The following is a 57,097-nucleotide window of genomic DNA, read 5'->3' as shown; positions in this document are numbered from 1 at the left end:
TGTTTTTACCCATTTTCCAGCCCGGGCATTTGCTTTATTCATGAAGTCAACCGAAAGCGTCAAGTGGCCATCTAACGCAAAACGGAAAAGGTCTGCAAGAGTTACGGTTTCGCCTAACGCAGTAGTAATATGAGAAGCAGCTTCTTCTAACGTAAGCCTTTCTTTGACTTTGAACAGTTTACTCATAGCTGTAGCTTTTAAGCCCTTGGGGCACTGGAATGTCGATTAAGTGAGTTTCGTGAGTAACCCGCCACTTACCTTTCTTGGCTACTTAACCGATCAGTAAAAATGAAAAAATGAGTTATTCAAAAGTTACCCATTTACTCTTTATTTTGTACTCTAATTCTGAATAAGATAGCCCGGTCTCGCTAAGTCTGGGGATTCGGTAGCACCAACGAAACCCTTCTCTATGCGCTAATATTAGGTCGCTTGAGTAGTCTTGATATGCCTCTTCGACAAGGTCAGTACTACGCCCGGGTTTGGTTATACTAAGCCTCCATACGACTTTAAGAACCTTTCGGTTGCTCATATTCTTTATTTCGATTAGTAGCGGATAAGCCTCCCTTTCAGCCGACTCATCGAATTGATCAAACGGATTGGCCTCTTGCGGCATAGATTCTCGGGAATTATCAAACTGGCGAGCCCTCAATACGCTCGCTAGTCGCTGGGCTGCGTCAGTATCCCCGGCTTTAACAGCGTTTGTGAGTGCACTTTCGAGTTGCGCTTCTCTATGTTCGCCACATTCCCTTGGCAAGTACTTTACTGACACTTCGACTTTTTCCTTAGCTCTATCATCTCGCCACTCAGGATAGAAGACAACTGCCAAAGACACTCCGCCAAGAAGAGCTAGAACTCCGGCGATAACGGCCATTTTCTTAGGGAAAATTAAAAAAAGAACTAAGACAATAACCCCTGCTAACCACACCATACTTTTGACTTCCTTGCTCGAAAACCTTCCTAGGAGAAGAATACAGCCTTCTCAGCCTACCATTGAAAACTCAAGCTAAATGGCAATACCGACCACAGAGTAGATAGTTTGCAGCAACGACACTAGCGTTCGTTACGAATAACCTCATTTGAATTCATATCAATTTCCGTTTGCGCACCTATTTTCTTCTCAAGTGCGGCTACTCGATCTTGAAGGTTGTCAATATGCCTCAATGAATGTCTTGAAAATCTATCCATTTGATAACCCACAAAAACAATAGCTACGACTAAGCTGCCAATAATGTAATCAAGTCCGATTTGTTCAATCATTCGAGGCTCCGGCCCAATGTGTTTTAGCGAGTGAAAGATTAAACATGTTCATTTTAATCCTCTTGGTTTTTCTCAAGCGTCGATCGAGCCCGGTGCTTTAGGCCACCCAACGCCTGACACTTGTTACAGGCTTTACTGTAGTAGGGATTATTAACGTCCCGCCAATCGTGATTGCATAACTCCATTCGTCGACGATCTACATAGTCTTGCAGTTTCTCCAATAACTGCCCCACAGCAAAAACACTAAACAATATGGCGAAACTGGCTACCAACCCCCAAAACCCCTTAACCCCCGTAGTATTAGCCAGCATAGACAGGGCAATAAAAAATGCCACTAAACTAGCGAGCTGTACAAGCTTAGCGAAAACCATAAGTAACGAATTAGACGTAGTCAGCGATCCGAACAATCCAATGCCAGTAATAGCTGCAACAATCACGGCAAACATGTAGAGCGAAGAGTTATCTTTGATTCCGCCATGTGATGAACACGCACCTGCTTTGCCGATTGATGCGCTTAGCCACCCGTCACTACACACAGCCGAGGGTATAAATTGAACTAGCAGTGACAAAACACCTATTGCGGTAAGTAAACCAAGGGTTTTTAGAAGTAGATTGTACTTATCATCCATAATTGTACTTTTTTGCGCTTGATATCAGCGTTCATGCTGTTTCATTCTTATTAGTTTATCGTTCTTTATAGGCGCGGCAAAGTAGCATACACTCCAAACAACGGGCCAACCAAATATTACCACCCTCACTGACACACATCCTGCTAAAAGACGGCCCCCAAGCATTGTCGGTAGACCGCACCTCTTAATACAAAGCGTACCATGTATAGCCGAATAGCCTTAAAACCTCAGTTAATTCAAAGTGTTAGAGTGTAAAAGGTATTCAGTAAACTATGTAGCGGCTTATCGCACATCTCAGCCACAATCGTATAAAAAACACTCATTCATTGAGTCAAAAAATGAGGGCTAGCATTCATTTTTAGTAACACTTTTAGTAACATTATAAAAAATAGCTAAATAAATAGGCATTATATATCAACACTTTACGAATCCTGTTCAGTTTCCTGCCCCCCGCCATTGAATTCTAAAACCCTGATAGGTCTGAACCAATCAGGGTTTTTTTATGTCTAAAGAAAAGTGTTTACCTGATAGACGCTACAGTAATATTACAAGCCCTTGAAAAGCCAACGGTTTTTTAGCATAACTTAACTGCTTTTGGGGCTAGAACTTCACTGCCAGCTGCCCTATTATTAAGGCTGATTGGGTCTTTCTAAGACCAGCGATGATACCAAGGAGAATTTCCATGCAAGAAATCTATAGCAGCGCCCAGGCTCAGAACAGCAGTTTTGAAGTCAGCAAGGTTTTGCGCAATACCTACATGTTACTAGGCATGACCTTAGCATTTAGCGCATTAACCTGCGGCTTATCCATGGCAATGGGTCTTGGCCGTGGCGTTTCATTAATCATGTCATTAGGCGCCCTAGCTCTTGTATGGTTCGTACTACCACGCACAGCTAATAGCAGCGCTGGTATTTACGTTGTATTCGGCTTCACCGGCTTGTTGGGCGCCTCTCTAGGCCCAATCATCAACCACTACATGGCCGTGAGTGGCGGCAGCCAAATCATCTTCCAAGCACTTGGCACCACTGCTCTAGTCTTCTTCGGTCTATCTGCCTATGTACTGACCACCAAGAAAGATTTTAGCTTTATGGGCGGTTTCTTAATGACCGGCCTTATCGTTGCAATCGTGGCTATGCTAGCGCTTTTTGTGGCGGGCTTCTTCGGTGTTCACATCCCAGGTGCACAGCTAGCCATTAGTGCTGTTGTAGCGCTGTTGATGTCCGGCTTTATCCTATTCGACACCAGCCGTATTGTTAACGGCGGTGAGCGTAACTACATCATGGCCACCACCGCACTTTACCTAGATATCTACAACCTGTTCAGCAGCTTGCTACATATCTTTGGCATTATGGGCGACGACTAACAATCATCTTTAGCTCCAAAAATGCTTCCCAAAAGCCCAGCAATGCTGGGCTTTTTTATGCCCACGGATGGGCGGTATGCCGTGGGCGCATGGAAGCGCAGGAACGGCGATGCCCATGGATGGGCGGTATGCCGTGGGCGCACGGAAGCGCAGGAACGGCGATGCCCATGGATGGGAGGTATGCCGTGAGCGCACGGAAGCGCAAGAACGGCGATGCCCACGGATGGGCGGTATGCCGTGAGCGCACGGAAGCGCAGGAACGGCGATGCCCACGGATGGGCTGTATGCCGTGAGCGCACGGAAGCGCAGGAACGGCGATGCCCACGGATGCGAGGTATGCCGTGGGCGCAAGAACGGTAATATCTACACCGAAAGAATCCCTAAAACACGTCAAAGGACCGAAATGAGAGCCTAGACGCCTCAGCGGCAACAAAGGCGTTTTCTATAACCGCAGGAATCCGATAAAATCCCGTTCATGAACTACCTAATTAATGTCACAGCCCCACCCAGCTCACAGACAAGCCTTAGCGCTCTGCGCTTTTGCCAAGCTTTGTTGAAAAAGGGCCACAACATCAGCCGAGTGTTTTTCTATGGTGACGGCGTCTACAACGCCAACAGCCTATTAAGTCCACCGACTGATGAGAACAATATGGAGCAGCTCTGGCGCGATTTTGGCGGCAACGAACAGGTAGAACTGGTGGTTTGCATCGCCGCAGCCGTGCGCCGTGGTCTACTCAATGAGGAAGAAGCCAAGCGCTACAACAAGCCCGCCAGCAATATTCAGGCGCCTTTTATCGTCAGTGGCCTTGGGCAAATGATTGAAGGGGCTGTACTGGCCGATCGCAGCCTTACCTTTAGCTGAGCAGAACATGAGTGAAGTACAAAAGAAGAACATTACCTTTATCTGCCGCCATTCTCCTTACGGCGGCAGTCAGGCCCGCGAGCTGCTTGATGCCGCATTAGCTGGAGCCGCTTTTGATCAAAATATTAGCTTATTGTTTATGGGCGCTGGAGTATTGCAGCTGGTAGAGCAGCAAAACCCCAGCACAATTGAACAAAAAAACCTTGCCAAAATGTTGAGCATGCTAGCCTTGTACGATGTGGAAAATATCTTTGTGCACGAGCAGGCACTTGAGCAGTTTGGCATCGAAGAAAGACAACTCCTCGATGTAGCGCTGATAAAAAACAGCCTTAGTATACAAGAGTGGCTGCAAGAACAAGATATTTGCATGAGCCTATAAAATGAGCAGTTTACATACCATCAATACCCAACAGACAGAAGCAATGCAACATTGCAGCACTTGCTGTACAAGCAAGGACGCTATCCTATTTTTTGCCGATGGAGTACTTCACACGCTCATACAAAAAGAAATGGCAGCACTTAAACAAAAAGGTATTGCACTCTATGTATTGAGCGATGACTTGATCGCTCGCGGACTACCCACTGATTCAAGTCTTGTTCAAGCCATTAACTACGATCGCTGGGTAGATCTTACGGCGAGCTACAAAAACAGCGTAAACTGGAGTTAGTATGGCTGCGCTCGATAACATTGCACGCGATAACGAAGGTTACCTAGTTAATGTAAGTGATTGGAACAAAACAATTGCCGAAGAGTTAGCCCAAGAAGAATCTCTCCAGCTTGAAGGCGCACACTGGGAGATTATTGAATTACTGCGCGACTTTTACGACGAGTTTGAGCAATCTCCTGCTATGCGCATTATGGTCAAACAAGCTGCTCTAAAGCTGGGCAAAGACAAAGGTAGCAGCATTTACTTTATGCGCTTATTTCCTGGTAGCCCGGCTAAATTAGCTAGCAAGCTAGCTGGACTACCGAAACCTTTAAATTGTCTTTAAGTAAAATTTAGCTTTTTTAGTACACTCCAGTTACTTCAATAGATATCCCTATTAAGATAAAAAGCGTTACATAAGCTCCCCCCCAAAGCAGAAAATAGTTTATAAAGTACAGTGTAAACTCGGCCATTTTATTGGCCCAACCTTTGACCTCCGAGTTAACAAAACAATATAAAGAATAAGCAATCGCCGGCCATAAACAGGCGGGAAAGATGTGGTATGGCATTAAGACCTCTGAAATATAATCAAAATTCCAGCCCACTTTTGTAATAATGCCGCTAGAAAGATACACAACAATTAGCAACAGAGCGTAAGAAGCTAGATAGAAAATATCCCACTTTAAGGTATGCCTAAGCAAATAATAGATCATTGTATCCTTCTTCACTATCGAGCTAGTTCAGCTTACTAAGCTGCAACATCAGCCGCACCTCCCACCAGAGAACTCCAAAGTACTTTGCAAATACTCTTCTATCGGCCCAAGCTCATATTCTTTTCTCCTTTCGGCTAAACCTTCCGGGTCGATTACATTACGAGGTTGGTATTTCCCATTAACACAAACTAACTGGGTACCATAAAGAGTTTTACCTTCGGTATTGGTCAACACACGATCGTAGAGATAAGCATAATCGGACTTCGATGTTTCACCACTTTGCGCGAGCGGCTTCATCAAGCTTAGTGCTTTTTTCTGAAAAGCCACATTATGGTCAGAATGCTGAGTGATCAGCCATGCAGTGAGCGATACTTTCTTGCCATATACTGACCATTTGGGCCAACCATGGATGCTGACAAGCTTTTCGAGAATACGCTGATTCTGTACATAGATTTTGTATTTCTCCATTTGCACCAGATTTCCAAAGGTAAATAAGTCCGCATCATTTAAACGATTCCTGTGCTTAGTTTTCTCCCGTCCTACAGCCACCCTATCCCAAAATTGATCCCGACCATGCAGTTTCGGCAAATCTTTAAGGCTTGGGTCTACACTTGGAAACTCAGCGTGAAAATCAGCTTTATACAAATTAAATACTTCGTTTATATTTACGAGAGATTCTATGGCGGCCGGACGCGAGCTATTTTGACCAAAAGTTCGCAGCACCACCCAAAGCCAAGTTTTATCGCTATCATAGAGACAGCTATCATCAGGCGAACGTCCAAGAAGATCGGCATTACTACCAAGGTCTTGTCGTGGGCATTGCCCACTTAGCAAATTGAGCGCCTCACTTTGGCCAACCTTTTCGACATATTCTAAAATTGGCTGATATTCTGGCAGGGTTTCACTATTGGAACGGACAGGCTGACTACTTACTGTGAAGATAATAAGGATGACATTGATAAGCTTCATTGCTTTATTACTACTCCCTGTAGAGTTTAATTTCTAGATTTTTCTTACTTATAGTAAAAGGATTAGGAAAGTGGGCCTCAGGCTACATGCTACGATACTTTTGAAAACTTAAACAGCGCCTCTAAATTCCCCCACTAAAAGACATCTACAAACTACATCTCAAAACGACACCACTAAATAGCCCCCACCTTCTGCCCTTGTAATGTCAGCACCAGCTCTCGCCCACCTGCATAATTACGATGCTCACCAAGATAGACACCTTGCCAAGTGCCCAAAAGCAGATCACCATCCGCGATGGGTATGGAGACACTAGAGCCCAGCAAGCTGGCCTTTAGATGCGCAGGCATATCGTCACTACCTTCATAAGTATGGCGATAGTATGGCTCATTCTCTTTCACACTCTGATTGAAATAGCTCTCGAAATCTTGCCTCACGGTTGGGTCGGCATTTTCATTGACGGTCAGCGAAGCCGAGCTGTGTTTGATAAACACATGCAAGAGGCCCACATTGATACTGGCCAGCTCGGGTAAAGCCCGAACAATATCATCGGTAATAATATGAAAACCGCGGGGTTTTGCTTTTAAGCTGATACTTTTTTGCAGCCACATAATGTTGCCTTATATTCTGGTCAAGTTAGCATTATTTAGGGTTTATTTGGCCAAAGCCTCTGTGTGGATTTCTGCTAACATAGTGTTTTATTTTACAAGAGCGCTAGGCCTAATGTCCTCTTCAATGTCTTCCTCAATACTCCCTGCAGGGTCACCTTCTAAATCCGCCACTGAAAACAGTTGCGATGCACCCAGCCTAAAGCCACTTGAGGAAGCGATAAGCGAGCTTCTTTCTTCGATATGCGCCAGTGAGCTTATCGAAGATATTGCTATAAGCCAGGCTGAAGACCGAATCTTGGCCGAAGACATCAATTCAAGCATTGACGTGCCGGGGTTCGATAATTCGGCAATGGACGGCTACGCCCTTAGATTCAGCGGTGAAGAGGCTGGTGCTTCACAAAGTTTTAGAAAGGTTGGAGAAGCTTTTGCTGGGCAATCTTTTATAGGCACGGTAGCTGAAGGCGAATGCATCCGTATTATGACGGGCGCAGAGGTCCCCCCAGAGTGCAATGCCGTCGTTATGCAAGAGCAATGTAGCACTGATGGCGATCTCATATCACTGCAATCCATAGTGCCTACAGGCAATAATATTCGCCTCAAGGGCAATGATATTTCTACAGGGGATGCCGTCCTCCATAAAGGTGAGCGCTTGAGCCCCGCCAAACTTGGCGTCTTGGCCTCTTTAGGTGTCGCTAAGCTTGCAGTATACCGCAGGCTTAAAGTGGCGTTGTTTGCCAGTGGAGACGAGCTCAGAGCTCCAGGGGAAGATCTACAGCAGGGCTGCATCTATGAAAGCAATCGCTTTGTGGTTCAGAGCATGCTGGCGCGCCTTGGCTTTGAAGTACTGAACTTGGGAATCATACCCGACCAACCCTCAGCCCTAGAGCGCGCCTTCCTAAAAGCCGCCGAGCATGCTGATGCCATTGTTTGCAGTGGCGGCGTATCGGTCGGAGAAGCTGATTACACCAAAGCCGTGCTCGACAAGGTCGGTAAGATATCCATGTGGAAGTTGGCCATTAAGCCTGGCAAACCCTTCGCCTTTGGTCATGTACAAAAGACCCCTTTCTTTGGCCTGCCTGGAAACCCTAGTTCAGCGGCCATTACCTTTCACCAACTGGCCCTACCCTGTCTTCAAAAACTTGCCGGTGAAAGACATATTGAAGACAGCTTAAGCTTGCGATTAGCCGCGCCCCAAGATATTCGCAAACGCCCAGGACGAACGGATTTCCAACGCGGAATTCTAAAGATGAACCCACAAGGGCAATTGGAATTGAAGGTGTTTTCTGCGCAAAGCTCGGGAATGCTAAGTACTCTCGCGGCCGCTAACTGCTATATCAAATTAGAGCGCGAGCGTGGCAACATTAAGGCCGGAGAAGAGGTGGAAGTTATCCCCTTTGACCGCTGGATCATTTAAGCCCTAACAGCATTCAAGCCAGCGTGAATACAGGGGTTAAGACAGCGTCTATATAGATATGTATAATCCCGCCTTTTTCTAAGATTCATTCAGCGGCATAGACAAAAGGCGGCTGAACAGTCAAGCCAAGCGAGATTTAAGCATGTCAGTTCATCAAGTTCACCCAGAGCGCTATCAAGAGCAGTTGCTTGAGAAACAACAGCGTGTCGAAGCTGACTTCACGGAATTTGGCATCCCCAAGCTTGAGGTCTTTGCCTCTAAGCCAACTCACTACCGCCAGCGAGCTGAATTTAAAGCTTGGCATGAGGGCGATCAACTTCATTACGCCATGTATGCACAGGGCGAATACAAAAAGCCCTATATCATAGATAACTTTCCTGTCGCCTCTGAATACATCAATGAGCTAATGGACGCCCTGCTGCCTAAGCTAAATGCCAATGAGCTATTAAAGCGCAAGCTGTTTCAAATTGAGTTCCTCTGCAGCCAAGCAGGCGACGGGCTAATCACCCTCATTTATCACAAACCCCTCGATGAACAGTGGCAAGCCGAGGCCAAAGCGCTAGAAAAAGCACTTGGCTGCAGCATTTTGGGGCGCAGTAAAAAGCAGAAAATCATACTTAGCCGCGATCATATTTTTGAAACCCTTAAAATCAATGATCGGGAGTTTCGCTACCAACAAGTAGAAAGCTCCTTTACCCAGCCCAATGCAGGCATCTGTGAAACCATGATCGAGTGGGCCATAGATTGCTGTAAAGATAGCCAAGGGCATTTGATCGAACTTTACTGCGGTAATGGTAACTTCACCATTCCCCTCGCTCAGTGCTTCGATAAAGTACTGGCAACTGAGATTTCCAAGACCTCGGTAAAATCTGCACAAGAAAATATGCGTTTAAATAATACCGATAATATTCAGATTGCCCGCATGAGTGCAGAAGAGTTCAGCGAAGCCATGTCGGGTGTAAGAAGCTTCCGCCGCTTAGAGGGTATAGACCTTAGCAGCTATGATCTAAGTACGGTTTTAGTCGATCCGCCTCGCGCAGGCTTAGATAAAGATACTGAAAAGATGGTCGCCGGTTTTGATAATATTCTCTATATTTCATGCAACCCTGATACTTTAGCGGAAAACCTTAAAGGCTTGTGTTCAAGCCATAGCATTGAACGCTTTGCTCTGTTTGATCAGTTTCCTTACACCCATCATATTGAATGTGGTGTCTGGCTGCGGAAAAAGTAAAACCCTAAAAGGTTTTATTGAGCAGCTTCTTGGAAGAATCCAGCACTAGGTCCTCATACTGGGCCTCAAGCTCAGCTCTTTGCTTATCAAACGCCAGTTTTTGCTTGGTTGAAAGCTTTTTCCAATCTTCCAAAATCGGGATATGAGCCGTTGCCTCGGCCAATTTAATCAAGGAAGAATAAGGTTCAAGTTCTTGCTCACTTAAGCCTAAGCTTTGCAGCAACACAGAGAGCCTCATCGCGCCCTCAGTCAAGGTCATTTGATCCCCACCCATGGCGGCAGCAATCACTTGAATGCTCTTGTTGATACGATCACGCTGCTTATCTGCCTCTTGCTTTAACTCCTCCAGTTGAATCTCTCGACGCTGCTCCTGTTTACGCAACTGCAGATGCAAATATAGAGCATAAGCTGCCAAGGCAATCACGATGAGTACAGCAAGAACAAACAAGATAGATAAAACAGACATCAATTAGCCGTATTAAGAAATTAATTCAAAGATAATGGACGAATTGTGCCATAAATTCATCCGGCAGGCACAACTAAGTTGAGCGCCGCAAAGCCCAAACTCACCGTAAACAAAGAGCCCACGGTTGTGGCCGCGATAAAGTTTGCGGTTAATCTGGCATCGCCGCCCATAGCTGCCACCATTACAAAACTCGCACTGGCGGTAGGCGCCGATAACAATAAAAACACAATTCCGATATCCATAGCACTGTAGTTTAAATACCACACTAGCACTACGGCCAATAAAGGCATCAATAGCAATTTAAGAAACACCACCAGGGCGATCACTTTACTCTGCCCTGCCGTCATAGATTTGATGCTTAAACTTGCTCCGATACACATTAAGGCCATAGGCAGAGTTATCTGGGCCAGATAAGATCCACTCTGTTTTATAGGCTTGGGAAATAGCTCAGCCAAAGGGTTGCAAGCGACGCCTAGTACAATCGCCACAACAAGTGGGTTTTTAGCGATACGTTGAACCAAAGAAAGGAATGAACTTTTATTGGAGCTATTGAGATGCCTCTCAAGGGTAAGCACAGACAGTATATTGTATACCACGGTTACGAAAGCGACTAAGACAGCTGCCCTAGCCAAGCCTTCTTCGCCATATGCTCCAGCGCAAAATGACAACCCTATAAAGGCTAGATTACTGCGAAAGCTGGACTGACAAAACTCGCCTGCGACAGACTTAAGTGAAGGGATAAACTTAACGAGTAATTCAAGAAACAGATAAAACGCTATGGTAAACAACACCAGAACCAAACTTAGGCTTGGTGACAAAAAAGTGGACAGATCAGTGTCGAGCAGAGTGAAGAAAAAAAGACAGGGCAAAAATAAATAAAATATCAGCTCAGATGCCTTTGCGACAAAGACATCATCGAGGTAATTAAAGTACTTAAGCACCGTACCAAGCAGCACAAGAATAAATACCGGTGCCGTAACAGAGAGCGCTAAACTGAAGGCTTCTAACATTCGATTGCTATCTTAGCGGGATTTCTCACTGCTAGAGCTAATATCGGTAGAGCTATTTACTTCGGAGCTAGCCTCTTCAGAGTTACCACATGGAGCAGCCTCTATCCGGACAACCGTTTCATCTTTTTCCGCTTCACTGGATTCCAGCTCATCCATATAGCTATCGGGAAGTGTCTTCTTTGTTTTGGCACCCAGCTTTTGGATATCCAAAGTTCGTTTTACCAAATTTCCACGCCCACTGAATAGGCGCTTACGCGTAGTTTCATAGGCACCATGAGTTTTATCTAGTTGCTTACCCAAGTCATCTAAAGATTGCAGCATCATCATAAATTGATCATGCAGGGCACCGGCTTGATCCGCAATTTTTTGGGCGTTCTTATGCTGCTTCTCATGGCGCCACAAATTCTCCACCGTACGAAGCGATGCTAGCAGTGTGGTCGGGCTTACCAAAACAATGTGCTTGTTATAGGCATCTTGAAAGAGTCGATTATCGGCCTGCAGGGCAGCCATAAATGCTGCCTCTACAGGCACAAATAAGAACACAAAATCGAGACTTCTAATCCCTTCTAGCTTTTCATACTCCTTCAAACTCAGCCCAGATACATGGTTACGAATGGACTGCACATGCTTTTTCAAAAATAGAGCTTTTTCTTGTTCATCATCGCTAGAGCAGTAAGCCTCATAATCGAGCAAGGATACTTTAGAATCGATAACAATATCTTTCTCTTGCGGCAATCTAATGAGCACATCGGGGTAGCGGCGATCGCCCTCTTCGGTCTGTAGTGATAACTGAGTTTCGTATTCACGCCCGCGCTGTAAACCTGATTCCTCTAGTAAGCGCTCTAGTACCAACTCACCCCAGTTACCTTGAGTCTTAGATTCGCCCTTTAAGGCCTTAGCCAAGTTAATAGCATCATTGCCAATTTGCTGAGTCTGCTTTTGAAGCTCAGAAATTTTACCCGCCAACATATGGCGTTCTGCACTCTCTTTTTCGTGGCTCGCTTCCACCTTAGCCTTAAATTCTCCCAATTGGGTTTTTAGCGGGTTTAGAAGCAGGCCCAGGGATTGTTGACTGTCCGTATTGAACTTCTTGGCTTGTTGTTCATAGATTTTCGCAGAAAGCGCCTCAAACTGAGTCATCATCTGTTGACGACTTTGCTCCACAAAGGCCATTTGCGATTGATGATGTTCTTTTTGTTCCTGCAGCTTAGTTTCCGTGCTGGATAAACTGGCTTGCAGCCGAACCAACTGCTGTTCTTTTTCGGGCAAGGTTGCTAGCTGCTGCTCTAACATTTCAAGCTTTTGCTGCTGCTGGACATTCTGAAGTTGTAACTGGTGCTTTTCTGCGGCAAGGTCTTGACGCTCTTGCAATATCAGCTCAGATTCTTTTCCCAGTTCCATAAGTTGCAATTGCAAAGCGTCAAGCTTTGCAAGATCCTGCTCACGGAGCAATTCAAATTGCTGTTGCTGCTCCATGCGCGCCACGGTATCAATTCGCTGGTTTTTACGGTATCGCCAAATACGCCATAGCAGCAATAACAGCAAGAAAACGGCTGCCGCAAAAAAAACCAGATGGCTAGGCCAACCTAGAATACTCAATGGAAGTAACTTCATTTTTATCCTATTTAAACAGCAAAAGCCTTGAGAGCTGTCGACTCTATTGCAGGCTGTTTTATTAAGTCCATACCCCTGACTGTCAGCTATCTTTGGGCGGCAACAGTCAGTTTGAGAAAATTGGCCCTAGTATAACTCAGCTTGCTTTGCATGTAGCAGCAAAGCCAATACAATAGGCTTGTATTGTGCACCAAAGCATAAAACCCAATTGCAACACTATGACAAACGATAGAAACACATCTATGAGCTTAAGCGCCGAATCAGCCCAGCAAATTGAAGAACTGTGCAACCAGGGTTATCAGCTCTATGACCAGCAGTCTTTCGAAGCGGCTCTGCGGGTTTTTTATCAGGCTTGGCTGATATTGCCAAAGCCCCAGTCACAGTATCAACAAGCCGCCTGGGTGCTAACCGCGATTGGCGACAGCTACTATAAAATTGGCAACTTTAAGCAAAGCATTGAAGCTTTGAATTCAGCACTGCATTGCCCAGGCGGCCAGCTGGCTTTTATTCACACCAGACTTGCACAGGCTTATTATGAAACGGCGGATAAAAATAGTGCTGCCAAACACTTTCAAAAAGCCGAAGAATTAGACCCAAAACAAACCCAAAAGCTGGCGCCAAAATACCGTCTCTTCATCAAAAACACCCGCCTAAAACGCTAGCCCGTCGCATTCCAGTCAGATTTGACGCAGAAATCACGTTATTGACTTCTCAATATTACCGCTCGTCAATAGCTGCATAGTCAAACTGGCTAAGCGCTCCATAGCTGCTATTTTTTGATTAAGCAAAGATTTGTGGAACAACATCGCTGCTGCAAGGATGCCATGTGACACAACAGGAGAGCATTAAACGAGGCCCGTTATGAAAAAGATTACAACTGCAATTGCCTTTAGCACACTTATTATGATTTCTCAGCCTGGTTGGAGCGCCTGCTCGGAACCTAATCAACCTCAGTTACCGAACCCGGAAACGGCGGTTACCCCTGAAATGGTAAAGGCTAAGAAAGAAGTTAAGCAATATATGGCTGACGTCGATCATTACCTAAACTGCAAGCGTTTAAATACACGCCAGCACAATGCCATGGTCGATAAGATGCAAAGCTTGGCAAATAACTTTAACCAGATTATTCGCCAGTATAAGGAGCGCCAAGGCAGTTAATGCATCAGCGCTATAAAAAAGGCCAGCTAAGCTGGCCTTTTTTATTAGTTGAAGATTTCTATTTTCGCGTCAGCTTTTAGCTGATCTTGAAATGAAGCAAAATCTCGCGCCGCTTCGGCCTGCTCAATTTGAGCAGATAGCTGCTCTTTATCGCTGGCTTTTACTTCGCTAGCGGCCAACTCAGTAACACCGTTTAGTTGTATCAGCTGCATATCACCATTGACCAAAGAAAGCTGCTCAAAAGCTGGGTAACTTGTTGGTTTAATAGCAAATACAGATTTCAATAACTGCTGCTCTACCTGGAAGTTATCCTTGCGAGAAGCAATCACAACATTCCAGTCATAACCCTTAGCTTTTGCCGCTGCCTCTAAATCAGTACCAGCAGAAACTTCTGCCTGCAGGCTTCCAGCTGCCTCTTGCTGGCGCGCGATAATAGTCGCATTGGTGAGCTTAAGCTTAATTTCAGCTTCAACATCAGCCAATGGCTTAACTGCTGGTGCTTTATAGTCAGTGACTTTCACGACCGCCAATTGATTCTCGGAGACCTCAATTGGATCACTCGCCTGGCGATCTTTCATAACCTGCTCAGAGAATACAGCCTCAAGAACTTTTGGATTACCCAATAAGCCTGCCGCACCTGATCGGCTTAACCAATCACTAGTTTGCAGCTCTAAGCCCAGCTCATCAGCCACTTCACTAAGGTCCTCGGCATTGTAAGCCAACTCTTCAAAAGACAGAGTAAGCTCTTCGAACTCAGCTAGAGCCTTATCCTGAACCAAGCGCTCGTGAATCTCATCTTTAACCGAGTCAAAGCTTGGTGGCTGTGGCGCATCAATTTCAAGAAGCTTGATAAAGTGAACGCCGGCTTCGGTGGTAACAGCTGCGGACACTTCGCCCTCTGCCATGCTGGCCAAAGCTTCCTCAAAAGCCTCAGGGAAGGTAGCACCATCGGTAAAGCCTAGATCGCCACCCTGCTCTGCACTTAAGATATCGTCGCTCATAGCTTCTGCTACGGCTTCAAAAGCTTCACCTGCAGCCAACTTAGCAGCGATCTCGTCGACCTTAGCTTGATCAATACCATCACCCAAATCTTCAACTAAGATGTGGGCTGCTCGACGACGCTCAGATCCTTCAAAAACAGAGATTTCCTGCTCGTGCTGAGCACGAACTTCTTCTTCACTGATTTCGATATTCTTAGCAAGCTCGTTAACATCAAGCGCCACTAGCTGAGTAATGACTTGCTCCGGCCCCATGTATTGGGCTGAGTTGTCGTTGTATTCCGCCTCAACGGCCGCTTGATCAGGCTCAGCACCTTCGGCAAAGCTCGCCTTAGGAAGCGTGGCAAAATAAAAATCTCGAGTTTGACCAGCACGAACTAAGCTACTGGTCAGCTCAGAGTCGGTTGCAAAAGCCGTCAGACCAATGCCTTGACGCATCTGTACGGCAACCAGCTCATCTTTCAAAATGGTCTTGTAGCTTGTAGGGGTATAACCCAAACTAGCCAAGCGCTGTCGATATAGCTGCGGTGAAAACTTACCGTCAATTTTAAAGGCTTCTTCAGCTAGCAGCATTTGATCTATACGAGCATCGGAGACCGCTACACCACTATCTTTTGCAGCAATAATCTGAAGCTTCTGATCTATCAACTGCTCCAATACCGGCGCTCTCCAACGATCGTCGGTCAAAAATTCAGCAGGCAGCTGGTCACCAAAGCGGTTGATCATTTGCTGCTTCTGCATCGCGATACCACGGTTTAGCTCTACTTCGGTGATTGCTTCGCCATCAACCTGAGCCGCCTCACCTTGATTGGAGTCCGACGTAAATAGTGAATCAACACCAAACAAGACAAATGGAATTGAAATCAACACAACAAGGACAACAGCAAAAATGCCTTGCAGTTTGTTACGAAAACTCTGAATCATGGTCAGCCTGCTTATTCTTTCTTAGAGCTCACCTATCGTGGTGGCCAATTTGATAGTGGTAATACAAAGAGAAAAGGCGCGCTCTTTAAGCACGCCTTCTCGCTAAACAAATCTAACTGCTGAATTGAATTTTAAACAAATGCACTGCAGTGTAGATTTATCGAAAAACACCAGTCTTAGTTAACGGCGTCTTTCAGAGCCTTACCCGCTTTGAAGCTTGGGATTTTAGCGGCTGCAATCTCGATCGGCTCACCAGTTTGTGGGTTACGACCTGTACGCGCAGCGCGATCTTTAACAGCGAAAGTACCGAAACCAACTAGTACTACCTGGTCACCTTCTTTCAAAGCACCAGTTACAGAATCTACCATTGCATCCAATGCGCGGCCCGCAGCAGCTTTAGGAATGTCCGCAGATGCAGCGATGGCTTCGATTAATTCAGATTTGTTCACAATAACCCCTCTTACGTTACTCGGTCTGTAAGGACCCAAAGAACGCTAATCATCCTTCAGAATCCTGTCGTAGAATCTCTTTACTTTTATCAGCAGCCCGCATGGGGCAAACGAATAGCGATTTATACCAAAGCCCCGTCGGACGGGTCAAGGACAGGTTTATTAAATTTGCAAAGCCGCGCAATTTATAACCAAATTACTACAGAATGCGCGGTATTCCTCAGTAAATCCAAGAACTTTGCCATTCAAGCTGAACCAGCGGTGAACGGCAAAGCGCTATCGCACAACCTTTAATCGCTCAATATTTACCCAGCTATTAATGGGTTTTCGCTGACTCTTGCTTTACGCCAGTGTCGAGCTTTTCGCGCAATTTTGCGTATTCCTCATCACTGTATGGCTTAGGCACATCCTGCAAAGCCACTTTAAGCACCTCATCAATCCACTTAACAGGAATGATGTCTAAATCAGCTTTAATATTGTCAGGAATTTCCTTCAAATCCCGCTCATTACCCGCAGGAATAACCACTGTTTTAATGCCACCCCGGTGAGCAGCCAGTAGCTTCTCCTTCAAACCTCCGATACGCAACACCTCACCACGCAAGGTAATTTCACCCGTCATGGCCACATCGGCTTTAACGGGGATATTGGTGTACACCGAGACCAGTGCGGTCGCCATGGCAATACCGGCGCTAGGACCATCCTTAGGAGTAGCACCTTCAGGAACGTGGATGTGAATATCCGAGGTCTCATGGAAATCTGGCACAATACCTAAGTTCTGGCTTCGAGCACGAACGACCGTAGTCGCCGCCTGAATGGATTCCTGCATAACATCGCCAAGCGAGCCGGTCTTAACCATACGCCCTTTACCCGGCACGGTAGAAGCCTCAATGGTTAATAGTTCACCACCAACCTGGGTCCATGCCAAGCCGGTAACCTGACCCACCTGATTCTGCTCATCAGCAACGCCGAAATCAAAGCTGCGTACACCTAGATAATGCTCTAGCTTATCCGCATCAACAGTTACCGAACCTTTTACTTCGGCTTTAACGATTTCTTTAACCACTTTACGGCAAAATTTGGCAACCTCACGATCTAAACCACGCACTCCAGCCTCTCGGGTGTAGTAACGAATAACATCACGCACGGCATCAGAGCTTACTTTAATTTCCGTATCTTTTAAGCCATTGGCTTTCATTTGCTTTGGAATCAAATAGCGCTCAGCAATATTTACTTTTTCATCTTCGGTATAACCCGGTAGACGAATAACTTCCATTCGATCAAGCAACGGGCCAGGAATATTCATCGAGTTTGAGGTACAAACAAACATCACATCAGAAAGATCGTAATCTACCTCAAGATAGTGATCATTAAATGCTTTGTTTTGCTCAGGATCTAAAACCTCGAGTAATGCTGAAGCCGGATCACCGCGATGATCCATACCCATTTTGTCGATTTCATCCAATAAAAATAGAGGGTTTTTAACGCCCGCTTTGGATATTTTCTGAATAAGCTTACCAGGCAAAGAGCCAATATAGGTTCGACGATGACCACGAATTTCGGCTTCGTCACGCACACCACCAAGAGCCATTCTTACATACTCACGATTGGTTGCACGCGCAATTGACTCGCCCAAAGAGGTTTTACCAACCCCTGGCGGCCCAACTAAACAAAGCACCGGGCCCTTGATTTTCTTGACGCGTTTTTGAACCGCCAAGTATTCAAGAATCCTATCTTTAACTTCTTCTAAGCCATAGTGATCATCATTGAGGATTTTTTCAGCGCGTACCAAATCATGGCGTACCTTACTGCGTTTTTTCCAAGGTAGGTTCACGATCCAGTCTAGATAAGAGCGCACAACAGAAGCTTCGGCCGACATAGGAGACATCAACTTAAGCTTTGAAAGCTCAGACATGGCTTTCTGCTCAGCTTCCTTACTCATGCCACTTTCGCTGATTTTTTCCTCTAACTCTTCGGCCTCATTAGGCTCGTCGCCCATATCGCCCAGTTCTTTTTGAATGGCTTTCATCTGCTCATTCAAATAGTACTCACGCTGGCTTTTTTCCATCTGCTTTTTAACACGGCCACGGATACGTTTTTCCACTTGGAAAAGATCGGATTCGGCTTCCATTAGAGCCAGCAAATGCTCGATACGAACTTGAATATCGGCGATCTCAAGAATCTCTTGCTTCTGAGGCAACTCCAAAGTCATATGTGCCGCGATGGTATCAGCAAATCGACCAGGCTCGTCAATACCAGACAGTGAGGTAACTACCTCCGCTGGTATTTTTTTGTTCATATTGACGTACTGCTCGAACTGAGCCATTGCGGTCCGGATAAGCACATCTGCAGAACGTTCTTCGATTTCGTCTACTTCAAGCGCATCAACTTCAACCAAGTAATGATTGTCTTCCTCGCGCATGGCCTTGATTGATGCTCGATTAGAGCCCTCTACCAACACCTTTACAGTGCCATCAGGTAGCTTCAGTAACTGCAATACAGAGGCAATCGTGCCGACTTCGTATATGCCCTCGATATTGGGGTCATCCTCGCCAGCATCCTTTTGAGCAACAAGCATTACTTGCTTGTCCGCCGCCATAGCAACTTCAAGAGCTTCTATAGACTTCTCGCGGCCAACAAATAGCGGCACGACCATATGGGGATAAACCACCACGTCACGTAGGGGTAATAGTGGCAACTCTAGAGAATTGGTGCTTACTTCACTGCTCTGTTCCATCTATGCCTCTTTGGAATCTCTACATTTCACCATCAGTATCCCAGCACCGCAAAGCGCCGGTCTTTTGGCCTTATATTCCTATCATTGGGGCTACTTAGCAAATTACAAGCCAGCAGAGCCGCCTTTAAGCGCCATTAGGTATCTGCTGTCATGTATGTACCCACAAATACAGTCGATCAAATACAAGGCACAAAAAAAGGGGTGACTAGCACCCCTTTTAATTCAAACTATCTAAGCAGCTACTCTTCTGCCGCTGCGGCTTGTTCGTTGGTTTCGTACACTAATAAGGGCTCTGACTCACCTTTAATAACCGACTCATCAACCACGACCTTAACCACACTATCTTCAGATGGGATTCGATACATAGTGTCGAGCAGCACAGACTCCATAATAGAACGTAAGCCGCGGGCACCGGTTTTACGTACCATAGCTTTGTTAGCAACCGCCTCGAGAGCATCTGGGCGAAAATCAATCTCAACATCTTCCATCTCAAACAGTTTATTATACTGTTTGGTCAAAGAGTTCTTAGGCTCTGTCAAAATCTGTACAAGCGCTGCGATATCCAACTCTTCCAAGGTGGCAATAACCGGTAAGCGACCTACGAATTCAGGGATCAAGCCGTATTTCACCAAATCTTCTGGCTCTAACTCATGCAGAGTTTCGCCAAAATCTTTATCGTCAGCTTTACTCTTCACTTCGGCAGAGAAACCAATACCACCTTTCTCAGAACGATCACGAATAACCTTATCTAGGCCAGCAAAAGCACCGCCACAGATAAACAAGATGTTAGAGGTATCAACCTGCAAGAACTCTTGCTGCGGGTGCTTGCGACCGCCTTGCGGTGGTACAGAGGCTACCGTACCTTCAATCAGCTTCAATAGCGCTTGCTGAACACCCTCACCCGAAACATCGCGAGTGATAGAAGGGTTGTCAGACTTGCGGGAGATCTTATCAATCTCATCGATATAGACGATACCACGCTGGGCCTTGTCGACATCGTAGTCGCACTTCTGCAGCAACTTCTGAATGATATTCTCAACATCCTCACCCACATAGCCGGCTTCGGTTAGTGTCGTTGCATCAGCAATGGTGAAGGGAACATTTAGCAGTCGAGCTAAGGTTTCAGCCAATAGGGTTTTACCACTACCGGTTGGACCTACAAGCAAAATATTACTCTTGCTCAGCTCAACTTCATCTTTGTCTTTCTTCTTCTCGCCAATTTGTAGGCGCTTGTAGTGGTTATAAACCGCTACTGCCAGTACTTTTTTGGCGCGCTTTTGGCCAATAACATACTGATCTAGAATTGAAGAAATTTCTTGCGGGGTAGGCAAAGTATCAGAGTTACCTTCTACGGCCGCCTCTTGGATTTCCTCGCGAATAATGTCGTTGCACAAATCAACGCATTCATCACAGATAAATACCGACGGACCAGCGATCAGTTTGCGTACTTCATGCTGGCTTTTACCACAGAATGAGCAATACAGCAGTTTGCCGTTGTCATCCCCATTTTCATTTGTGTGATCGGTCATCAAACCACTCCACTTTTGACCTTGTAATTATGGCCCTTTCTATTCAAGAAAGTTTCACGGAAGATCGCTATAGCTAACCTTCCGTCTTTAAAATCGTATAAACGGATATCTTATACGATATACCGGAATGTCATCCGGCACCTGCCATAATATGTGTTCGTACAGACAAGATGAGTGCTTTCACTAGCTTTTTCAAGCCCACCTTAGTCTTAGAAAGATAAATGGCGCACTATTCAACATTTATAATGCAATGTTGCTTAACGAGCGCTCAATACCTGATCGACCAAACCGTACTCCTGAGACTCTTCGGCGCTCATAAAGTTATCGCGCTCAGTGTCTTCAGCTATTTGATCGACCGACTTGCCGGTATTTTTAGCCAATATTTCGTTTAAACGCTGTCTAATCTTCAAGATTTCCTGCGCCTGAATGTGAATATCGGTTGCCTGCCCCTGAGCACCACCACTTGGCTGGTGAATCATGGTACGAGCATTGGGAAGACAGAAACGCTTACCTGGCGCACCAGAGCTCAATAGGAACGAACCCATGCTACACGCTTGACCAATACACATAGTGCTCACGTCCGGCTTAATAAACTGCATGGTATCGTAGATTGACATGCCAGCAGTAACCGAGCCACCCGGGGAATTGATATATAGATGAATATCTTTGTCTGGGTTTTCAGCTTCCAAGAACAACAACTGCGCCACCACCAAATTGGCCATATGATCTTCTACCTGCCCAACAAGAAAGATCACTCGTTCTTTTAAAAGGCGGGAATAGATGTCATAAGAACGCTCACCACGAGAGGTTTGTTCAACCACCATAGGCACCAAGCCACTGGCTACTGGAGAAAGCGGATTAATAGTGTCGATATTGGACATTGTTATTTCAGATTCCTTATTGTTACCTGGCAAACCTTGATGCGACTGCCTGATTAACTGATTGGCTGGGCATTAGCTGCCATTGATTCTTATATCGGCCACGGCAGCGCACACTGAAGTCCTCGGGCGTTACCGGCAATAATCTACCTTGAGCTTAACTGCAAGATCGCAACTATGCCAGTTTTCAGTCATAAAAATTCAATTATGCCTAAAGCTTAAACAAAAACGCCGGCATAATGCCGGCGTCTTGATCACGAAACGATCTAAAAATAATTATGCCTGAGCTTCTGGCTTAATTACGTCTTCGTATTCGCTCTTAACGTCTTCTACTTTGGCTTTGTCTAGGATGAAATCAACAACCTGATCTTCTAATACCGCAGACTCTACACCTGCCAACAACTCACGGTTGCTGTAGTAGTAGTTAACAACCTCTTCTGGATCCTGATAAGTAGAAGCCATTTCTTCAACCATCGCTTTAACAGCGTCAGCATCTACTTTTAACTCTTCCTTCTTAACCAGCTCACCAACGATCAAGCCAAGAGAAACGCGACGCTCAGCCTGCTCAGTGAACATATCATCTGGAAGGATAGATTTTAGATCCATATTTTCAGCGGCACCGCCGAACTGCTGCATCATCTGACCACGCAATGCGTCAATCTCAGAAGCTACAAGAGCTTTAGGAACATCAACAGAGTTAGCGTTCAACAAGCCATCCATAACCTGGGTTTTAACCTTGTTTTTAGCGGCGTTTTTCAGCTCACGCTCCATGTTGTTGCGCACTTCTTCGCGGAACTTCTCTTCACCACCTTCTTCAACGCCATACTTCTTGAAGAACTCTTCATCCAGCTCCGGCAATTCTAGTGCGGCTACTTGGTTTACCTTAACAGTAAACTGTACAGCAGCGCCCTTTAGCTCTTCAGCTTGGTAGTCTTCAGGGAAGGTAAGATCTAGAACAACCTCTTCACCTTTCTTGGCGCCAATAAGGCCATCTTCAAAACCAGGAATCATGCTATTGGAACCCAATACCAACTCCTGACCTTCAGCTGTACCGCCTTCGAACTCTTCGCCATCTTTAGTACCAACGAAGTCGATATTCAAACGGTTTTCTTTAACCGCTTTGCGGCGTACATTTTTGAACGTACCCTGCTGTTTTTGCAGAGTTTCAATCATGTTGGCAATATCTTTATCAGTAACTTCAGCTACTGGTTTGCTAACTTCGATGCCAGCAACATCAGCCAACTCGATTTCAGGATAAACTTCAAAGGTCGCTACGAATTCGATATCTTTGCCTTCACCCATTTCTTTGGGCTCAATTGCAGGCTGACCAGCAGGGTTAACACCCTCTTGTTGAACAGCTTCGTAAAAGCTGCGGCTCATCACTTCGCCCAAAACTTCCTGGCGAACGCCAGCACCAAAACGCTGCTTAACTACTTTCAAAGGTACCTTACCTTTGCGGAAGCCGTTTAGGTGTACGGTTTTAGCGGCCTGCTTCAGGCGATTTTCAACTTCGCTGTCGACTTGCTCTGCTGGCACGCCTACAGTCAAGCGACGCTCTAAACCGGTAGTTGTTTCGATTGAAACCTGCATGATGTTCCTCTCACAATGAGCGCTTGCGCCACCTGAGAGCGCTGAACGCAAAAAAGCCTTAGGGCAACTCCCTAAAGCCTCAAATCTCTAGAAAAATGGTGCGGACGGAGAGACTTGAACTCTCACACCTTGCGATACTAGAACCTAAATCTAGCGCGTCTACCAATTCCGCCACGTCCGCATTACTTGTGGGCTCTCGCTTTATAAGCGATGAGCTATATTAGCACGTAAGTCTTTGATTTCAAACATTATTTTACTTGAATTCAAAGCGCTCTGCGCCAAAGGGGTGCTAATACTGCCACACTATTTTTGAAGGATCAACACCAAGAAGAAAAAATTATTAAACTATGGTCAAAATTTATGAAAGTGGGCGACTTAATAGCACAATTGAGCCTTTTTTAGCCTTTAATTGCATAGAATTTTCAGAGAAATTTTTCCAGACAGGAAGGCATGCTCCCTCCTCCGGCTGCAAAAATAATTCAGCCGAACCGCTCTGAATGGAAACTTCATGTAAAGCCAGCAATAAAATATTACCAAAATCCGTATTTCCGCCAATCACCGGCCCTAACAACTCGGCCACTCCTAGCTCTGCGGCCTGTAAAAAGCTTAAACGAAAGACCTCAAAGCCATCAAATTCAACAATTCGCTCTAAATTTACCAGCTCATCGAAATGAGTACTAAGCTTGCAAACGCCCTGTTGCATCCCCTGGCTCACTGGAGGCTCAGCCAATAATGTCAGTGCCTGCTCGGTATCCCAGTCATCCTGGGTCAATACTTTTTGTCGAAACGATAAAATAAGTCGCTCGTACACAGGAGTTTGAAATTCAACAACCCTCACGCCGTGCAATAAGCCATGGGGCAGCAACTTAGGCACCTGAATAACATCCCCCAAATGCAGGGGTCGCTTTGCAATAAAAGCACTCATCTCATCGGCCAGCAGCTGCTCCTTGCGCAGCAGAGCTTCTGGTAAGTGCTTTAGATATTCACTTTTTTCTTGTTCGTCACTTTCTGTAAACGCAGCTTGAAATTGATCTTGCAAGGCCTCATCGATTTGCTTGCGTAAGCCCTCATAACGCTTTACTGCAGATAAATAGGCCGCTTTAAATGCCGCAAAAGAAGGAAACTGTTTTTGCTTTTCAGAACAAAAACCAAAACGCATTTGCGCGACACCATCCGGCCAGGCTGTCTCGTCGATATGGCTTACAACGTAAACTTCCTGTTTTTGCTCATGCACTTCAAAATAAAGCTCACCAAGCAAAGGACTAGAAAACGGCGCAAGAACTTTAAGTAAATTGAGTTCTTTAGAGGGTCTTAGCAATTCTGGAAAGAGATAAAGCCATAAATGCACGGGCACACCGCTTTGCTGATTATTGTCAGCTAAATGACAAACCCCACGCTGCTCATAAGCGCTATACCAGATTTCTTGCCCCCAAGGTTTAGGGATGCTGACCGTTTTGAAGAGCCAGGGGCCATCGACGGCTAGGCTATTTTCCAAAGCGCTTATTTGATCATTATGCTCGCCAACCAAATTATCAATTAGGGCAATGGTTATCCGCCAACGCTCACCCTGCTTATAAAGTAGAGCCTGGTACACTTCTTTTTGTGGCGACTCTGACTCAAGCAGCGTATTTTCAAATTCAAAGCAAAAACGATAGCTTGAGCTCAAACCTGAAGACATACACTGCTGAATATAGTCAGCGGGATTTTCTACCATTACGGACATAAAGGCGTATTCTATTATTCAGCCTGTTGAGCACGCTCATGCTCTTCAATGATTTCTCGAGCCGAACGAAAAGCCTCTAAGCTAGCTGGAGCACCTATATAAGGAACGGCGTGAAGTAAGACTGCGCGAATTTCTTCTACCGTACAGCCATTTCGCAAAGCGCCACGTACATGCCCTTTTAATTCATTGGAGCATTTCATTGCTGCTAACATAGCTATAGTAACTAGACTTCGAGTAGCACGCGGTAAATCATTCCGATCCCATACAGTTCCCCACGCAGTTTCCATTACCAGCTCCTGCAAAGGGGCGTCAAAATCCGAGGTATTGTTTAGCGCTCGGTCAACAAATGGATCGCTCATTACTTCTCGGCGAATTTCTTCACCGCGTTGGCGTCTACTGCTCATATTATCTCTCTTGTTAGCTGCTATGGTTGTTGCTCAGGTGCCTGTTACTATGTATCAGGGCTATTAGGTATCTGGGCTATATTTAATAATCTTCTGCCCACTCTGACTATGCAGAGGCGCCATAGTTTAACAACTTACCGATAATACAACACACTCTTCTTCATTAAGGTTACGAATGCAATGAGGGCGGCTTTGGTCGAACTGATATCCCTCTCCAGCATTGAGCAATCTAACCTGGCCACCGACGGTAACCTCTAATTGCCCCGATATAATTACCCCAACTGTCATCCCATCACGCTGGTAAAGACTCGGCGAAGAGCTAGCCATTTCACCTAAGGAGCCTTGATACACCACATGGGTGACCGCAACCCCCTGGTGTGCAAACAGGCGACGTGACTGCAAGCCCTCAAACTGTCGCGGCTCCATTTCCTCAACATCAAAAAACACTGGCGCTTCAGCATCTGGGTCAAAAGTAAAAAACTCTCTTAAGGATACAGGGAAGCCGGAAAGAATTTTTTCCAGAGAGCTGATAGAAGGACTTACCCGGCCCTGCTCTATGGTGGAGATAACACTATTGGTAACACCTGAACGTTTGGCCAATTCACGCTGCGACCAACCATTGCGCTCCCTTAAAAGTTGTAACCTACGACCTAAGGGCAGGCCAGCCTCAGAGCTATCAAGCTCAGGGGGTTTATCTCCCGTTTCTGACACAGTAGCCTCTCCTAGATTTAACTGCGGGACAGTATAACCTTGGATGTCTTAGCTGAGCTAGTCACACGACTAGCTACTGCAATTTACAAGCCCTACTACGAAGAGTGCTTAAAGACCAAAGAGTGACGAATGTACAAAGAGTGACGAGCTCAGCTTAAACTCAAATCGTCGTATGGCGTTGAGCTTGGTAGCTCAATCACTTTATCCCAGCCTGGAATGCGCAAGGAATCTCGCTGTAGATCCAGATCAGACTCTTCGATCATGCCCTCACCAAAACGGTAACGCACTTGCCAATCACCTTTGCTTACCGATGCTTCATACTGGGCTCGCTGCTCACGCGTTTGCTCCAACTTAGCTTGATAGGTATTCATGGTTTCTTTGTCGTAACGCTTAGATAGCATTTCCTCAACTTTGGCCGGATGCACAACAGCCGCCGTAGCGTTATTACCACCAAAACCTTTGGAGTTAATAAACGCAACGTCCCTATCTGGCAGCTCTATATCATCCAGAGGAAAATTCAGGTTGTCTTGATAAACGTCATCAGCAATCGCCCCGCTGGTTTTTAAGCCTGGCAACCAGCCATGCGCAAACTGCCCTAATACGGCCATCATTTGATCGGCACTGGCCGGAGCCAGTGAATGACCGACATAGGCTTTTACTGCCGATACAGGCCAAGAATTTATACCAAAGTTGCGGGCCATTTTGTCGAGGATTCGCGATTCCGTCACACGATTCTGAGGCGTACTTGAACCATGCGCTTGAATGTAACTTCTATCCCGAACGCTGGATTCACCCAACAAAGCAGCACTGGCCGCCATCGATTTCGCCAGGGTTATATAGTTGCCAGGCCCAGGAGCGGAAATAGATTTCTTATAGCCATCCGCATTGATAAATACATCACTTACCGCACCATATATTTCAGCGCCCATTTCAATAGCGAGCTCATCGTCCATCAACACGATGTACTGCGCCGACTCGGCTAAAGTGAAACCACAGTTTTCACCAAAGGGCCGACTAGCACGGCGGTGATCCGCCTTATCGCTGCCATCCAGTTTACGCAAGCCCTCGTCCGTAGCTAAAGCGCTCATTGCACCATAGCCTTCAAATACCTCTGAAGTTAGCGGGGCTTCAGCATTACCCACAAAGACCACTCGACGACGACCGGACTGAATGTCTTCCACTCCCATACGCAAATTGTATAAGAAGGTCGCGCAGGCCCCCGTTACACTGCCGGTAGCGCCTAAGCTTCCCAAAACATAAGCATTTACGAAATCGGCAGGCATGGTATTTAAGCCCAAAGGTAACTGCTTAGAGCTAACCCGCCCACCTTTCATACGCGACTGCAGTAAGCCGCCATAGCCATTGTCATCAAGTTGCGCCATGACGCTACCGGAGTAGACCGCAATCTGATCAGCTGGTAATGCAGCGCACAACGATTCCCATGCTAGGCCCATATTATTTAAAGCATCTGAAGCCGCCACTACCGACATCTGTAGGCCACGTGGATGAAAGCGCGAAGGGTATAAATTAGCTGGGTCGAAGCCTGTCGGCAGCTGTCCTGCAGACTGTACTGGAGCAATGCGAGTATTTGGAACAAATAACCTCCCTTGCCCCTCCATTCTAACGCTAACCCGGTCGTCAGCGAGATCTTGAACCACCCAATTAGGCGGTAAATCACGAGGCAGCTGCTTACGACGACACTCAAACTCCATGGCCTTTCCAGCCCGGTCATGGGTATCCAAAGGCGTCATCCAAGACAAGTTTTCTACGTCAAAGTGATTCTGCTCAACTTGTCGAATCAAGGTACGCGACAAAACATCTTGCTGTTGCTCTACCGAGAAGCTTTCTGTCAGCTCAAGCCCACACATAGAGGCTAAAGAACTTAAGGTATCGTATTGCATTGAGCTATCGAGCTTATCAAACACCATTCGACGATAAGCATGATGACCCGAACTGCGACCAGCGGCATTGATTCCGCCCATTGAAACAATGACAGGTAAACGCAGCTTTGACATAGACAACCCCAATTATTTGCAGAGACAACTGAAGGGATTATTTTATGAATCTATGAACGCAATAATTTTGTGATTTCAGCCAGCACCTTCGGGAAAAGCGCCACTCGTTCCATTTATGAGCTTTTTTGGCCAATATAGCAATAATTAAGACCAGAATAACCATAACCACCCAGGGGCAACTTTAGCCAATATTACAGGCATAGTGGCCATGATTTATTTTCATGCCATTTTCAAAGCATTTAGCCCAGTAATTTGAGTGTTAGGAGTTAACTGTGCCAACGATTACCTTTGTTTTATGTGACCACATGCTAGCGACCGGCACCACCTTGCCTATTGAAATGCTGCGCGCAGCCGAATCGGCCGCACTGGCACAAAACCGCAATGCAGAAAGGCTGACCATTCAAACGGCTGCGATCGAAAGAAAGGCGGTTAGCACTCGAGCTGGCTTCTCATTTCAACCTGACCTCAGCTTACCTGAGGTTGATCAAAGCGATATGATCTACCTGCCCGCGCTATGGCGAAACCCTCGCCCCTTAATGAGAAAGCAACCTCAACTTTTAAGCTGGTTGCGCCAACATTATGAGAGTGGTGCCACCATCAGTGCAGTTGGAACAGGCTGCTGCCTATTGGCCGAGGCAGGTCTTTTGGATGGTAAACCGGCCACCACACACTGGCACTATTTCGATCAGTTTCAAAGGGATTACCCAAAAGTACAGCTAAAGCGGCAGTATTTTATTACCCAAGCTTCGAATCTATATTGTGCAGCCAGTGTAAATGCCCTGGCAGATCTGACCGTTCACTTTATTCAGCGATTGTATGACCGCCCTACAGCAAACCATGTAGAGCGTCATTTCTCCCATGAAATCAGACGCTCATACGAGGAAAGCGGATTCTTTGAGGGCTGCTCAAACAATCACCCCGATGAAGATATTGTGCAAGCTCAGATTTGGCTGCAAGACAATTACGGCAAAGAAGTAAAGCTAAGTGATGTCGCAGAGAAGTTTGATATGAGCGTGCGAACATTCAATCGCCGCTTTAAAGGAGCAACGGGTAAATCGCCGCTACAATACTTGCAAGAAGTACGCATTGAAACGGCAAAGGATCTACTCAAGACCAGCAATCTGTCCATCAATGAAATTGCTTTTCGGGTTGGCTATCAAGATATGGGGCATTTTACCGGTCTATTCAAAAAGCTCTTAGCAACCACACCGAGCGAATATCGCACAACCGTGCGAGCTAAGCTTTTCTCTGCCAATCAATAAAGGCTCAGCAATGCTGAGCCCAGCGATTACTTTTCAAGCAGAGACTTTTTGTAATAATTTAAGATGCCTCGAGACGCCGATTTCGCCTGATAGATAAATACATAGACCTGGCCGTCGTCAGCCTCAGGTAAATTTCGCTTAAAGCGGTTTTTTGACACTTCAAAAAACTGATCTCCTGAGCTTATCCGGGTCTCAGCTCGATAGTAGTTTGCTCCCATAAATTCAAAGGGCACTGTGATTAACTTTTGCCCTTTTAAGGTCAGGCGCTTATAGAGCGGCTTGCGCCCGGGTTTGCTCTCAATATCCTGCGTAACCGAAACCATTAAGGATTCAGCTTTAGATCTAGCGGCCTGATATTCAGCGCTCAAATCATTTGGCTCGCTTTTTTGCGCAGCCGCTTGCTTAGCCATAGTTTGCACAATAGTCGCCTGCTTTAGCTCAGCCTCTCGTCGCTCACTTTCTAGCCTTTGAGCGGCCAATTGCTGTGCGCGATTTTGCTCAGCCAATTCTTTAGCGCGCTGATCTTCCAGTGCGACTAACTGAACTTGTTTTTGCTGTTCGACTAAACTTTTCTGAAGCTGTTTCAGCTTTGAATTCTGCGTATTTAATTGCGTGCTGAGTGATTTACGCTGTTGCGCTAAACGCTCCTTGCTCAGCAACAATTCCTGATATTTGCCTTGAATTCGCTCTACCCGCTTACTGCGATTCTTAACTCCTCGTTCAGCCATTGCATAAGCATGCTCAGCCTTGCGCAGTGCACGATCAGTATCTTGTGAAGCTTGTGCTTGGTGAGCAGACTTGGTCGTCTGCAAGGCGGATTGAGTAGTTGCAGCATCGCGATTGGATTTAGCTAGATCTTGCTCAGCTGAGTCAAGCTTTCGCGAAAAGCCTTGTATTTCGAGTTCTAGCTCTTCTGCAAGGGCGTCCATTTGCGGGATGCGTCTTTGGGTCTGCTTGATGGATTGCTGTGTGGCTTTGATTTCCTGCTCAATAGATTGGGCATAAGAAACCGAACAAAAAACACACAAAGATAACAAAATTGCGGCTATGGCTGTGGCATTCATAACATGTCACTATAATATTTTAAGAGTTAAAAACTGGGGCCTACCCTAACGTCTTAAGTGACAAATTATAATAGGCGAAAGCCGCCAAGCTCTATGGCAAAAACAATCACCCTATGAGACAAGTTTCACAAAAAAAGCCTGTACCCCGAAAGGTACAGGCTTTTTTAAGGCCAATGGGAGATCTTTACGACTCCAGCAAGCCTGTCTTAGAAATTGCGATGCTACGTGGTTTCATCGCTTCAGGTATTTCTCTGCGTAAGTCGATATGTAAAAGGCCATTCTCTATATGGGCATGCTCAACTCGAACATGATCCGCCAATTGAAAGCGGCGATCGAAATTTCTGGCGGCGATGCCTTGATGCAGATAGGTTTTATCCTCTGTGCTAGGCTCTTTTTTGCCAGAAATCGACAACTTGTTTTCTTCTACCTCGATACCTAGCTCTGCTTCCGAAAAACCGGCCACTGCCATGGTGATTCGATACTTATCCTCACCGGTCAGCTCAATATTATACGGTGGGTAGCTTGGCTGGTTTTGTTCGGTAGCACTCAAGCTGTCTAATATATTGGCCATACGGTCGAAGCCAATAGAAGAACGGTATAGTGGCGTCAAATCAAAATTACGCATAAGAAATATCCTTTAAATAAGCAATATCTATAGTTGCTAGACTTTCAGTCCTAGCAAGGAGACAGCGCCATTGCTGTCTGGTTAGTAAGCCCCCATCAGGCGGGCTTACTATCTATATGGGGCTATAAAGTAGGATATCAAGAGGCGTGTTAAAATTTAATCGAGACGCCAACAAGCGCCTCTATAGCTGTTCTTATGGTAACAGCGACTTTCGATACATGCTTAAACGCGGTTTTCCTTTACGGCTGGTATCGTACAAAAACACATAAATTTGGCCGTCATCCGCATTCGGGATTGTACCTCTATAATGGTGCGAGCCCACCGTAAACATATGCCGGCCAGCGGTAACAGCGGTTTCAGATCGATACTGATGATTACCTAAGTACTCAAAGCGTCCATCGACGGTATCACTTTTAATCTGTAGTCCTTTATAGAGTTGGCGACCCGATCTTTCAGGCCCAGCGAGCGCGGTTTGAAGACGCTGCTCTTCTGCTGCGGCTTGTTTTCTTGCTAGGTCATCCAGCATTGCTAGCTGTTGTTTTTGTTCCTGATCTTGATCTTGCGCAGGTTCATTTGATTGCTTTACCGCAGTAGAGGGTAGCTCTTGTACTGGAACTGGTTCTGGAGCTTTGCTTTCTATCTTAGGCTCAGCCAAAACTAACTTGGGTTTAGTTTGTGCCAAAGTTTGCTGGACTTGCGGCTTAGAGGCTCTTTCTTGTTGGCGCTTAGCTTCTGCAGCCTTGGCCAGCTGCTGCTTCTTTTGCTCTTCTTTTAAGCGAGCAATCTTAAGCTCTTGACGTGCTATGTCGACTCCGTTTTTACTTAGCCGGCTACGAGCTTGTTCAAGTAAAATCTTCTCTTGGCTTAACTTGCCCTCAATTCGCTCTACACGTTTCTGGCGATTCTTAACGCCTCGTTTAGCCATAGCAAGTGCATGCTCTGCCAATTTACGCTGCCTAGCTTGGGATTCACCTGCCGCAGTAACTTGGGCCAGCTCCTGCTCCTTATCTTGAAGCTCTACTCTCAGATTAGCCAAGTCCCCCCTGGCGGCATTAAGTTTACGCTCAAAATCTTGCAGACTGCTTTCTCTGTCTTGCACCAACAAGGCGTTATTTTCGGAAAGTTGCTGCAAGCGAGCAAGAATATCTCGCTCTAGTGGAAGATCTGCTGCTTGCAAAACCGAACTTAAGGTCAATGCGGCCAGCGCAGTAAAACTAAGGAATTTGAATCTCATGAAGTCACCTACATAGTTATGTAGATCTAACGAAACTCAAGAGTGGCTACTCAGTAATATTCATTAGGGCTTGTTTGGTTTTGAGAGCCAGCGCACACTTTTAAAGGAGGACCATGGCAATCACCAACGCCAGCCATGGCAACTGTAAAACCGTAGGGCAGAGCAGAAGAAAAACCACTGATGGCGAAATGATTTGGCTTTTACCCCACCGCCGTCATGCTGAAACGTGATGTCAGGGCTATAGCGTAAAATCCACGCCTGATTACGCAGTCTTTGGCATAAATCAAAGTCTTCAAAATACAAAAAATAACGCTCATCAAAGCCAGCGACTGAGCGCAATGCCGACAGCCGGCAAAAGTAAAAACAGCCACCAGCTAACTCCGCATCGAAAGCTTTCTTAGAGTCTTTGTCGGCATAGATGTATTTTTGTTGCTGCTGCAACCAAATTGGAAGGCGCAAATACCTGCCCAACAAGGGCCTTATACCCGGAAAGCGCTTGGCCACATGTGGTACTGACTCATAGTTATCGCTAATCTTGCCGGTGAGCAGACCTATCTTGGGAGCAAGCTCCATTTGCTGGAAACATTCGAGCAGACACGTTTTCGATAGATAGACATCAGGGTTTAACAATAGATGGTAGTCATGTGACGGCTTTTTAGAGTCGAAGCTCTCGTTGGCTGTATCGAAGTCAGTGCCATTTTCTAGGCGCTGCAAAGCTTGATTGTGAGCCTCCCCATAACCACGATTCTCCTGGCTTCGAATCAACTTGAGGATAATATTTCCAGGCAGCTCTCTACCGTCAATTAAATCAAGCAAGGACTGGTGATAATTTTCATCTACGCTGTTATCAATCCAATATAGCGTTAAGCTAGCACCAGAATGTTCTTTGCAAAATTCAGTCATTGCCTTCAGCAAAGAATCTAGCTGTTGATTCAACACGTCGGTCTTGGTGAAATAGAGAACAACCGACGCGCTTAAATGTGGAGCTTGCAAAGTACTAAACCTTGATGGCTTCTGCCAAATACCAGTCGAGTGTTTTGGCTATGCCTGTTTCAAAGGTTTCTCTAGGATGGTAATTGAGCTCCGCATGACACTTGCTTGGATCGATAGCGTAACGACGATCATGCCCAGCCCGATCTTTAACAAAGCTGATCAAGTCCCGTGCTTTATTACCTTTAGCTACTGGTGAGTCAGGGAACTGCGCCAGGTAAGCAGGCTCGCTTGAAAGCTTCTTATCGATAAGATCGCAAATTAATTCTACGATATGTAAATTAGCCCATTCGTTTTCACCGCCAACATTATACACTTCGCCATTTATGCCTTGCTGCAGTATTAAATCAATCGCATAACAATGATCATCCACATACAACCAATCCCTAATATTCATACCATCGCCATAAATAGGTAAGGCTTTTCCGTTCAAGATATTGTGAATGATTAGAGGTATAAGCTTTTCTTTGTCTTGTCTTGGGCCGTAGTTGTTAGAACAGTTACTGGTGCTTACATTCAAACCATAGGTATGATGATAAGCTCTAACAAGATGGTCGGATGCCGCTTTACTTGCCGAGTACGGAGAGTTTGGTGCAAAGGCCGTACACTCACTAAAGGCTGGGTCATCCGCTTCCAAACTGCCGTAAACTTCATCGGTAGACACATGATGAAAACGGTGCTCCGCAACGCCCTTATCTAACCAGTGTAGCTTCGCCAGCTTTAATAGGTTATGGGTACCAATAATATTGGTTTCAATAAAAGCATCAGGACCTGTAATCGAGCGATCAACATGAGATTCCGCTGCAAAATGCACAATATGATCAAAGGGGTACTTTTCAAACAAGGCTTCTAACAAGGAATAATCGCATATATCACCATGGACAAATTCTAGGCCAACGCTATCTTTGAGATCACTAAGATATTCTTCATGACCCGCGTACGTTAAGGCATCAAGTACAACAATTTTGTCTTGTGGATAGTGCTTTGCCCAATAGTGACAAAAATTAGAACCGATAAAACCTGCGCCACCGGTTACCAATAGAGTTTTCATATTTTTCACTCAGAAATAGTTCTAGCTAGTTAAGCTTTTCTAACATTACCGTTAAGGCCTCACGCCATTGTTGCGGCACAAGTCCTACTGATTTATAACTTTCACTACAATCTAATACGCTGTAGGAAGGGCGTTTTGCGGCGGTTGGGTATTCATCACTTCTAATGGGTGTAAGCTGCGGCACACTTTTTAACTTGCCCATGGAGCTTGCCAAGTCAAAAACACTATGAGCAAAATCATACCAGCTACAAACGCCGGCATCGCTGCAATGTAAAACAGTTTGATCACTAGGGTTTTCTATTAAATGCCAAATAAACTGAGCAAGATTTCCGGCGTAACTCGGGCTACCGATTTGGTCAGCCACCACGCTTAGCTGATCCCGCTCTGCGGCTAAACGCAGCATGGTTTTCACAAAGTTAGTACCATGCTCACTGTATACCCATGAGGTACGCACCACCTTGGCATATGGAGATCTCAGCGCAGCCTGCTCACCTAAATGTTTACTTTCACCATAAACACCCAGAGGCTGACACCTTGTATCAGGAGCATAAGGCTTGCCCTGCTGGCCATCAAATACAAAATCCGTGGAAACTTGGATCAAGGGGCATTGTTGCTCTATGCTGTAATTAGCAAGAGTTTCAACTGCGACACCATTGATTGCCATTGCAAGATCAATCTCGGTTTCGGCTTTATCAACCGCTGTATAAGCCGCCGCATTGATAATCACATCGGGCTTATTTGACGTCAAAAAAGATTCAATGGCCTTGGGATTCGCTAGGTCAAACTCAGCGCTACCAGGACTGAGAACTTGGTACTTATCGTCTCTGACAGCGATCTTCTGCAAATGATAGCCCAGTTGCCCGCTGCCACCGGTAATCAGTATCTTCATGGACACTTAAAACCCAAAATTAATTTCACCGCTAGAATTTCTCACTATCAAAGGTCGGCGCGTCGGCCAATAAGAATCCATCTTTGTCTTTATCTGACAAACTTGGGGCGCTTATGCCATGTTGCGCAAGTGGCCAATCAATTGCCACCGCTGGGTCATCCCAACGCAGCGATGCCTCGCTTTCGGGGTGGTAGTAGTCTGTACACTTGTATACAAACTCAGCCATCTCGCTGAGTACTAAAAAGCCATGAGCAAAGCCGGGGGGCACCCAGAACAAGTGCTTGTTCTCTTCAGACAAAATCGCCGATGCGTACTGCCCAAATGTTGGTGAGCCTTGACGCATATCGACGGCGACATCAAATACTTCACCACGAACAACTCGAACGAGTTTGCCCTGTGTTTGCTCCATTTGATAATGCAAACCACGCAAAACACCCTTGGCAGATGAACTGTGGTTATCTTGAACAAACTGATAATCTAGCCCCTGCTCTTCAAACCAGCTTTGGCGAAAGGTCTCTAGAAAAAAACCACGCTCATCGCCAAAAACTCTTGGTTTGAGTAGCAAAACCTCAGGAATATTACACTTTTCTATTTCCATTAGAATACTTGATCCTCTAGAACACCCAATAAGTACTTGCCATAACCACTCTTTTCCAGAGGTTTAGCTAAATCCTTGAGTTGTTCTGCATCGATATAACCCATGCGATAAGCGATCTCTTCAGGGCAAGCGACTTTTAATCCCTGACGCTTTTCTAGTGTCGCAATAAAATAACCAGCCTCGAGCAAATTATCGTGTGTGCCGGTATCAAGCCATGCTGAACCACGACCCAAGAGTTCGACAGTCAGGCTTCCATCTTCTAGGTATGCCCTATTAACATCGGTAATTTCCAATTCACCACGATCAGATGGCTTGATGGATTTAGCAATTTCAATAACTCTGTTGTCGTAAAAATAGAGACCGGTAACCGCGTATTTAGATTTAGGCTCCGCGGGTTTTTCCTCGATCGATAGAACTTTGCCCTCAGGGCTAAATTCCACTACACCATAGGCTCTAGCATCATCGACGTGATAACCAAAAACGGTAGCGCCACCTTGCTGGGCGCTCGCACGCTGGAGAACTTTATGGAAATCTTGAGAGTAGAAAATATTGTCGCCCAACACCAAAGCGCAATCACTATCACCAATGAACTCTTCGCCGATGATAAACGCCTGTGCTAAACCATCTGGACTTTCTTGAACAGCATATTGAATGTTCAAGCCCCATTCTTTGCCGTCACCCAACAACTCTTCATATGCCGGCAAATCACGAGGGGTAGAAATCAGCAAAATATCCCGAATACCGGCCATCATCAATGTGCTCAGCGGATAATAAACCATGGGTTTATCGTAAATCGGCACCATCTGCTTGCTAATGGAACGGGTGATCGGATATAGGCGCGTGCCCGAGCCGCCCGCCAAGATAATGCCTTTGCGGCCATTCGGGTTAATAGAATCTGTCATTTAATTAAATCCCAATAAACTCGCGAGCTAATTAGGTATTAGCTCGCTCGTGATAAAACGGCAAAAAGGGCAATAAATGCCCTCAAAATAATATGGCGTGATTTTACAGCAGAGAAGCGCTAAGAGCGATGCAAGCCTTCATTAACTCGGTCACGAAGCTCTTTACCTGGCTTGAAATGGGGCACATGCTTTCCTTCAAGCTCTACAGAGTCTCCCGTCTTAGGGTTTCTACCCACACGAGAAGCACGATAGTGCAAGGAAAAGCTCCCAAAGCCTCTAATTTCGATGCGTTCACCAGTCGCCAGCATGGTGGATATATACTCCAACATCAATTTTACCGCTAACTCGACATCTTTCTGAGACAGCTGGTCTTGGTGTAAGGCTATTTTGTCGATCAATTCTGATTTGGTCATGGCATACCTTCAGTCAACCTGAAATATCTACCGCAGTGCAACGATAACCTGATAAAACATTAAAAATCAACAAGTTATGTAAAATTATAGCCACTTAAGCTGATTTTAGCTCTTAATTAGGCTCATTTACGGCTTTGGCGGGGTGAATTTGGGCTTTTTTAGGGCTTTCAGTGACTTAGCTCGCATGAGTGGCGGACAGGATTTGAAAATCAATTTTCCGGGTCCCTGCACTGTGGACCGCATACACTAGGTAGGGAGAAGCCTCTCAGGACCGCAAACTGCTGTGTCCATACAAGCTCTCGCCCTCCTCCAAGTCGGGCAAGCCCTGCGAAGCTTCTCGCTACCTAGTGCATGCTGTACTGGAATTGGTCGTTAGCTGTCAAATCCATATCAGCTGACCGCTAAAAGAAAAGCTTGAGAAAGAAACCCAAGTAAGAATCTAGGATGGGGCTAATGTTTTGGAGGGACTAGCGCCTTGGGTGGGCCAGCTTTAAGAAACACTGCACAGTCGCATGAATGCGACACCGGAACGGAAAAACACTAGCCCCACCTTAGAGTCTGGCCAGCCTTCCACTTAAAAATCACAGCAGAACAGCTCGACACGCCATGACTGAAACAAAGGAGCCGCACTGACACAACAAAAAGCGAACAGGCACAAAAAAGGCGGGATAAACCCGCCTTTTTCAAGCTTTCGCTAAGAACTCGCAGAGATTACTGCTTGTCTTGGCTCGCCATTTGCGCCTTGATCAGGTCACCAATGGTCGCAGGAGCTACTTGCTCAGTCTGCTTAGCAGAGTGCTCTTTCATAGCGCTCTTCTCGTCGTCGAAGTCCTTCGCCTTGATAGATAGGTTGATCGCACGATTCTTACGGTCAACGCTAACAATCTTAGCTTCTACTTCTTCGCCTTCTTTCAGAACGTTACGGGCATCTTCTACCTTGTCACGGCTGATTTCAGAGGCTTTCAGTACAGCTTCAACGTCGTCAGCTAGCACAACAACAGCAGCTTTCGCGTCTACTTCTTTAATGGTACCAACAACGATGGCGCCTTTGTCGTTCTGAGCAACATAGTCAGAGAACGGATCAGCATCCAACTGCTTGATACCTAGAGAGATACGCTCACGCTCTGGGTCGATAGCCAAAATAACGGTTTCCAGCTCGTCACCTTTCTTGTAGTTACGAACGGCTTCTTCGCCGGCTTCGTGCCAAGAAATGTCAGACAAGTGAACCAAACCGTCGATGCCACCTTCCAAGCCGATGAAGATACCGAAGTCAGTGATAGACTTGATCTTACCGGTAACTTTGTCGCCCTTGGCGCTAGTGCGTGCGAAGGCATCCCATGGGTTTTCTTGACACTGCTTGATACCCAAGGAGATACGACGACGCTCTTCGTCGATGTCTAGAACCATCACTTCCAACTCGTCGCCAACATTAACGACTTTAGATGGGTGGATGTTCTTGTTAGTCCAATCCATTTCAGAAACGTGAACTAGACCTTCAACACCCTCTTCCAACTCGGCGAAACAACCGTAGTCAGTCAAGTTAGTTACAACAGCCTTGATGCGAGCACCCTCTGGGTAACGGTTGGTGATCTGGATCCATGGATCTTCACCCAACTGCTTAAGACCTAGAGATACGCGGTTACGCTCACGGTCGAACTTCAATACTTTAACGTCGATCTCGTCACCAACATTTACGATCTCGCTTGGGTGCTTGATGCGCTTCCAAGCCATGTCAGTGATGTGCAACAAGCCGTCAACGCCACCTAGGTCAACGAAAGCACCGTAGTCGGTTAGGTTCTTAACGATACCTTTAACCGCCATACCTTCTTGTAGATTGGCCAGCAATTCTTCACGCTCAGCAGAGTTGGCGTGCTCAAGAACCGCACGACGAGAAACAACAACGTTGTTGCGCTTCTGGTCTAGCTTGATAACTTTGAATTCTAACTCTTTGCCTTCTAGGTGAGCGGTTTCGCGAACTGGGCGAACGTCAACCAAAGAACCAGGCAAGAAGGCACGGATGCTGGAAACGTCAACGGTGAAACCACCTTTAACCTTACCATTGATAACACCAGTAACCACTTCATCGGCTTCGTGAGCCGCTTCAAGTACAGTCCAAGCTTCAGCACGCTTGGCTTTTTCGCGAGATAGGCGAGTCTCACCGAAACCGTCTTCAACGCTTTCTAGAGCAACCTGAACTTCATCACCAATATTTAGTGTTAGCTCACCGCTTTCGTTCAGGAATTGGGCCGCAGGAATCACACCTTCAGATTTCAAACCAGCGTGAACGGTAACCCAATCTTTGTCTACGTCGATAACAACACCGGTTACGATTGAACCGGGAACCATATCAACGGACTTTAAACTTTCTTCAAATAATTCTGCAAAGCTTTCGCTCATTACAATACCTATAGATAAAGGTGGTTACGGCTTTATAAAGACGGTGCCTGTAAACCACTCTGCCACACGGCCAGTCGCATGGGTCTGTTAATGAAATTGGAGGCAAACATGGCTGGCATTACCCCCTTCGCAACACGTCAAATGCACTTGGCAGGAAATTGCGAGGGGCGGAGACTACCAGAAAGCCAAAAGAAATTCAACGAAAAGCCAGCTATGACGGGGGTTTAACAGAAAATAAGTGCTGATTCGACGTTTAATCGCTGAAGCCAAGATCTAAGCATTGGCCACACGGCCCAGCTCGGCACTTTTCAACTTAATGTTACGACGCCCCTTCCCCCAAGATTTACAGGTAGGGCACAGCCAATACAGCTGCTGGGAACTGTAGCCACAGCTTGAGCATATATGGGGCATCTGGGACTCTCGCTGTGCAACAACATACTCTTGAAATAAAGGACGCAATGTCGCAATTTCTTGCCCTTGGTCCGCCAAGATCTCCAGCAGCGCTGCCGAGGAGGCTGAGGCCTCAAACATATCTTGCAGATAACAACGAGCCTGCTCTTTATCCAGAGCCAGCAAGCCTTGGTACACCACAGGCAATAGCTGCTCCACACCGTAATTCACGCTCAGCTCACGCAGCTCCTGCAGTATAGTTTCGCTACGCCCACATTGCTCGTAAACCTGTATCAGCAGGTCAGCCATTGGCTCCCATAGATCAGAGCCTGACAAAATCAGCTTTTTCAGCCGCTTGTGAGCCGCTACATAATCACCCTGCAGCAGCTGCAGTCTCGTCTGCAACAACTGGGCACGCTGACATCGCTTATCAAAAGCCAAAGCCGCCCTGAGCTGGCGCTGAGCCTCCTGGTAAGCGCCTCGAACTATAGATTGCTCCGCCATTTCGCAACTAAAGTGGCTTTGCTGCAAGGCCCAATCTTCGGTTGCTCGGCCAAAGCGTCGCTCAGCATGACGATTGATCACCTCAATGGCTTTTTGCCACTCTTTTTCCTCACGGTAAAGCGCGACCAAGTGCTCCAGCGCCTGGGCACGAATTTTCGGATCATGAGCTTTTAGGGAATCTTTAAGCAAGGCTTCGGCTCGATCTAACAAGCCTGCTACTACGTAGTTTACCGCCAGCTCCAACTGCACCAAATCGACATCATCGGCCTCTAAATAAGGTGATGCCAGCAAACTTTGATGAGTTCTGATGGCCGAAGAAATTTCGCCGTTTTTGCGCAGCATGCGCCCTAAAGAAAGGTGGGTTTGAAGGGTTTGCCGACTAACCGGCAAGGCATCAATAAACGCTTCTGCGGCGGCATCACCTTCTTCATTTAAAAGATAATTCAAGCCAGAAATGTACTGCTGCGCCTTGCTATCAAAGATCAAATGGCGATCTTGTCGACGCTGACGAGAACGACGACGCTGCACGCGTCGCCCGATGTAGTATGCCGCCAATAACAAAATCAGCAGCAGAGGCAGAATCCAGAAATCCATTATCGTTTTTGTATCAACCCTTGATATTTAATCGCAGCAAGCGCGATATAAATCTAGAATTTTGGTCAACACTTCCTCAATTGTCATTTGACTGCTATCGATATGAATAGCATCGGCTGCAGCTGCCAAGGGCGAGCTACTGCGTTCACTATCTTGTTTATCACGCGCCTCAATATCGCTCAATATTTGCTGATAATCGTATTCCTGCTCAGCATTTGCCAACTGCAGCTGCTTCAAACGGCGATTGGCACGCTCTTCAGCGCTCGCCGTCAAGAACACCTTTAACGGAGCCTCTGGGAATACTGTACTTCCCATATCTCGACCATCAGCTACCAAGCCCGGAGCCTCGGCAAAATCACGCTGGCGCTGCAACAAAGCATCTCTAACCGCTGGCACCGCCGCCACTTTGGAGGCATCCATTCCGGCCTGCTCGGTACGAATGGCTCTACTAACATCCTGGCCAGATAAGTATATCGTCACCCCGTGCTCGCTTGAGCGAAACTCAACATCTAAGGTTCTGGCCACGTCACCAAGGGCAGCATGATCTTCAAAATCACATGCTGACAGACGCGCTGCCAAACCCGTTAGACGATAGAGCGCACCACTATCTAGCAAAGCAAAACCTAAGCGTAAAGCCAAGCTTGCTGAAACAGTGCCTTTGCCAGCCCCACTAGGGCCATCAATGGTAATAATAAACGCCGACTGCTGAACCATAGCCAAATCTAGCCCGCCGCCGAAATGTCTTTAAGGATGGCAGCACATGCTTCAGCTGGCGCTTGCGCTAGAGTAATTGGCCTACCAATCACTAAATAACTGCTGCCCCACTCCAAGGCCTGCACTGGCGTTACTATTCGTCGCTGATCATTCGCAGCACTGCCAGCAGGTCGAATACCTGGAGTCACCAAGCAAAAGTCGTCACCAGACTGCTCACGCAATGATTGCGCCTCTTGAGCGGAGCAAACCACACCATCCATACCAGACTGCTGCGCTAGTTTCGCGAGCTTTAAAACCTGCTGCTGAGGTGTAGCATCGATGCCTAGACCCGCCAAATCTTGCTCATCCATACTGGTTAAAACAGTAACAGCAATTAAAAGTGGCGGCGTTGAGAATTTCCCTAACTCATTGCGCGCCGCTTCCATCATGCGCTGACCACCACTGGCATGCACATTAACCATCCAAACACCAAGTTCAGCAGCGGCTTTTACCGCCTTGGCGCAGGTGTTAGGAATATCGTGAAACTTGAGATCCAAAAACACCTCAAAATCGCGCTTCATTAGCTGTTCAACTACAGCAGGGCCAGAACTGGTAAACAGCTCCTTACCGACTTTCAGTCTACACTCAGAAGGGTTCAAGCGATCAGCCAATGCAATAGCATCAGCGGCATTATCATAGTCAAGGGCGACAACGATTGGGGATTGGCTCATAGCGATTTCAGGCTCTATACGGGAATATTGCGGCGCTGATTTTAGCAGCTTTCCCAGCAGAGTTTTAGCCCGTGACCGCGCAAAGCTTTTTATTAAGCAACATTACCCTTGGAAAGGACGCTCCAGAGCGCTGTTTATAGCCTTCGCTTTTCAATTTGCGCAGTGCTAACTGCAAATGCAGCTTTGCTTCACTTGAGCTATTAAACGGCCCTAAACTTTCCACCACAAAACCGTCTTTTTTAACATGCCCATAGGGGCTATAAGCGGCCTCGAAACCTGGCTGGTACATTCGCACACCAGAACTTCGAAAAACCTTTCCAACACTAGGGTCTACACCATAATCGAGATAAGAGTAGTATTTACACTTCGCTACGGCTGGCAATGCAAACAAAAAACTTGCCGAGATCAAAGTGACCTTTGAACCCGCCGACAGCACAGACTTCACACCAAATTCAAACATACTACTTGATACCTCTAAACCTACTTAAACCCTTTGTTCCGGCCAACATATAATCAGCCATTGCGACTTAACCGAGGGTGAATCGAAGATCTTAGCTTAGTAAAGACCCATTACCGGTTTAAGCCAAGAATCAATGTAGATTAAAGACTCGGCTACGCAGTTTAGGTTCCCGTTATTAGTCGTATCGGCCGATCACTCTTCATCAAAAGAGCATTTAATCTGAAAATGATGACTAAGCCACACTTTAAAGCTGGCTATTGATTGCTCAGGTAGGGAAATTAAAAGTTTGGCCTGCTCGGCATACTCTTGAGATTCGACAGTCCCATGATGCTGCTCTAAAAAGCGACGCAAGCTCGGCTCTAAGTCATAGGGGCATTCAAGCGCTAGTTGTCGCTTGGGTATAAAAGGTGACAATGGGCAAAGCTCAATCGCTTGCTGAGTTGCTTGAGAATAAGCCCTAACCAAGCCTCCAGCGCCAAGCTTTATGCCACCAAAATAGCGCACCACAATGGCCATGGTATTTCCCATATCCCGATGCTGTAAGACATTTAGGATGGGTTTACCAGCGGTGCCCGAAGGCTCTCCATCGTCATTAAACGCCTGCGATACGGCTTGTTTTGGGTCGCCCAAAATATAGGCCCAGCAGTGATGGCGCGCGTCCGGGTACTGTTCACGAGCAGCGTCCAACATTTTCATGGCCGCCGCCCGATCCTCTACCTGATGTAACTGACAGATAAACTCGCTTTTTTTGATTTCGTAGCAGTGCTCAACAGACTGAGCCGGATGCATAAACTGCCCGGTCAGAATTTCTTTTTGCGGTGTTTCGGTCATAGATACTTAGGTATGGCTACTAAGGTCAGGAGAGTCGACCAAGATAATAACACAGGCCGCAAAGAACAAGGGATAAGGCTTGACCTTACGGCAACTGGAAGCATAACAATTGCCTTAATCACCTAAGAGGGAGGTTTTCTAAATGAAGAGAGATAGCGAAAAACACTCAAAGAAACTGCGAGACGCTTTTGAGCAACATATGAATAAAGCCAGAGGATTGTATTCTAAGAAGCAGTGGCAAGCTTGTTTTTATGAGCTTGAGAATGCTCACGTTCTTGGCCAGCAACAAATTTGGCCTCATACACTTAGTCACTTTTGGATGTTAAAAGTTGGCTGGAGGCAAAATGATTGGAAAGAAATTCTTGGTCAACTATTGAGGACCGCCGCCAGCCCAATTATAACGCCGATCTGGGTACCACTAGGAAATACAGGAGGAGCCAATATAAGCCCGGTAAAACCAATGCCCTTACGTGAAGAATTAAAAGGATATTTTAAAAAATAGCTCGCTTGTATTGCGATTATCGCCAAAGCCTTGGATAAGAAACAACAGTGAGGAGTAACGTCGTACTCCTCACTAGAATTTGAACAAACTGAGAACAGTGCTGGAATATTACGCGGCCAACTCTGCCTCAAAGGCCTTTCTATCCTCGCCAGTTAAAGCGGCTTTATTTAGGCTTGCAACACGATCGGCCAAGCTGCCCTGCCCACTAGCAAGCCAGCTATCAACCTCAGCCATAATAGCGTTAAAGTTCTCATAGCCACGGGCATGGGTATCACTATAACCCTTGATCAAGTTTTGGCACTTGGCTATCTCGAAAGCTGTCTGATAATCTTTCGATGTAGCCTGCTGGACACGCTCCAACCAAGCTTCAATATTATTGTTTTCATGAGAATAGCGTAGGGTTTTTCTTCGTCCTGACTTCATACTTGCCAAAAAATACAGCTGTAAGAAGCCACTCAGTTTTGCACTTTGCAGCTTGCGACCATGAGAAAAAAGAGCCGAAATACAGCTGCGCGCAAAGCTATTATTCAAAGCCCACTGCCCCATAGCTTTTGGCATACTGTCACAAATCTCTTCTACCCGCGGATGTAGAAACTCCACCGGGTAAACCATCTGGGCATCATTCGCCTTAACTTCACGTCTAATTTTCTCAAAACGATCAGCTCGAATTTTTTGCTCAGCAACACGAATGGTATCTTGAAAGGCCATCCACAAGGCCAACTGCCTAGCCACTTCCCGGCTAAGCAGATACTCCTGCTCACTACTATCTTCGCTAATAAATGGTTTTAGTCGATCCAAGTACTCATGGGCATATTCAGGGTCTTGGTAATCCACTAACTGCTTTACTGCCTCAAAAACCAAACCCTGAAATACTTCTGGGATCTCATCTTTTACGCGCTGCAATAGCTCACGCGCCGATTCGCTAGCCACCTCTGCTGGCAAGCTGGCAAAAGCTTCTTTGCTAACTGGCTTCTGCTCTTCGGTTTTATCTTCCCGCCCCTTTTGATAGGCCGCATTAAAAGCTGCCAAGCTACTGGCCACCGCCACACCGCCGGCTTCAATGGCCGCTTCAAACTGAGCCTTATTAAACGGTAGAGCATCGGATGCCGCCAAAGCACCAAACAAGGCGGAGCTGATAACCGAGCCATTTTCAATGGCCACTTGATTCATATCGAATGCAATCAGACGTTTAGCTTGTTGCTCAGCAATCTGAACGATTTTATCGCCATCTACCAAACCATTGCCTTTTTCTTGGCGCTCCGCCACCGTATATGAGCGATGAGTCGTTGCAATCAGAGTAGTGCGATCAGCACTGACAAAACCGCGTTGCAAAGCACGACCGGCTTCGACAAGCTCCGCAGCAATCAACACATCCACATCACCAGGCACTGGCGTCATTGCTAACACCGGCTCCTGATCTGCCTCTTTCATGGCTGCTTGAGAAAATAATTCCAAGTAATAAATGGTCGCACCCGTACGCTGAGCCACGCCCGGAACCGAGGTTGATTGCGCCACATAACCATTAGTTTCCGCTAAATCGCGAATCCAATTTGATAGCACGCCGCCGCCCTGTCCACCCATGGCAGAGATAGCAATAGTGATCGGTTTTACTGTCTTTTCAGTCATAGAGAATTCTTCACAAATGCGCGTTAAAAAGCGTGTTTATCAATTTTGGCTTGCAACTTAGCCTGCAAAAAGCCAATCACTTTCTGACGTATACCGTGCAAAAAGCTATCCATCTTGCTAGGGTTTGAAATGACTTCGGCTCTTACAAAAGATGGGCACAAAACGGCTGAATGAGCATTAGCACCACACAGGCCACAACCCAAACAGTCATTATCAACATAAGCAACCGGATCGGACTTCAAAGGGTTGGGATTCTCCTTCACGGTTAGAGAAGGACAGCCAGATAAACGAATACAGGCGTGATCGCCAGTGCAGGTTTCATCGTCCACAAAGAAACGTTCGCGAACGACGCGCTTACCATCTTTCATAGCAGCACGAACTTGCGGCTTAACTCGACGCTGCTTATTCAGCATACATTCGTTTTGCGCGATAATAATTTTAGGACCCTTGATCGGGGTCTCCATCGCCTCTTTAAAGGTAGCTTTTACGGTTTCCACATCATAGGTATCGACCACCCTCACCCATTTGGCGCCTACACCTTGTACCGCTTTTTTAATGGGGTTTTGGGTACTGCGGTGATCAACGTAAAACTTGGAGGAAAGGACATCCTGGCCACCGGTTGCCGCTGAGTAGTTATTATCAACGATCAAGAAAACATTATCGTTTTCATTAAATACCGCACTACCAATACTACTGGTTAAGCCATTGTGCCAAAAACCACCATCACCCATCACATTGATGGTGCGACGAACACCGTCAACATTAAAGGCCGAGCCAGCTGCACCACCAAGGCCATAACCCATAGTGGTATTACCCAAGTTAAAAGGCGGCAAGATAGAAAACAGGTGACAACCAATATCCGCACTGACGTGAAACTCACCTTTTTCAAACTGTAATTGCTTGATAGCTGAGAAAATTGGTCGTTCAGGGCAACCTACACAAAAACCTGCGGGCCTTGGCGGCACCAGTTCATCAAGATCGGTAAGTGGAATTAGATTATCCGCTTTCGCAATTGGCTGAGCGGTCGCCTTAGAGATTACGTCTTGCGCCGCAGCTTTAGGGTCAAAGCTCTGGACTATCGGGCTTACATTGGCGCTATCATCCGCAACACCCGCGTCGTTGGCAGGCATAACTTCAGCTTTCAGCATTTGAGGCGCTTCAGCCTGAATAAATTTCTCTACACCTTCTTTCAAAGGCTGGCCTTGATACTCGCCGTAAACCGGCAGCATACCTTTACCATGCAAGCGCGTTGCTACGTCGGCATTGCGAAGCATCTTATTGATAGCTTGCTCGATATAATCTGGCTGCCCTTCTTCAACCACCAAAACTGCATCTTTACCGCGACAAAATTCGATGATTTCATCATCGACATAAGGGTAAGTCACATTCATGCAGTAAAGTGGAATATCGCTATTACCAAAGGCATCCGCCAAACCTAAAATGTTTAGGGCGCGAATTAAGGTGTTATACAAACCACCTTGCAAAATGATGCCGAGTTTTTCATTGCCGCCATTACGTGGCTCAAAAAACTCATTGAGTTTATTGGCCTTAATAAAATCAATGGCCGCAGGTAAACGATCTTCAACCTTCTCTTTTTCATGTAGGAAAACCGAAGGAGGCAATACAATTCGACTGGTATCGCGCACAGGGTTTTCCATCGCCTCTTTAACCGTTAGTGGGGGGCGAATATTGTCTTTAGCGGTAAAACTCCCGTGCACGTGACAAGCACGGATGCGCAACTCTAACATTACCGGAGTACTACTGGCTTCGGACAGCTGAAAACCCCACTCTACTGAATCCGTAATAGACGTCAGATTAGGCCTTGGGTCGAGCAACCACATTTGAGATTTCATCGCAAAAGCGTGAGAACGCTCCTGCATGATACTAGAGCCTTCACCGTAGTCTTCACCGACTACGATTAATGCCCCACCCTTTACTCCACCCGAAGCTAGATTAGCCAGGGCATCAGAAGCCACATTGGTGCCTACTGTCGATTTCCACGCGACCGCACCGCGCAGTGGGTAGTTAACGGAAGCCGCCAACATCGCCGCCGCCGTGGCTTCACTAGCGTTGGATTCAAAGTGCACATCGAGTTCTTCTAGAATCTCTTGAGCATCATTTAAAACATCCATGAGATGCGAAATTGGTGAGCCTTGGTAGCCACCTACATAGGCGACACCAGACTGTAGAAGCGCCTTGGTTACTCCAAGAATACCTTCAACATGGAGCTCTTCGCCCGCACCTTTTCTAAGAATTTGAACTTCTTTTTTAAACGACCGCTCGGCCATGGGAACTACCTTCAGCTAGGCACAGTAAAGGCCTCGCCTATCTATTCGAGAGGAAAATAGCCACCACTCACGCAGTGACTTAACTTATCAGGTTTAATGCGCGGCATTACTGCGAACTATCTTTTGTCCGCGGTTTCTGCACTATTGCGCGCAGTATGTTGCTATCACTTTATTGCTAGACAAGAGCCAAAACGCGCAATGGGCTGCCAGAACCATTTTCAATTTTTAATGGCGGCGCAATAATAATGGCGCCTTTTGGTGGCAGCTGATCAAGATTATTTAAGCTGGCCAAACCATATTTATTTGCACCATGCATCAAAGTATGCGCCGGGAACGGTGTTTCAAAACCACCTGCTGCTCCCGCATCAGTGCCTACGGTTTCAACACCCCAGCCCGTGATATTACGCTCTTCAATGAGATACTTAATCGCGGCCTCTGAAGGCCCAGGGGTGTGGGGGCCATTTTCATCGGCGTTTAGGAAATCAGCCCCTTCACGCTTTGACCAATCGGTGCGCATCAATACCCAAGAACCTGCTTCAATATCACCATGTTCAGCTTCCCAAGCCTTAATATGCTCAGGCTCAAGCAGGAAGTCATTGTTGTCCGCAGACTCTTTACTAAAATCCATCACGCATGCTGGGCCTACCAAGTTATTCACGTCTATGGTGTCGGTAGTGCCATCGCTGTACTCTTTACCACTGATCCAATGACCTGGGGCATCAAAGTGAGTGCCAGTGTGCTCACCACAGCTAATTTGATTCCAGTACCAGGCAGGGCCACCATCATCAAACTCAGAAATCACTTCACTTTTAAAGGCCGGCGAATTGGCAAAGGGCTCAGGAAGCTGGATAACCGGGGTATCAGGACCTAAAACCTGGGTTAGATCGACAACTTTTACCGCACCAGAGCTTAGCTGCTGGGCCAACTGCATCAGACTATTCGCAGACATAGGGAATCCTCTCGCTATTCTTATTTATTCGATTCAATGGATTAGCACCCAATGATGGGGCCAAGCCTCATTTTCCGTACTTGCAAAACCATACTTTGCCACACTATGGCCATGCTGCAAACGCAGCTAATGCCTTATGTTGAAATATATATTATGAGTAATTCTTTAACTTGTAAACAATTTTAACAAACACTATTCTTCAGCATTGAATTGGCGGTAACTCTAGACTCGATCATAAAAACCTAGAAATATGCTTGGTTTTTACGATCTGGGTCAAATACATGCCGTGTAAGGTTCTTTTACACTAGCATTCAGGGGTACAATGGCCAAATGGTGCAATGGTAGGCACCCGCAATTGAGACGATAAGAATCCATGGACACAGCACAACAAGACATCAACTATAACGACAGTCACAGTAAGAACGCCTTGCGCGCATGGTTACAGCTACTGAAATGCTCCAAGCGCATGGAGCAAATGACCAATAGTCATCTCGATAAGACCTTTAAAAGCTCACTCACCCGCTTTGATGTATTAGCGAACCTCGATGCTATGGATGGTGAAACCGTAAGCACCACCAAGCTCGCCAAAAGCCTACTGGCCTCAAAGGGCAATATCACACGCTTATTGGATCGCATGGAAGAGGATCAATTGATCATTCGCAAACCGAATCGCGAAGATCGTCGAATCAGCGATGTATTTTTAGCTGATAAAGGCCGCGAGGAATTTCAACGCATGGTAAACGACCACGAAAACTGGGTCGATCATGTCTTCAGCGTTCTCAGTAACGAAGAAGAAAAGATGCTGATTGAAACGGTAGGCAAGCTTCGTAAGCACTTAGAAAACACGGTTGTCTAATGCCCCAGGGATTTGCGCAGAACTACCTGGGCTTTTTATTGGCTAAAGCTAGCCATATCACCAGCAGTGAATTCCACTTACGGCTCAAGCAATATCAGATTCCCATAAGTAGTTGGCGCATTCTCGCCAGCTGCTGGGATGATAAACGCACCGTCAGTGAATTGGTGGAAATGGTTTTACTCAACCAACCTACGGTCAGTAAATCCCTAGATCGCTTAGCCAAAGATGGCCTTCTAGAGCGCAATAAAGATATTGAGAATCGGCGTCAGGTCTTTGTTTCACTTACCCCAAAGGGCAAAACCTTAATGGAGGAGCTGATTCCTTTGGCCAATACCCATGAACAACAAACCTTCTCTCACCTAAGCCAAGATGAGAAGCAGCAATTAACCGCCCTATTGCAAAAGACCATCACAGGCAAATAAAATCAGCTCTCGAGGTTTGTTATTACCCAACAAGGATCATACTCGTGCTAGAGCAGCTACTTGCACTCAGCGGATTAATTGCCACTGTTTGGATTTCACTCGGTGTGTATATCGCCGCAAAGTTTTACCCCAACTATAATCATCGCCAGCAATTCTGTAGTGAGTTAGGTGCTGCCGGAAGCCCTACCCAAACCCTATCGCCACTCATCAATAATTACCCACTAGGCATTATCTTTTGCGCCTTTGGTGGCTATTTGTTAGCACTGCCAGAAAACAATTGGGCTTTAACACTCAGCGGAGTGATGATTATTGTGCACGGCTTGGGCACCTGGGTCGCCGGCTTCTTCCCTATGGATAAAGACCCTTATACCGAAACGCCCAGCCATGCCTGCCAAATTCATTCTTGGGCAGGCTTTTTTATGCTGCTTTCTTTGTTTATCGCACCTCTACTGATTGCATTCGCACCAGAGACAACCTTCCTGCCAACTTGGTTTAGGGTGCTATCGATGTTGGCTGTGTTGCTAGCGGGCTACTTCCTTTATAAATTGGCCAAAGCCTTTAAAGAAAAAGGCGCTGCCGGTTTGTATCAGCGGCTATCGTATTGGGTGCAGCTTATTTGGCTTAGCCTACTATCAATTCAATTGGCAACCGCATAAGACAGCAGTGGTATTGAAGGGTAAGGTTACAAGCCATAAAAATTAGTGCTTTTCCTAAAGTGAATCTCGCACCCTCACTGCCCTGTCCGGAAAGTCTGTAAAAACGCCATCAACGCCTACAACACTATAGAAGTAGGCCAGATACTCTTCGAAGTTTTTAAACGGCGATGGGATCTGTCCTTTATCGGCCCTAAAGGTGTAGGGGTGAACCAGTAATCCTGCTTGCTGGGCTTCTTGCACCATATGATTGGGCTGACCTGTTTTTCTATCTACCAACATGGGAAACCAAGGGCCGATACCTTCGGCATATTTGGCAATTTCCTGCGCAGCACCAGGCTTCATCATCCAATCATAGTTATAGGGCTCTGGTTTTAGGCCCATGGCATTATTACGCAGGGTTTCACCCCACTCAGTCATTGCAATCAGCTGTACCAGTTTTAGATCCATCCCCAGCTTGGGCATAAGTTTTGCGTTGATTCGCTGCAGTTCGTCAGCGTCGAAGCACTGTAAAAATACCTTATCGCTTGCTTTGCTATAGCCAAACTTCTTTAGCTCTTTTAGCACAGCTAAACTAATATCCTTTCCCGCAGCTCGATGCAGGGCCGGCGCTTTGATTTCTGGGTATATACCGATGTTTTTACCGGTACTCTGATTAAGACCTTGAATAAGCTCCAACTCTTCCGCCAAAGTGGATACTTTAAAACTGGATTTCCAGATGGGGAATCGCTCGGGGTATTTTTGTTTGGGCATGCCGTCTTGGCGCTCGAAAATCTCGGTCATCTCTAGCTGTTTGATTTCTGCTAGAGTGAAATCGATTGCATAGTAGCGACCATCTTCTCTTGCACGTCCCGGGAATAACACTGCCACATTGGTGACACGATCTAAGTAAGGATCATGCAATACCAATAGCGCATTGTCCTTACTCATCACCACATCTTGTTCGATATAGTCAGCGCCCATGCCATACGCTAAGGCCTTTGCTGCAAGGCTATGCTCTGGCAAATAGCCACTCGCTCCACGGTGGGCAATCACCAGTGCTTTGCTGTTATTTGTGTGGGTTTGTTTCGGTGATGCCGTAACTTGACCCGCAAGTGACGCCGTCAGGAAGGTGCTAATAAGCAGCAATGAAGCTATAGGAGAACGCATATCAATATCCTGTGTTTTTATCGATTGTAGCTTAGCGCTTGGATATGAAGGCTATATTAAAAGCCAATTATTCTCTCATTTTTAAATATGGCAATTTGTAGATTTTAGCCCTTATGGTGGTTGCATAGAAACCGTGGAGCAGCATGACAAATTTCCCCGGGAGAGGTTTGGGCTTGGCCGGAGGCTGAGCGCCCGGATAGCGCGAATCCATGGTTTAAGCGTGTTCCAGACCAACTACCATAAGGGCTAAAGCGGCCTAACTGCACTTTAGTTATTTAGACAGCCGCATACTCTGGCGACCTTAGGGCTTCTCAGGGTCGCCAAAAGCAGCCTCCATACTAGCTCTCGTCCTCATCCGATTCGGACAAGCTCTGATAAGACCTGATAAGCTCTAAGGTCACCAGAACACGCTACATTGTGCTTATACTTAAAATGCTGAAATTAGACGATGGAGAAATTGGGGAAGATAAGGATAAAGCTATTAATAAGCTGAAAATAAAGTAAATGCTATTAACCTCAAAACTGGGTTTTAAGGTTAATAGCTAGATTCAGAAGCGTATTATTCAGCGTTATGGAAAACTCGCTGAACATCATCCAAGTCTTCTAGCATATCGATAAGCTTATCGAAATTTTCTTGGTCATCAGGCGCTACAGGGGTAGTGGTTTGTGGCACAAACTGAATTTCATCGACATCGAATTCAATTTCACCCATTGCTTCTAACAAGGCCTGCTTGGCTTTATGGGACTCGGTGTGTGGTGCAAATACCGTGACCTTGCCATCTTCCAGCTCAATATCGGTAACATCGACATCAGCCATCATCAGCGCTTCCAAAACAGCTTCTTCATCATCACCGGCGAAAACCAAAATCGCGGAATGATCAAACATATGACTTACGGTGCCCTGAGAACCAATCTTGGCCTTAGCCTTGTTGAAACAAGTACGTACATCACCGAAGGTACGGTTGGGGTTATCCGTAAGGCAATCAACTATTACCATGGTATTACTCGGACCAAAACCCTCATATCGAGCAGTAGAATAGTCTTCCCCACCACCACCTTTGGCTTTATCAATAGCCTTTTGAATCACATGACTTGGTACCTGGTCTTTCTTGGCGCGTTCGATCATCGAACGTAAGGCTAGGTTACCGTCAGGGTCAACACCGCCAGATTTCGCACAAACATAGATTTCACGGCCGTATTTACTGTAGACCTTGGCTTTCATGTTCGATGTTTTGGCCATCGACTCTTTTCGGTTTTGGAAGGCTCTGCCCATAGGAATCGTCCATCACTGCTTTAAAAAGGCGTGATTTTAGCAGCTCAGGCGGTAGCAAGAAAGTGAGACGATCGATACCATGGCGAATTGAGTGCTTGGGTATAAATCCAGCGGCCTGCAATCGGGGACTTGGCAACTTAAAAATGACAGATAAGAGGAAGCTAGGGGTAGACCTAGGCGGCAGCAAAATAGAAGCAGCTTTATTAGATATTGATGGAACAGTCATTGAGCGCATTCGCGTGGCCACCCCTCAGGGTGACTATCAAGCGACCTTGAACAGCATTGCTTCACTGCTAGAACAGCTGGACAAAAAACACTCAAGCGAATCACTACCTTTAGGGATAGGCACCCCTGGCTCGCCTTCCACTCGCGACAATTTAATGAAGAACTGCAACAGCACGTGTTTGAATGGCCAACCACTTAAAGACGATCTTGAGAAACGACTGAAGCGAGCTGTCCGTTTGGCCAATGATGCCGATTGTTTTACCTTAGCAGAAGCTCATAGCGGTGCGGCAAAAGGAGCTAACTCCGTATTTGGCGTCATCTTGGGCACCGGCGTAGGTGGCGGCATTGTAATCAATCAGAAGCTCTTACAAGGGCCCAGTCATATCGCCGGTGAATGGGGCCACAACCCACTGGCCCTTCACGCTTTAGTTGATAGCGAAGACTTCAAGCTCGCTCAGTTAGGCGATTACCTAAGCCAACGCCCTTGTTATTGCGGCCGCCACAACTGTGTAGAAACCTGGTTAAGCGGCCCCGCCCTAAGCCAAAGCGACTGGGACCTGAACAAACTGGCATCTATTAGAAGCGCTGCGAGTATCGCCCAAGCAGCCGCCGAAGGAGAAGCCGAGGCCCGGCAAACACTGAAGCACTATGTAGAAATGTTGGCCCTCGCCTTAGCGAACGTCATCAATATTATTGATCCAGAAGTTATCGTACTTGGTGGCGGGCTTTCAAATATTGATCAGCTGTATGAAGATTTACCTGGCGCTTTGGAGCGATATGTTTTTAGCGATGAAATACTGTGCCGTATTGTTGCGGCAAGGCAAGGTGACTCTGCGGGGGTGATTGGCGCTGCTCATTTATGGTAAAAACTTAAGACGGGATAGAACTTAGATAGGGTAACAGCTTAAGAAATTCCAAGAAGTATACGGCGCCAAGCATCAAGACTATCGAGCCGGCGAATGTTTAAACTCCAAACGGTTGCCGCTGGGCTCGCGAATCATCATATGTTTTGCTGGGCCACCATAGGATAGCTCTGGGGCAAACTCGATAACGACACCAGGGTGCTCCTTCAACTTTTCATACAGCTTATCGAGTGCCTCAAAGCTTTTTACCTTAATCGCCAAATGGTGTAACCCGACGTTTTGCTTGCGGCTAAAGTCTACGATTTTAGTTTTATCTTTAACCTGCCAAAGCGTTAAAAACATATTGCCATCGCTTACAAAACTTGCTGGATACTCTTTATCTTCGTAAGTTAAGCGCCAGCCCAAGGTGTCCACAAAGAAGCTCGTAGAGGCTTGCAGATCTTTAACGGTTAAGCCTATATGGTCAAATCCCTTGGTATAAGGTGTTTGTCCGTAGCTGCTCGTTAATGGGCTTAAAGCCAACAAACACAGCACAAATGCATTTAGAAATTTACGTTTAAGCATTATTTTTACCTACTCATCTAGCGTTTTTGACATTTTTAATAATTTTGAATCGTTTAGCGATCAGCTTAAAAACTACATTCCTACAGGCTCTATTCGAGAGCGAATTAAATTCGCCAGGTACCCCATAAGGCAAATACTCAAAGCACCCAATAAGACCGGAGACAAAATAAACTCCCAGCCTTGGGCTGTCATGATTGCCAAGATAGGATTAGCACCCGCTGGCGGATGAGTTGTACCACTAAGCAGCATTGCCGAAATACCTAAGCCAGTTGCCAAGCCCATTGACCAAGGGCTAGCCCCTAAAGAGTAAAACACGGCGACTCCAATACTAGCTGTAATGACATGGCCGAAAATCACATTTTTAGCCTGTGCCAAAGGGCTATTTGGCAAACCGAATACCAATACCGCGGTCGCTCCAAATGGCGCCATTAGCATGCCGTACTGTGGAAACAGTTCATTGGAAAAAGCCAATATAGAAATGGCTACCGCCGCACATAGGCCTGAAAACACACTCAACATATAATTTAAACTAAACACTTTACCTGAAAATCCATTTGGCATTACCATAGAGGTATACCGATCTGTTTACCATGGTAGACAGATCGGTATACCCCGTCAATATGCCTTACAAAAACATACGTTCGAAAATGTCAGATAAAAAACAAGAATTACTAGAGTGCGCACTCAAGCTGTTTTACCAAAAAGGGGTAAACAGCGTAGGTATTAATGAGATCCTACAAGTTTCGGGGATTTCCAAGAAAACTCTCTATAAGCACTTTGATAGCAAAGAGAGCTTGATCTTAGAGGCTTTAAAGTTACGCAGTGAAGAATATTTACAATGGATTGACGCCATAACCCCTACTGGCGCGAGTGAACAAGAAGTTGTTGAAGCGTTATTTTCGGGTCTTGATCTTTGGTTTTCAGGAAACAACGAAGCGCTAGGTGATTTTAAGGGTTGCTTCTTTATTAATGTCGCCTATGAATACAAAGGAAATAGCGGAGAGATCACCGAATACTGCAAGGCACATCAGTTCAAATTCCGGGACTTAATCAACAGCAAGCTGGCAAACGAATCGACCGAACTGCTCGACTCAATCTGTTTATTGGTGGACGGCGCCATTAATCGTGCTTATGTTTGTGATGATAAAGCATCCGCAAAACACAGCCTCGATATTATCAAGCGCCTTTACATCCACTAACTTCGACAGCAACACTTACTCTACTATCTGTTCAAGGTTCAGATTTAAGAGCTTGGTAAAAATCAATAATGATGGACTTAAGCTCTGGATGTAGAATTGCTGCCCTTTGGCTATCATGATCCGCTCCTTCTATAACTTTAATAGGCTGCGAATTTCTTGGTAGCTCTAGCATGGCTTTTTGGGAGCGATAAAAATCATCCAGCTCTTCACTTCCAAAAACAAACTGTAGCGGTACCTTTATAGCTGAAATTTGTTTTTTGGTCACTGCATCAAAAGCCCAGCCCTTGGCCACAGCGGCTAAGGCCAGCTCTCCGTGCTCGAGCATATCTTCGGCAACATGCTCTTGGAACTTTGTTTCTTGCTTACTGTTTCCGGGAAAGAAACCAGACACTAGAACAGCTGACTCAACCCTTTCAGGATGAGAGACCAGTAATCTAGCTATCATGTAAGAACCCATAGAAAAGCCGATCATATGACTGGATTCAATCTTAAGGTGATCTAATAATCGAACTATATCCAGGCCAACGTTGGGGCCGTATTCATCAACTGAAGTCGGCTTATCGCTTTGACCGTGCCCCCTCAAGTCAATAGTGATGACTCTATAGTTCGTATTAAGATGGCTATAGAAGTCTGCGTTCAGCCACATGCTCGAATCCATAGCAAAGCCATGAACCAGTACGACATTCGGCCCATGCGCCTGATTATCGCTAAAATAAATACGGTGGCCGGCTGACAAAAAATAATCGGCCATGGCTATTTGGCTTACAAATAGCCATAAAGAAAGAACACTAAGGCTAAAAGAAAAGTGGCGCATAGACACCTCCTACCCAATCAGTTTATTAGCTATTCAAAAGTAGATATTACTTTGCCCTCTTGGCAACACCGTGAAAATGGGTAGCCCCACTGGGCATAGTTGGGTCCATATTAAAATCAAGATCTATGATTTCCCAACCTTGCGCACCTAGCTCGTTTAAATAGGCCTCTGCTTGCTCAATAGTCCGCCC

At 46.2% G+C, this 57,097-nt stretch carries 59 protein-coding genes and 1 tRNA gene (2 of these 60 cut by a window edge); 16 read left to right on the top strand and 44 right to left on the bottom strand.

Annotated elements, in window-relative coordinates; translation table 11 throughout:
* The 4 genes from Q1A08_RS09745 to Q1A08_RS09730 form a co-directional block, all read right to left on the bottom strand.
* Positions 1–186: the beginning of a hypothetical protein gene (locus Q1A08_RS09745; RefSeq protein ID WP_299772298.1), read on the bottom strand. Its footprint begins 774 nt before the window's first position; only the first 186 of its 960 coding nucleotides appear in the window; its start codon is at positions 184–186; its stop codon lies off the left edge, out of view.
* A gap of 115 nt (positions 187–301) precedes the next feature.
* On the bottom strand, positions 302–928 hold the full coding sequence (locus tag Q1A08_RS09740) for a hypothetical protein (protein WP_299772296.1): 627 nt from the start codon (positions 926–928) through the stop codon (positions 302–304).
* Between the two features lie 122 nt (positions 929–1,050).
* Complete coding sequence (locus tag Q1A08_RS09735; protein ID WP_299772294.1) at positions 1,051–1,257, bottom strand: hypothetical protein; 207 nt, start codon at positions 1,255–1,257, stop codon at positions 1,051–1,053.
* A gap of 53 nt (positions 1,258–1,310) precedes the next feature.
* Positions 1,311–1,886 (bottom strand): hypothetical protein, encoded by a 576-nt coding sequence (locus tag Q1A08_RS09730; protein ID WP_299772292.1) that lies wholly within the window; start codon positions 1,884–1,886, stop codon positions 1,311–1,313.
* 682 nt (positions 1,887–2,568) lie between these two features.
* Between Q1A08_RS09730 and Q1A08_RS09725 the strand changes: the two genes are divergently transcribed.
* The 5 genes from Q1A08_RS09725 to Q1A08_RS09705 all read left to right on the top strand — a co-directional run bounded on the left by Q1A08_RS09725 (position 2,569) and on the right by Q1A08_RS09705 (position 5,104).
* Positions 2,569–3,249 (top strand): Bax inhibitor-1/YccA family protein, encoded by a 681-nt coding sequence (locus Q1A08_RS09725; protein ID WP_299772290.1) that lies wholly within the window; start codon positions 2,569–2,571, stop codon positions 3,247–3,249.
* A 475-nt stretch (positions 3,250–3,724) separates the two neighbouring features.
* Entirely contained in the window at positions 3,725–4,111 is a 387-nt protein-coding gene (gene tusD, locus Q1A08_RS09720) for a sulfurtransferase complex subunit TusD (protein WP_299772288.1), read from the top strand.
* A gap of 7 nt (positions 4,112–4,118) precedes the next feature.
* Complete coding sequence (gene tusC / locus Q1A08_RS09715) at positions 4,119–4,490, top strand: sulfurtransferase complex subunit TusC (protein ID WP_299772286.1); 372 nt, start codon at positions 4,119–4,121, stop codon at positions 4,488–4,490.
* A gap of 1 nt (position 4,491) precedes the next feature.
* Positions 4,492–4,779 carry a sulfurtransferase complex subunit TusB gene (tusB, locus tag Q1A08_RS09710; protein WP_299772284.1) on the top strand — a complete coding sequence of 96 codons (288 nt, stop codon included), beginning with the start codon at positions 4,492–4,494 and terminating at the stop codon, positions 4,777–4,779.
* A gap of 1 nt (position 4,780) precedes the next feature.
* Complete coding sequence (locus Q1A08_RS09705; protein WP_299772282.1) at positions 4,781–5,104, top strand: TusE/DsrC/DsvC family sulfur relay protein; 324 nt, start codon at positions 4,781–4,783, stop codon at positions 5,102–5,104.
* Positions 5,105–5,519: 415 nt separating this feature from the next.
* Here Q1A08_RS09705 and Q1A08_RS09700 read toward each other — a convergent pair whose 3' ends face one another.
* Entirely contained in the window at positions 5,520–6,440 is a 921-nt protein-coding gene (locus Q1A08_RS09700) for a DUF6624 domain-containing protein (RefSeq protein WP_299772280.1), read from the bottom strand.
* A 173-nt stretch (positions 6,441–6,613) separates the two neighbouring features.
* The gene (locus tag Q1A08_RS09695) at positions 6,614–7,048 is read right to left on the bottom strand and encodes a secondary thiamine-phosphate synthase enzyme YjbQ (RefSeq protein WP_299772279.1); all 435 of its coding nucleotides are present in this window, start codon (positions 7,046–7,048) and stop codon (positions 6,614–6,616) included.
* Between the two features lie 112 nt (positions 7,049–7,160).
* On the opposite strand from Q1A08_RS09695, the gene glp reads away from it, so the two are divergent.
* On the top strand, positions 7,161–8,462 hold the full coding sequence (gene glp / locus Q1A08_RS09690) for a gephyrin-like molybdotransferase Glp (protein WP_299772277.1): 1,302 nt from the start codon (positions 7,161–7,163) through the stop codon (positions 8,460–8,462).
* Positions 8,463–8,604: 142 nt separating this feature from the next.
* Complete coding sequence (trmA, locus tag Q1A08_RS09685) at positions 8,605–9,693, top strand: tRNA (uridine(54)-C5)-methyltransferase TrmA (protein ID WP_299772275.1); 1,089 nt, start codon at positions 8,605–8,607, stop codon at positions 9,691–9,693.
* 4 nt (positions 9,694–9,697) lie between these two features.
* Here the strand turns inward: trmA and Q1A08_RS09680 are convergent, their stop codons facing one another.
* From Q1A08_RS09680 to rmuC, 3 genes are read right to left on the bottom strand one after another with little or no spacing between them, the layout of a single operon-like run.
* Positions 9,698–10,159 (bottom strand): DUF2489 domain-containing protein, encoded by a 462-nt coding sequence (locus Q1A08_RS09680; protein ID WP_299772273.1) that lies wholly within the window; start codon positions 10,157–10,159, stop codon positions 9,698–9,700.
* Positions 10,160–10,215: 56 nt separating this feature from the next.
* Entirely contained in the window at positions 10,216–11,169 is a 954-nt protein-coding gene (locus Q1A08_RS09675) for an AEC family transporter (RefSeq protein WP_299772271.1), read from the bottom strand.
* Positions 11,170–11,181: 12 nt separating this feature from the next.
* On the bottom strand, positions 11,182–12,783 hold the full coding sequence (gene rmuC / locus Q1A08_RS09670; protein ID WP_299772269.1) for a DNA recombination protein RmuC: 1,602 nt from the start codon (positions 12,781–12,783) through the stop codon (positions 11,182–11,184).
* A gap of 242 nt (positions 12,784–13,025) precedes the next feature.
* Here rmuC and Q1A08_RS09665 point away from each other — a divergent pair, with 242 nt between their 5' ends.
* Together Q1A08_RS09665 and Q1A08_RS09660 are read left to right on the top strand one after the other, a co-directional pair.
* The gene (locus tag Q1A08_RS09665) at positions 13,026–13,445 is read left to right on the top strand and encodes a tetratricopeptide repeat protein (protein WP_299772267.1); all 420 of its coding nucleotides are present in this window, start codon (positions 13,026–13,028) and stop codon (positions 13,443–13,445) included.
* Positions 13,446–13,644: 199 nt separating this feature from the next.
* The gene (locus Q1A08_RS09660) at positions 13,645–13,941 is read left to right on the top strand and encodes a hypothetical protein (protein ID WP_299772265.1); all 297 of its coding nucleotides are present in this window, start codon (positions 13,645–13,647) and stop codon (positions 13,939–13,941) included.
* Positions 13,942–13,985: 44 nt separating this feature from the next.
* On the opposite strand, the gene Q1A08_RS09655 is transcribed toward Q1A08_RS09660, so the two are convergent.
* From Q1A08_RS09655 to Q1A08_RS09605, 11 genes are all read right to left on the bottom strand, one after another.
* Positions 13,986–15,863 carry a SurA N-terminal domain-containing protein gene (locus Q1A08_RS09655; protein ID WP_299772263.1) on the bottom strand — a complete coding sequence of 626 codons (1,878 nt, stop codon included), beginning with the start codon at positions 15,861–15,863 and terminating at the stop codon, positions 13,986–13,988.
* A 176-nt stretch (positions 15,864–16,039) separates the two neighbouring features.
* Positions 16,040–16,351, bottom strand: coding sequence for an HU family DNA-binding protein (locus Q1A08_RS09650; RefSeq protein WP_299772261.1), 312 nt, complete (start codon positions 16,349–16,351; stop codon positions 16,040–16,042).
* 277 nt (positions 16,352–16,628) lie between these two features.
* Positions 16,629–19,046 carry an endopeptidase La gene (gene lon / locus Q1A08_RS09645; protein WP_299772259.1) on the bottom strand — a complete coding sequence of 806 codons (2,418 nt, stop codon included), beginning with the start codon at positions 19,044–19,046 and terminating at the stop codon, positions 16,629–16,631.
* A 239-nt stretch (positions 19,047–19,285) separates the two neighbouring features.
* The gene (gene clpX, locus Q1A08_RS09640; RefSeq protein WP_299772257.1) at positions 19,286–20,575 is read right to left on the bottom strand and encodes an ATP-dependent Clp protease ATP-binding subunit ClpX; all 1,290 of its coding nucleotides are present in this window, start codon (positions 20,573–20,575) and stop codon (positions 19,286–19,288) included.
* A 257-nt stretch (positions 20,576–20,832) separates the two neighbouring features.
* Positions 20,833–21,456 carry an ATP-dependent Clp endopeptidase proteolytic subunit ClpP gene (gene clpP / locus Q1A08_RS09635; RefSeq protein ID WP_299772256.1) on the bottom strand — a complete coding sequence of 208 codons (624 nt, stop codon included), beginning with the start codon at positions 21,454–21,456 and terminating at the stop codon, positions 20,833–20,835.
* A 273-nt stretch (positions 21,457–21,729) separates the two neighbouring features.
* Positions 21,730–23,043 carry a trigger factor gene (tig, locus tag Q1A08_RS09630; RefSeq protein WP_299772254.1) on the bottom strand — a complete coding sequence of 438 codons (1,314 nt, stop codon included), beginning with the start codon at positions 23,041–23,043 and terminating at the stop codon, positions 21,730–21,732.
* A 96-nt stretch (positions 23,044–23,139) separates the two neighbouring features.
* A tRNA-Leu gene (locus Q1A08_RS09625) sits at positions 23,140–23,224 on the bottom strand.
* A gap of 177 nt (positions 23,225–23,401) precedes the next feature.
* Positions 23,402–24,766: a hypothetical protein gene (locus tag Q1A08_RS09620; RefSeq protein WP_299772252.1), complete on the bottom strand. Its 1,365-nt coding sequence runs from the start codon at positions 24,764–24,766 to the stop codon at positions 23,402–23,404.
* A 14-nt stretch (positions 24,767–24,780) separates the two neighbouring features.
* Positions 24,781–25,170 carry a carboxymuconolactone decarboxylase family protein gene (locus tag Q1A08_RS09615; protein WP_299772251.1) on the bottom strand — a complete coding sequence of 130 codons (390 nt, stop codon included), beginning with the start codon at positions 25,168–25,170 and terminating at the stop codon, positions 24,781–24,783.
* Positions 25,171–25,296: 126 nt separating this feature from the next.
* Positions 25,297–25,881, bottom strand: coding sequence for a helix-turn-helix domain-containing protein (locus Q1A08_RS09610; protein WP_299772249.1), 585 nt, complete (start codon positions 25,879–25,881; stop codon positions 25,297–25,299).
* Positions 25,882–26,030: 149 nt separating this feature from the next.
* Positions 26,031–27,896, bottom strand: a complete 1,866-nt coding sequence (locus Q1A08_RS09605; RefSeq protein ID WP_299772247.1) for a beta-ketoacyl synthase — start codon at positions 27,894–27,896, stop codon at positions 26,031–26,033.
* Between the two features lie 272 nt (positions 27,897–28,168).
* Between Q1A08_RS09605 and Q1A08_RS09600 the strand changes: the two genes are divergently transcribed.
* The gene (locus tag Q1A08_RS09600) at positions 28,169–29,158 is read left to right on the top strand and encodes a helix-turn-helix domain-containing protein (protein ID WP_299772246.1); all 990 of its coding nucleotides are present in this window, start codon (positions 28,169–28,171) and stop codon (positions 29,156–29,158) included.
* 26 nt (positions 29,159–29,184) lie between these two features.
* On the opposite strand, the gene Q1A08_RS09595 is transcribed toward Q1A08_RS09600, so the two are convergent.
* From Q1A08_RS09595 to Q1A08_RS09525, 15 genes are all read right to left on the bottom strand, one after another.
* Positions 29,185–30,222 (bottom strand): hypothetical protein, encoded by a 1,038-nt coding sequence (locus Q1A08_RS09595; RefSeq protein WP_299772244.1) that lies wholly within the window; start codon positions 30,220–30,222, stop codon positions 29,185–29,187.
* 184 nt (positions 30,223–30,406) lie between these two features.
* Positions 30,407–30,847, bottom strand: coding sequence for an Hsp20 family protein (locus Q1A08_RS09590; protein ID WP_299772242.1), 441 nt, complete (start codon positions 30,845–30,847; stop codon positions 30,407–30,409).
* A gap of 193 nt (positions 30,848–31,040) precedes the next feature.
* Entirely contained in the window at positions 31,041–32,081 is a 1,041-nt protein-coding gene (locus Q1A08_RS09585) for a hypothetical protein (protein WP_299772240.1), read from the bottom strand.
* A 120-nt stretch (positions 32,082–32,201) separates the two neighbouring features.
* Positions 32,202–33,074 carry a glycosyltransferase family 2 protein gene (locus Q1A08_RS09580; protein WP_299772238.1) on the bottom strand — a complete coding sequence of 291 codons (873 nt, stop codon included), beginning with the start codon at positions 33,072–33,074 and terminating at the stop codon, positions 32,202–32,204.
* A gap of 4 nt (positions 33,075–33,078) precedes the next feature.
* On the bottom strand, positions 33,079–34,122 hold the full coding sequence (gene rfbB / locus Q1A08_RS09575; RefSeq protein ID WP_299772236.1) for a dTDP-glucose 4,6-dehydratase: 1,044 nt from the start codon (positions 34,120–34,122) through the stop codon (positions 33,079–33,081).
* Between the two features lie 25 nt (positions 34,123–34,147).
* Entirely contained in the window at positions 34,148–35,011 is an 864-nt protein-coding gene (gene rfbD / locus Q1A08_RS09570; RefSeq protein ID WP_299772235.1) for a dTDP-4-dehydrorhamnose reductase, read from the bottom strand.
* Between the two features lie 31 nt (positions 35,012–35,042).
* Complete coding sequence (gene rfbC / locus Q1A08_RS09565; protein WP_299772233.1) at positions 35,043–35,609, bottom strand: dTDP-4-dehydrorhamnose 3,5-epimerase; 567 nt, start codon at positions 35,607–35,609, stop codon at positions 35,043–35,045.
* Positions 35,609–36,511, bottom strand: a complete 903-nt coding sequence (gene rfbA, locus Q1A08_RS09560; protein WP_299772231.1) for a glucose-1-phosphate thymidylyltransferase RfbA — start codon at positions 36,509–36,511, stop codon at positions 35,609–35,611. Before rfbA ends, rfbC begins: the two co-directional genes overlap by 1 nt.
* Positions 36,512–36,630: 119 nt before the next feature.
* On the bottom strand, positions 36,631–36,924 hold the full coding sequence (ihfB, locus tag Q1A08_RS09555) for an integration host factor subunit beta (RefSeq protein ID WP_299772229.1): 294 nt from the start codon (positions 36,922–36,924) through the stop codon (positions 36,631–36,633).
* 711 nt (positions 36,925–37,635) lie between these two features.
* Positions 37,636–39,321 carry a 30S ribosomal protein S1 gene (gene rpsA, locus Q1A08_RS09550; protein ID WP_299772227.1) on the bottom strand — a complete coding sequence of 562 codons (1,686 nt, stop codon included), beginning with the start codon at positions 39,319–39,321 and terminating at the stop codon, positions 37,636–37,638.
* A gap of 273 nt (positions 39,322–39,594) precedes the next feature.
* The gene (locus Q1A08_RS09545; RefSeq protein ID WP_299772225.1) at positions 39,595–40,809 is read right to left on the bottom strand and encodes a hypothetical protein; all 1,215 of its coding nucleotides are present in this window, start codon (positions 40,807–40,809) and stop codon (positions 39,595–39,597) included.
* Positions 40,810–40,836: 27 nt separating this feature from the next.
* Entirely contained in the window at positions 40,837–41,523 is a 687-nt protein-coding gene (gene cmk / locus Q1A08_RS09540) for a (d)CMP kinase (protein WP_299772223.1), read from the bottom strand.
* 8 nt (positions 41,524–41,531) lie between these two features.
* Positions 41,532–42,239: an orotidine-5'-phosphate decarboxylase gene (pyrF, locus tag Q1A08_RS09535; protein WP_299772606.1), complete on the bottom strand. Its 708-nt coding sequence runs from the start codon at positions 42,237–42,239 to the stop codon at positions 41,532–41,534.
* 58 nt (positions 42,240–42,297) lie between these two features.
* Positions 42,298–42,693 (bottom strand): hypothetical protein, encoded by a 396-nt coding sequence (locus Q1A08_RS09530; protein WP_299772221.1) that lies wholly within the window; start codon positions 42,691–42,693, stop codon positions 42,298–42,300.
* Positions 42,694–42,885: 192 nt separating this feature from the next.
* Positions 42,886–43,524, bottom strand: coding sequence for a YigZ family protein (locus tag Q1A08_RS09525; protein ID WP_299772219.1), 639 nt, complete (start codon positions 43,522–43,524; stop codon positions 42,886–42,888).
* A gap of 142 nt (positions 43,525–43,666) precedes the next feature.
* Here Q1A08_RS09525 and Q1A08_RS09520 point away from each other — a divergent pair, with 142 nt between their 5' ends.
* Positions 43,667–44,026, top strand: a complete 360-nt coding sequence (locus Q1A08_RS09520) for a DUF3703 domain-containing protein (RefSeq protein ID WP_299772218.1) — start codon at positions 43,667–43,669, stop codon at positions 44,024–44,026.
* 108 nt (positions 44,027–44,134) lie between these two features.
* Here Q1A08_RS09520 and Q1A08_RS09515 read toward each other — a convergent pair whose 3' ends face one another.
* From Q1A08_RS09515 to Q1A08_RS09505, 3 genes are all read right to left on the bottom strand, one after another.
* Complete coding sequence (locus Q1A08_RS09515; protein WP_299772217.1) at positions 44,135–45,652, bottom strand: indolepyruvate oxidoreductase subunit beta family protein; 1,518 nt, start codon at positions 45,650–45,652, stop codon at positions 44,135–44,137.
* A 23-nt stretch (positions 45,653–45,675) separates the two neighbouring features.
* On the bottom strand, positions 45,676–47,940 hold the full coding sequence (locus tag Q1A08_RS09510; protein WP_299772216.1) for an indolepyruvate ferredoxin oxidoreductase subunit alpha: 2,265 nt from the start codon (positions 47,938–47,940) through the stop codon (positions 45,676–45,678).
* Between the two features lie 175 nt (positions 47,941–48,115).
* Positions 48,116–48,889: a cyclase family protein gene (locus tag Q1A08_RS09505; RefSeq protein WP_299772215.1), complete on the bottom strand. Its 774-nt coding sequence runs from the start codon at positions 48,887–48,889 to the stop codon at positions 48,116–48,118.
* 373 nt (positions 48,890–49,262) lie between these two features.
* Between Q1A08_RS09505 and Q1A08_RS09500 the strand changes: the two genes are divergently transcribed.
* The 3 genes from Q1A08_RS09500 to Q1A08_RS09490 are packed head-to-tail and all read left to right on the top strand — an operon-like array spanning position 49,263 to position 50,823.
* The gene (locus Q1A08_RS09500; protein ID WP_299772214.1) at positions 49,263–49,745 is read left to right on the top strand and encodes a MarR family transcriptional regulator; all 483 of its coding nucleotides are present in this window, start codon (positions 49,263–49,265) and stop codon (positions 49,743–49,745) included.
* Entirely contained in the window at positions 49,745–50,167 is a 423-nt protein-coding gene (locus Q1A08_RS09495) for a MarR family transcriptional regulator (protein ID WP_299772212.1), read from the top strand. The genes Q1A08_RS09500 and Q1A08_RS09495 overlap by 1 nt, the downstream gene beginning before the upstream one ends.
* A gap of 44 nt (positions 50,168–50,211) precedes the next feature.
* Entirely contained in the window at positions 50,212–50,823 is a 612-nt protein-coding gene (locus Q1A08_RS09490; RefSeq protein ID WP_299772210.1) for a DUF998 domain-containing protein, read from the top strand.
* A 54-nt stretch (positions 50,824–50,877) separates the two neighbouring features.
* Here Q1A08_RS09490 and glpQ read toward each other — a convergent pair whose 3' ends face one another.
* A complete protein-coding gene (gene glpQ, locus Q1A08_RS09485; RefSeq protein WP_299772209.1) occupies positions 50,878–51,969 on the bottom strand; it encodes a glycerophosphodiester phosphodiesterase in 1,092 nt (363 codons plus the stop codon).
* A 559-nt stretch (positions 51,970–52,528) separates the two neighbouring features.
* Positions 52,529–53,242 carry a YebC/PmpR family DNA-binding transcriptional regulator gene (locus Q1A08_RS09480; RefSeq protein ID WP_299772207.1) on the bottom strand — a complete coding sequence of 238 codons (714 nt, stop codon included), beginning with the start codon at positions 53,240–53,242 and terminating at the stop codon, positions 52,529–52,531.
* A 143-nt stretch (positions 53,243–53,385) separates the two neighbouring features.
* On the opposite strand from Q1A08_RS09480, the gene Q1A08_RS09475 reads away from it, so the two are divergent.
* Positions 53,386–54,333: an ROK family protein gene (locus Q1A08_RS09475; RefSeq protein WP_299772205.1), complete on the top strand. Its 948-nt coding sequence runs from the start codon at positions 53,386–53,388 to the stop codon at positions 54,331–54,333.
* Between the two features lie 78 nt (positions 54,334–54,411).
* Here the strand turns inward: Q1A08_RS09475 and Q1A08_RS09470 are convergent, their stop codons facing one another.
* Entirely contained in the window at positions 54,412–54,894 is a 483-nt protein-coding gene (locus Q1A08_RS09470) for a VOC family protein (protein ID WP_299772203.1), read from the bottom strand.
* 72 nt (positions 54,895–54,966) lie between these two features.
* Entirely contained in the window at positions 54,967–55,431 is a 465-nt protein-coding gene (locus Q1A08_RS09465) for an HPP family protein (RefSeq protein WP_299772202.1), read from the bottom strand.
* Positions 55,432–55,541: 110 nt separating this feature from the next.
* On the opposite strand from Q1A08_RS09465, the gene Q1A08_RS09460 reads away from it, so the two are divergent.
* Positions 55,542–56,093 carry a TetR/AcrR family transcriptional regulator gene (locus tag Q1A08_RS09460; RefSeq protein WP_299772200.1) on the top strand — a complete coding sequence of 184 codons (552 nt, stop codon included), beginning with the start codon at positions 55,542–55,544 and terminating at the stop codon, positions 56,091–56,093.
* 31 nt (positions 56,094–56,124) lie between these two features.
* Here the strand turns inward: Q1A08_RS09460 and Q1A08_RS09455 are convergent, their stop codons facing one another.
* Both Q1A08_RS09455 and Q1A08_RS09450 read right to left on the bottom strand, forming a co-directional pair.
* Positions 56,125–56,907 (bottom strand): alpha/beta hydrolase, encoded by a 783-nt coding sequence (locus tag Q1A08_RS09455; RefSeq protein WP_299772198.1) that lies wholly within the window; start codon positions 56,905–56,907, stop codon positions 56,125–56,127.
* Positions 56,908–56,953: 46 nt separating this feature from the next.
* Positions 56,954–57,097, bottom strand: partial view of a DUF4177 domain-containing protein gene (locus tag Q1A08_RS09450; RefSeq protein ID WP_299772196.1) — the 3' portion only. It continues 57 nt past the right edge of the window; 144 of the gene's 201 nt are visible here — the last part of the coding sequence; the start codon falls outside the window, past its right edge — the gene reads right to left on this strand; its stop codon occupies positions 56,954–56,956.

Origin of the sequence: uncultured Pseudoteredinibacter sp. (assembly GCF_947500695.1) — a bacterium.
GTDB lineage: Bacteria > Pseudomonadota > Gammaproteobacteria > Pseudomonadales > Cellvibrionaceae > Pseudoteredinibacter.
Note: the sequence above shows the minus strand (reverse complement) of the source record. Positions and strands in the feature narration are given on the sequence as shown.

What these genes read in the sequence shown, in the direction of transcription:
- Q1A08_RS09740 (WP_299772296.1), bottom strand. Translation starts at nt 928, where the DNA reads ATGGTGTGGTTAGCAGGGGTTATTGTCTTAGTTCTTTTTTTAATTTTC.
- Q1A08_RS09735 (WP_299772294.1), bottom strand. Translation starts at nt 1,257, where the DNA reads ATGATTGAACAAATCGGACTTGATTACATTATTGGCAGCTTAGTCGTA.
- Q1A08_RS09730 (WP_299772292.1), bottom strand. Translation starts at nt 1,886, where the DNA reads ATGGATGATAAGTACAATCTACTTCTAAAAACCCTTGGTTTACTTACC.
- Q1A08_RS09725 (WP_299772290.1), top strand. Translation starts at nt 2,569, where the DNA reads ATGCAAGAAATCTATAGCAGCGCCCAGGCTCAGAACAGCAGTTTTGAA.
- tusD (WP_299772288.1), top strand. Translation starts at nt 3,725, where the DNA reads ATGAACTACCTAATTAATGTCACAGCCCCACCCAGCTCACAGACAAGC.
- tusC (WP_299772286.1), top strand. Translation starts at nt 4,119, where the DNA reads ATGAGTGAAGTACAAAAGAAGAACATTACCTTTATCTGCCGCCATTCT.
- tusB (WP_299772284.1), top strand. Translation starts at nt 4,492, where the DNA reads ATGAGCAGTTTACATACCATCAATACCCAACAGACAGAAGCAATGCAA.
- Q1A08_RS09705 (WP_299772282.1), top strand. Translation starts at nt 4,781, where the DNA reads ATGGCTGCGCTCGATAACATTGCACGCGATAACGAAGGTTACCTAGTT.
- Q1A08_RS09700 (WP_299772280.1), bottom strand. Translation starts at nt 6,440, where the DNA reads ATGAAGCTTATCAATGTCATCCTTATTATCTTCACAGTAAGTAGTCAG.
- Q1A08_RS09695 (WP_299772279.1), bottom strand. Translation starts at nt 7,048, where the DNA reads ATGTGGCTGCAAAAAAGTATCAGCTTAAAAGCAAAACCCCGCGGTTTT.
- glp (WP_299772277.1), top strand. Translation starts at nt 7,161, where the DNA reads ATGTCCTCTTCAATGTCTTCCTCAATACTCCCTGCAGGGTCACCTTCT.
- trmA (WP_299772275.1), top strand. Translation starts at nt 8,605, where the DNA reads ATGTCAGTTCATCAAGTTCACCCAGAGCGCTATCAAGAGCAGTTGCTT.
- Q1A08_RS09680 (WP_299772273.1), bottom strand. Translation starts at nt 10,159, where the DNA reads ATGTCTGTTTTATCTATCTTGTTTGTTCTTGCTGTACTCATCGTGATT.
- Q1A08_RS09675 (WP_299772271.1), bottom strand. Translation starts at nt 11,169, where the DNA reads ATGTTAGAAGCCTTCAGTTTAGCGCTCTCTGTTACGGCACCGGTATTT.
- rmuC (WP_299772269.1), bottom strand. Translation starts at nt 12,783, where the DNA reads ATGAAGTTACTTCCATTGAGTATTCTAGGTTGGCCTAGCCATCTGGTT.
- Q1A08_RS09665 (WP_299772267.1), top strand. Translation starts at nt 13,026, where the DNA reads ATGAGCTTAAGCGCCGAATCAGCCCAGCAAATTGAAGAACTGTGCAAC.
- Q1A08_RS09660 (WP_299772265.1), top strand. Translation starts at nt 13,645, where the DNA reads ATGAAAAAGATTACAACTGCAATTGCCTTTAGCACACTTATTATGATT.
- Q1A08_RS09655 (WP_299772263.1), bottom strand. Translation starts at nt 15,863, where the DNA reads ATGATTCAGAGTTTTCGTAACAAACTGCAAGGCATTTTTGCTGTTGTC.
- lon (WP_299772259.1), bottom strand. Translation starts at nt 19,046, where the DNA reads ATGGAACAGAGCAGTGAAGTAAGCACCAATTCTCTAGAGTTGCCACTA.
- clpX (WP_299772257.1), bottom strand. Translation starts at nt 20,575, where the DNA reads ATGACCGATCACACAAATGAAAATGGGGATGACAACGGCAAACTGCTG.
- clpP (WP_299772256.1), bottom strand. Translation starts at nt 21,456, where the DNA reads ATGTCCAATATCGACACTATTAATCCGCTTTCTCCAGTAGCCAGTGGC.
- tig (WP_299772254.1), bottom strand. Translation starts at nt 23,043, where the DNA reads ATGCAGGTTTCAATCGAAACAACTACCGGTTTAGAGCGTCGCTTGACT.
- Q1A08_RS09620 (WP_299772252.1), bottom strand. Translation starts at nt 24,766, where the DNA reads ATGTCCGTAATGGTAGAAAATCCCGCTGACTATATTCAGCAGTGTATG.
- Q1A08_RS09615 (WP_299772251.1), bottom strand. Translation starts at nt 25,170, where the DNA reads ATGAGCAGTAGACGCCAACGCGGTGAAGAAATTCGCCGAGAAGTAATG.
- Q1A08_RS09605 (WP_299772247.1), bottom strand. Translation starts at nt 27,896, where the DNA reads ATGTCAAAGCTGCGTTTACCTGTCATTGTTTCAATGGGCGGAATCAAT.
- Q1A08_RS09595 (WP_299772244.1), bottom strand. Translation starts at nt 30,222, where the DNA reads ATGAATGCCACAGCCATAGCCGCAATTTTGTTATCTTTGTGTGTTTTT.
- Q1A08_RS09590 (WP_299772242.1), bottom strand. Translation starts at nt 30,847, where the DNA reads ATGCGTAATTTTGATTTGACGCCACTATACCGTTCTTCTATTGGCTTC.
- Q1A08_RS09585 (WP_299772240.1), bottom strand. Translation starts at nt 32,081, where the DNA reads ATGAGATTCAAATTCCTTAGTTTTACTGCGCTGGCCGCATTGACCTTA.
- rfbB (WP_299772236.1), bottom strand. Translation starts at nt 34,122, where the DNA reads ATGAAAACTCTATTGGTAACCGGTGGCGCAGGTTTTATCGGTTCTAAT.
- rfbD (WP_299772235.1), bottom strand. Translation starts at nt 35,011, where the DNA reads ATGAAGATACTGATTACCGGTGGCAGCGGGCAACTGGGCTATCATTTG.
- rfbC (WP_299772233.1), bottom strand. Translation starts at nt 35,609, where the DNA reads ATGGAAATAGAAAAGTGTAATATTCCTGAGGTTTTGCTACTCAAACCA.
- rfbA (WP_299772231.1), bottom strand. Translation starts at nt 36,511, where the DNA reads ATGACAGATTCTATTAACCCGAATGGCCGCAAAGGCATTATCTTGGCG.
- ihfB (WP_299772229.1), bottom strand. Translation starts at nt 36,924, where the DNA reads ATGACCAAATCAGAATTGATCGACAAAATAGCCTTACACCAAGACCAG.
- rpsA (WP_299772227.1), bottom strand. Translation starts at nt 39,321, where the DNA reads ATGAGCGAAAGCTTTGCAGAATTATTTGAAGAAAGTTTAAAGTCCGTT.
- Q1A08_RS09545 (WP_299772225.1), bottom strand. Translation starts at nt 40,809, where the DNA reads ATGGATTTCTGGATTCTGCCTCTGCTGCTGATTTTGTTATTGGCGGCA.
- cmk (WP_299772223.1), bottom strand. Translation starts at nt 41,523, where the DNA reads ATGGTTCAGCAGTCGGCGTTTATTATTACCATTGATGGCCCTAGTGGG.
- Q1A08_RS09530 (WP_299772221.1), bottom strand. Translation starts at nt 42,693, where the DNA reads ATGTTTGAATTTGGTGTGAAGTCTGTGCTGTCGGCGGGTTCAAAGGTC.
- Q1A08_RS09525 (WP_299772219.1), bottom strand. Translation starts at nt 43,524, where the DNA reads ATGACCGAAACACCGCAAAAAGAAATTCTGACCGGGCAGTTTATGCAT.
- Q1A08_RS09520 (WP_299772218.1), top strand. Translation starts at nt 43,667, where the DNA reads ATGAAGAGAGATAGCGAAAAACACTCAAAGAAACTGCGAGACGCTTTT.
- Q1A08_RS09515 (WP_299772217.1), bottom strand. Translation starts at nt 45,652, where the DNA reads ATGACTGAAAAGACAGTAAAACCGATCACTATTGCTATCTCTGCCATG.
- Q1A08_RS09510 (WP_299772216.1), bottom strand. Translation starts at nt 47,940, where the DNA reads ATGGCCGAGCGGTCGTTTAAAAAAGAAGTTCAAATTCTTAGAAAAGGT.
- Q1A08_RS09505 (WP_299772215.1), bottom strand. Translation starts at nt 48,889, where the DNA reads ATGTCTGCGAATAGTCTGATGCAGTTGGCCCAGCAGCTAAGCTCTGGT.
- Q1A08_RS09500 (WP_299772214.1), top strand. Translation starts at nt 49,263, where the DNA reads ATGGACACAGCACAACAAGACATCAACTATAACGACAGTCACAGTAAG.
- Q1A08_RS09495 (WP_299772212.1), top strand. Translation starts at nt 49,745, where the DNA reads ATGCCCCAGGGATTTGCGCAGAACTACCTGGGCTTTTTATTGGCTAAA.
- glpQ (WP_299772209.1), bottom strand. Translation starts at nt 51,969, where the DNA reads ATGCGTTCTCCTATAGCTTCATTGCTGCTTATTAGCACCTTCCTGACG.
- Q1A08_RS09480 (WP_299772207.1), bottom strand. Translation starts at nt 53,242, where the DNA reads ATGGGCAGAGCCTTCCAAAACCGAAAAGAGTCGATGGCCAAAACATCG.
- Q1A08_RS09475 (WP_299772205.1), top strand. Translation starts at nt 53,386, where the DNA reads ATGACAGATAAGAGGAAGCTAGGGGTAGACCTAGGCGGCAGCAAAATA.
- Q1A08_RS09470 (WP_299772203.1), bottom strand. Translation starts at nt 54,894, where the DNA reads ATGCTTAAACGTAAATTTCTAAATGCATTTGTGCTGTGTTTGTTGGCT.
- Q1A08_RS09460 (WP_299772200.1), top strand. Translation starts at nt 55,542, where the DNA reads ATGTCAGATAAAAAACAAGAATTACTAGAGTGCGCACTCAAGCTGTTT.
- Q1A08_RS09455 (WP_299772198.1), bottom strand. Translation starts at nt 56,907, where the DNA reads ATGCGCCACTTTTCTTTTAGCCTTAGTGTTCTTTCTTTATGGCTATTT.